55 protein-coding genes (2 of these 55 cut by a window edge) are annotated in these 56,060 nt (G+C 72.3%); 26 read left to right on the top strand and 29 right to left on the bottom strand.

Annotated elements, in window-relative coordinates; genetic code table 11:
• The 3 genes in view from Q5425_RS16200 to Q5425_RS16210 are tightly spaced (at most 46 nt apart) and all read right to left on the bottom strand, a layout consistent with a single transcriptional unit that may run on beyond the window.
• A protein-coding gene (locus tag Q5425_RS16200) for an ATP-binding protein (protein ID WP_308673047.1) crosses the window boundary here: on the bottom strand, window positions 1–199 show its beginning. 302 nt of this gene lie to the left of the window's left edge; the window shows 199 of its 501 coding nt (coding positions 1–199); its start codon is at window positions 197–199; its stop codon lies beyond the left edge, outside the window.
• On the bottom strand, window positions 196–1,227 hold the full coding sequence (trpS, locus tag Q5425_RS16205; protein WP_308673048.1) for a tryptophan--tRNA ligase: 1,032 nt from the start codon (window positions 1,225–1,227) through the stop codon (window positions 196–198). Before trpS ends, Q5425_RS16200 begins: the two co-directional genes overlap by 4 nt.
• Before the next feature lie 46 nt (window positions 1,228–1,273).
• Window positions 1,274–1,627: a hypothetical protein gene (locus tag Q5425_RS16210; protein WP_308673049.1), complete on the bottom strand. Its 354-nt coding sequence runs from the start codon at window positions 1,625–1,627 to the stop codon at window positions 1,274–1,276.
• Between the two features lie 453 nt (window positions 1,628–2,080).
• Here Q5425_RS16210 and Q5425_RS16215 point away from each other — a divergent pair, with 453 nt between their 5' ends.
• Window positions 2,081–2,791, top strand: a complete 711-nt coding sequence (locus Q5425_RS16215; RefSeq protein WP_308673050.1) for a chitinase — start codon at window positions 2,081–2,083, stop codon at window positions 2,789–2,791.
• A gap of 54 nt (window positions 2,792–2,845) precedes the next feature.
• On the opposite strand, the gene Q5425_RS16220 is transcribed toward Q5425_RS16215, so the two are convergent.
• Window positions 2,846–3,664, bottom strand: a complete 819-nt coding sequence (locus tag Q5425_RS16220) for an exodeoxyribonuclease III (protein ID WP_308673117.1) — start codon at window positions 3,662–3,664, stop codon at window positions 2,846–2,848.
• Window positions 3,665–3,731: 67 nt separating this feature from the next.
• Between Q5425_RS16220 and Q5425_RS16225 the strand changes: the two genes are divergently transcribed.
• The gene (locus Q5425_RS16225) at window positions 3,732–4,490 is read left to right on the top strand and encodes an MBL fold metallo-hydrolase (RefSeq protein ID WP_308673051.1); all 759 of its coding nucleotides are present in this window, start codon (window positions 3,732–3,734) and stop codon (window positions 4,488–4,490) included.
• 622 nt (window positions 4,491–5,112) lie between these two features.
• On the opposite strand, the gene Q5425_RS16230 is transcribed toward Q5425_RS16225, so the two are convergent.
• The gene (locus Q5425_RS16230; protein ID WP_308673052.1) at window positions 5,113–5,409 is read right to left on the bottom strand and encodes an SH3 domain-containing protein; all 297 of its coding nucleotides are present in this window, start codon (window positions 5,407–5,409) and stop codon (window positions 5,113–5,115) included.
• A gap of 183 nt (window positions 5,410–5,592) precedes the next feature.
• Window positions 5,593–6,816, bottom strand: coding sequence for an NADP-dependent isocitrate dehydrogenase (locus Q5425_RS16235; protein ID WP_290059736.1), 1,224 nt, complete (start codon window positions 6,814–6,816; stop codon window positions 5,593–5,595).
• Window positions 6,817–7,075: 259 nt separating this feature from the next.
• Here Q5425_RS16235 and Q5425_RS16240 point away from each other — a divergent pair, with 259 nt between their 5' ends.
• Genes Q5425_RS16240 through Q5425_RS16250 form a run of 3 tightly spaced genes read left to right on the top strand, consistent with a single transcriptional unit; the run spans window position 7,076 to window position 8,618 of the window.
• On the top strand, window positions 7,076–7,585 hold the full coding sequence (locus tag Q5425_RS16240; protein ID WP_308673053.1) for a hypothetical protein: 510 nt from the start codon (window positions 7,076–7,078) through the stop codon (window positions 7,583–7,585).
• 25 nt (window positions 7,586–7,610) lie between these two features.
• Window positions 7,611–7,991, top strand: coding sequence for a DUF2203 domain-containing protein (locus Q5425_RS16245; protein ID WP_308673054.1), 381 nt, complete (start codon window positions 7,611–7,613; stop codon window positions 7,989–7,991).
• Between the two features lie 9 nt (window positions 7,992–8,000).
• Window positions 8,001–8,618, top strand: a complete 618-nt coding sequence (locus Q5425_RS16250; RefSeq protein WP_308673055.1) for a class I SAM-dependent methyltransferase — start codon at window positions 8,001–8,003, stop codon at window positions 8,616–8,618.
• A 2-nt stretch (window positions 8,619–8,620) separates the two neighbouring features.
• On the opposite strand, the gene Q5425_RS16255 is transcribed toward Q5425_RS16250, so the two are convergent.
• Window positions 8,621–9,034 (bottom strand): DUF2000 domain-containing protein, encoded by a 414-nt coding sequence (locus Q5425_RS16255; protein ID WP_308673056.1) that lies wholly within the window; start codon window positions 9,032–9,034, stop codon window positions 8,621–8,623.
• A gap of 50 nt (window positions 9,035–9,084) precedes the next feature.
• Here Q5425_RS16255 and Q5425_RS16260 point away from each other — a divergent pair, with 50 nt between their 5' ends.
• Window positions 9,085–9,861 (top strand): AraC family transcriptional regulator, encoded by a 777-nt coding sequence (locus Q5425_RS16260; protein WP_308673057.1) that lies wholly within the window; start codon window positions 9,085–9,087, stop codon window positions 9,859–9,861.
• A 5-nt stretch (window positions 9,862–9,866) separates the two neighbouring features.
• Here the strand turns inward: Q5425_RS16260 and Q5425_RS16265 are convergent, their stop codons facing one another.
• Window positions 9,867–10,448 carry an HhH-GPD-type base excision DNA repair protein gene (locus Q5425_RS16265; protein WP_308673058.1) on the bottom strand — a complete coding sequence of 194 codons (582 nt, stop codon included), beginning with the start codon at window positions 10,446–10,448 and terminating at the stop codon, window positions 9,867–9,869.
• 223 nt (window positions 10,449–10,671) lie between these two features.
• Here Q5425_RS16265 and Q5425_RS16270 point away from each other — a divergent pair, with 223 nt between their 5' ends.
• Window positions 10,672–10,860, top strand: coding sequence for a DUF1918 domain-containing protein (locus Q5425_RS16270; RefSeq protein WP_034285998.1), 189 nt, complete (start codon window positions 10,672–10,674; stop codon window positions 10,858–10,860).
• Here Q5425_RS16270 and Q5425_RS16275 read toward each other — a convergent pair.
• Window positions 10,857–12,035: an MFS transporter gene (locus Q5425_RS16275; RefSeq protein ID WP_308673059.1), complete on the bottom strand. Its 1,179-nt coding sequence runs from the start codon at window positions 12,033–12,035 to the stop codon at window positions 10,857–10,859. The genes Q5425_RS16270 and Q5425_RS16275 overlap by 4 nt on opposite strands.
• Before the next feature lie 109 nt (window positions 12,036–12,144).
• On the opposite strand from Q5425_RS16275, the gene Q5425_RS16280 reads away from it, so the two are divergent.
• Both Q5425_RS16280 and Q5425_RS16285 read left to right on the top strand, forming a co-directional pair.
• A complete protein-coding gene (locus Q5425_RS16280) occupies window positions 12,145–12,468 on the top strand; it encodes a metalloregulator ArsR/SmtB family transcription factor (protein WP_308673060.1) in 324 nt (107 codons plus the stop codon).
• A gap of 182 nt (window positions 12,469–12,650) precedes the next feature.
• Entirely contained in the window at window positions 12,651–13,835 is a 1,185-nt protein-coding gene (locus Q5425_RS16285; RefSeq protein WP_308673061.1) for an MFS transporter, read from the top strand.
• 54 nt (window positions 13,836–13,889) lie between these two features.
• On the opposite strand, the gene Q5425_RS16290 is transcribed toward Q5425_RS16285, so the two are convergent.
• On the bottom strand, window positions 13,890–14,213 hold the full coding sequence (locus Q5425_RS16290) for a DUF3017 domain-containing protein (protein WP_308673062.1): 324 nt from the start codon (window positions 14,211–14,213) through the stop codon (window positions 13,890–13,892).
• Window positions 14,210–15,067: a bifunctional methylenetetrahydrofolate dehydrogenase/methenyltetrahydrofolate cyclohydrolase gene (locus tag Q5425_RS16295; protein ID WP_308673063.1), complete on the bottom strand. Its 858-nt coding sequence runs from the start codon at window positions 15,065–15,067 to the stop codon at window positions 14,210–14,212. The genes Q5425_RS16290 and Q5425_RS16295 overlap by 4 nt, the downstream gene beginning before the upstream one ends.
• 223 nt (window positions 15,068–15,290) lie before the next feature.
• Here Q5425_RS16295 and Q5425_RS16300 point away from each other — a divergent pair, with 223 nt between their 5' ends.
• Window positions 15,291–18,323 (top strand): glycohydrolase toxin TNT-related protein, encoded by a 3,033-nt coding sequence (locus Q5425_RS16300; protein WP_308673064.1) that lies wholly within the window; start codon window positions 15,291–15,293, stop codon window positions 18,321–18,323.
• 46 nt (window positions 18,324–18,369) lie between these two features.
• Here the strand turns inward: Q5425_RS16300 and Q5425_RS16305 are convergent, their stop codons facing one another.
• Window positions 18,370–18,957, bottom strand: a complete 588-nt coding sequence (locus tag Q5425_RS16305; RefSeq protein ID WP_308673065.1) for a pentapeptide repeat-containing protein — start codon at window positions 18,955–18,957, stop codon at window positions 18,370–18,372.
• Window positions 18,958–18,982: 25 nt separating this feature from the next.
• Complete coding sequence (locus Q5425_RS16310; RefSeq protein WP_308673066.1) at window positions 18,983–19,450, bottom strand: VOC family protein; 468 nt, start codon at window positions 19,448–19,450, stop codon at window positions 18,983–18,985.
• Between the two features lie 72 nt (window positions 19,451–19,522).
• Between Q5425_RS16310 and Q5425_RS16315 the strand changes: the two genes are divergently transcribed.
• From Q5425_RS16315 to Q5425_RS16325, 3 genes are read left to right on the top strand one after another with little or no spacing between them, the layout of a single operon-like run.
• Window positions 19,523–20,347 carry a helix-turn-helix domain-containing protein gene (locus Q5425_RS16315; RefSeq protein WP_308673067.1) on the top strand — a complete coding sequence of 275 codons (825 nt, stop codon included), beginning with the start codon at window positions 19,523–19,525 and terminating at the stop codon, window positions 20,345–20,347.
• Entirely contained in the window at window positions 20,313–20,744 is a 432-nt protein-coding gene (locus tag Q5425_RS16320; RefSeq protein ID WP_308673068.1) for an acyl-CoA thioesterase, read from the top strand. Before Q5425_RS16315 ends, Q5425_RS16320 begins: the two co-directional genes overlap by 35 nt.
• 31 nt (window positions 20,745–20,775) lie before the next feature.
• Window positions 20,776–21,504: a methyltransferase domain-containing protein gene (locus Q5425_RS16325; RefSeq protein ID WP_308673069.1), complete on the top strand. Its 729-nt coding sequence runs from the start codon at window positions 20,776–20,778 to the stop codon at window positions 21,502–21,504.
• Here the strand turns inward: Q5425_RS16325 and Q5425_RS16330 are convergent.
• Window positions 21,497–24,808, bottom strand: a complete 3,312-nt coding sequence (locus tag Q5425_RS16330; RefSeq protein ID WP_308673070.1) for an error-prone DNA polymerase — start codon at window positions 24,806–24,808, stop codon at window positions 21,497–21,499. The two genes, Q5425_RS16325 and Q5425_RS16330, sit on opposite strands and share 8 nt — an antisense overlap.
• A gap of 88 nt (window positions 24,809–24,896) precedes the next feature.
• On the opposite strand from Q5425_RS16330, the gene Q5425_RS16335 reads away from it, so the two are divergent.
• A complete protein-coding gene (locus Q5425_RS16335) occupies window positions 24,897–25,244 on the top strand; it encodes a hypothetical protein (RefSeq protein WP_308673071.1) in 348 nt (115 codons plus the stop codon).
• A 13-nt stretch (window positions 25,245–25,257) separates the two neighbouring features.
• On the opposite strand, the gene Q5425_RS16340 is transcribed toward Q5425_RS16335, so the two are convergent.
• Together Q5425_RS16340 and Q5425_RS16345 are read right to left on the bottom strand one after the other, a co-directional pair.
• The gene (locus Q5425_RS16340; RefSeq protein WP_308673118.1) at window positions 25,258–26,820 is read right to left on the bottom strand and encodes a DNA polymerase Y family protein; all 1,563 of its coding nucleotides are present in this window, start codon (window positions 26,818–26,820) and stop codon (window positions 25,258–25,260) included.
• A gap of 361 nt (window positions 26,821–27,181) precedes the next feature.
• Entirely contained in the window at window positions 27,182–27,901 is a 720-nt protein-coding gene (locus Q5425_RS16345) for a hypothetical protein (protein ID WP_308673072.1), read from the bottom strand.
• Between the two features lie 218 nt (window positions 27,902–28,119).
• Between Q5425_RS16345 and Q5425_RS16350 the strand changes: the two genes are divergently transcribed.
• Both Q5425_RS16350 and Q5425_RS16355 read left to right on the top strand, forming a co-directional pair.
• Complete coding sequence (locus tag Q5425_RS16350) at window positions 28,120–28,608, top strand: GNAT family N-acetyltransferase (RefSeq protein WP_308673073.1); 489 nt, start codon at window positions 28,120–28,122, stop codon at window positions 28,606–28,608.
• Between the two features lie 43 nt (window positions 28,609–28,651).
• Window positions 28,652–29,410 carry a hypothetical protein gene (locus Q5425_RS16355; RefSeq protein ID WP_308673119.1) on the top strand — a complete coding sequence of 253 codons (759 nt, stop codon included), beginning with the start codon at window positions 28,652–28,654 and terminating at the stop codon, window positions 29,408–29,410.
• On the opposite strand, the gene Q5425_RS16360 is transcribed toward Q5425_RS16355, so the two are convergent.
• The 9 genes from Q5425_RS16360 to Q5425_RS16400 form a co-directional block, all read right to left on the bottom strand.
• Window positions 29,407–30,195, bottom strand: a complete 789-nt coding sequence (locus Q5425_RS16360) for a hypothetical protein (protein ID WP_308673074.1) — start codon at window positions 30,193–30,195, stop codon at window positions 29,407–29,409. The genes Q5425_RS16355 and Q5425_RS16360 overlap by 4 nt on opposite strands.
• Before the next feature lie 69 nt (window positions 30,196–30,264).
• Entirely contained in the window at window positions 30,265–31,833 is a 1,569-nt protein-coding gene (purH, locus tag Q5425_RS16365; RefSeq protein WP_308673075.1) for a bifunctional phosphoribosylaminoimidazolecarboxamide formyltransferase/IMP cyclohydrolase, read from the bottom strand.
• The gene (gene purN / locus Q5425_RS16370; protein WP_308673076.1) at window positions 31,823–32,440 is read right to left on the bottom strand and encodes a phosphoribosylglycinamide formyltransferase; all 618 of its coding nucleotides are present in this window, start codon (window positions 32,438–32,440) and stop codon (window positions 31,823–31,825) included. Before purN ends, purH begins: the two co-directional genes overlap by 11 nt.
• Before the next feature lie 77 nt (window positions 32,441–32,517).
• A complete protein-coding gene (locus Q5425_RS16375) occupies window positions 32,518–34,011 on the bottom strand; it encodes a DUF6350 family protein (RefSeq protein WP_308673077.1) in 1,494 nt (497 codons plus the stop codon).
• A gap of 136 nt (window positions 34,012–34,147) precedes the next feature.
• Window positions 34,148–34,930 carry a DUF5336 domain-containing protein gene (locus Q5425_RS16380; RefSeq protein ID WP_308673078.1) on the bottom strand — a complete coding sequence of 261 codons (783 nt, stop codon included), beginning with the start codon at window positions 34,928–34,930 and terminating at the stop codon, window positions 34,148–34,150.
• A 206-nt stretch (window positions 34,931–35,136) separates the two neighbouring features.
• Window positions 35,137–36,027, bottom strand: coding sequence for a succinate--CoA ligase subunit alpha (sucD, locus tag Q5425_RS16385; protein ID WP_308673079.1), 891 nt, complete (start codon window positions 36,025–36,027; stop codon window positions 35,137–35,139).
• A 1-nt stretch (window position 36,028) separates the two neighbouring features.
• Entirely contained in the window at window positions 36,029–37,198 is a 1,170-nt protein-coding gene (gene sucC / locus Q5425_RS16390) for an ADP-forming succinate--CoA ligase subunit beta (protein WP_308673080.1), read from the bottom strand.
• A gap of 118 nt (window positions 37,199–37,316) precedes the next feature.
• Window positions 37,317–37,649 carry a hypothetical protein gene (locus Q5425_RS16395; protein WP_308673081.1) on the bottom strand — a complete coding sequence of 111 codons (333 nt, stop codon included), beginning with the start codon at window positions 37,647–37,649 and terminating at the stop codon, window positions 37,317–37,319.
• Entirely contained in the window at window positions 37,630–39,840 is a 2,211-nt protein-coding gene (locus Q5425_RS16400; protein ID WP_308673082.1) for a hypothetical protein, read from the bottom strand. Before Q5425_RS16400 ends, Q5425_RS16395 begins: the two co-directional genes overlap by 20 nt.
• A gap of 556 nt (window positions 39,841–40,396) precedes the next feature.
• On the opposite strand from Q5425_RS16400, the gene Q5425_RS16405 reads away from it, so the two are divergent.
• Window positions 40,397–41,077 carry a M23 family metallopeptidase gene (locus Q5425_RS16405; protein WP_308673083.1) on the top strand — a complete coding sequence of 227 codons (681 nt, stop codon included), beginning with the start codon at window positions 40,397–40,399 and terminating at the stop codon, window positions 41,075–41,077.
• 894 nt (window positions 41,078–41,971) lie between these two features.
• Here the strand turns inward: Q5425_RS16405 and pcrA are convergent.
• Window positions 41,972–44,389 (bottom strand): DNA helicase PcrA, encoded by a 2,418-nt coding sequence (pcrA, locus tag Q5425_RS16410; RefSeq protein WP_308673084.1) that lies wholly within the window; start codon window positions 44,387–44,389, stop codon window positions 41,972–41,974.
• A gap of 200 nt (window positions 44,390–44,589) precedes the next feature.
• Between pcrA and Q5425_RS16415 the strand changes: the two genes are divergently transcribed.
• From Q5425_RS16415 to Q5425_RS16445, 7 genes are all read left to right on the top strand, one after another.
• On the top strand, window positions 44,590–45,015 hold the full coding sequence (locus tag Q5425_RS16415; protein WP_308673085.1) for a DUF1707 domain-containing protein: 426 nt from the start codon (window positions 44,590–44,592) through the stop codon (window positions 45,013–45,015).
• A 161-nt stretch (window positions 45,016–45,176) separates the two neighbouring features.
• On the top strand, window positions 45,177–45,473 hold the full coding sequence (locus Q5425_RS16420) for a chorismate mutase (protein ID WP_308673086.1): 297 nt from the start codon (window positions 45,177–45,179) through the stop codon (window positions 45,471–45,473).
• A 64-nt stretch (window positions 45,474–45,537) separates the two neighbouring features.
• Window positions 45,538–45,852 carry a hypothetical protein gene (locus tag Q5425_RS16425; RefSeq protein ID WP_308673087.1) on the top strand — a complete coding sequence of 105 codons (315 nt, stop codon included), beginning with the start codon at window positions 45,538–45,540 and terminating at the stop codon, window positions 45,850–45,852.
• Between the two features lie 334 nt (window positions 45,853–46,186).
• Window positions 46,187–47,707, top strand: coding sequence for a hypothetical protein (locus Q5425_RS16430; protein WP_308673088.1), 1,521 nt, complete (start codon window positions 46,187–46,189; stop codon window positions 47,705–47,707).
• A 259-nt stretch (window positions 47,708–47,966) separates the two neighbouring features.
• Window positions 47,967–48,821: a hypothetical protein gene (locus Q5425_RS16435; protein WP_308673089.1), complete on the top strand. Its 855-nt coding sequence runs from the start codon at window positions 47,967–47,969 to the stop codon at window positions 48,819–48,821.
• A 215-nt stretch (window positions 48,822–49,036) separates the two neighbouring features.
• The gene (locus Q5425_RS16440) at window positions 49,037–50,668 is read left to right on the top strand and encodes a protein kinase domain-containing protein (RefSeq protein ID WP_308673090.1); all 1,632 of its coding nucleotides are present in this window, start codon (window positions 49,037–49,039) and stop codon (window positions 50,666–50,668) included.
• A 16-nt stretch (window positions 50,669–50,684) separates the two neighbouring features.
• Complete coding sequence (locus Q5425_RS16445) at window positions 50,685–51,830, top strand: serine/threonine-protein kinase (protein ID WP_308673091.1); 1,146 nt, start codon at window positions 50,685–50,687, stop codon at window positions 51,828–51,830.
• On the opposite strand, the gene Q5425_RS16450 is transcribed toward Q5425_RS16445, so the two are convergent.
• Window positions 51,827–52,729, bottom strand: a complete 903-nt coding sequence (locus tag Q5425_RS16450; protein ID WP_308673092.1) for a LysR family transcriptional regulator — start codon at window positions 52,727–52,729, stop codon at window positions 51,827–51,829. The two genes, Q5425_RS16445 and Q5425_RS16450, sit on opposite strands and share 4 nt — an antisense overlap.
• A 104-nt stretch (window positions 52,730–52,833) precedes the next feature.
• Here Q5425_RS16450 and Q5425_RS16455 point away from each other — a divergent pair, with 104 nt between their 5' ends.
• Both Q5425_RS16455 and Q5425_RS16460 read left to right on the top strand, forming a co-directional pair.
• Window positions 52,834–53,802 carry a DMT family transporter gene (locus Q5425_RS16455; protein ID WP_308673093.1) on the top strand — a complete coding sequence of 323 codons (969 nt, stop codon included), beginning with the start codon at window positions 52,834–52,836 and terminating at the stop codon, window positions 53,800–53,802.
• A 215-nt stretch (window positions 53,803–54,017) separates the two neighbouring features.
• Window positions 54,018–54,284, top strand: coding sequence for a hypothetical protein (locus Q5425_RS16460; protein ID WP_308673094.1), 267 nt, complete (start codon window positions 54,018–54,020; stop codon window positions 54,282–54,284).
• On the opposite strand, the gene Q5425_RS16465 is transcribed toward Q5425_RS16460, so the two are convergent.
• Both Q5425_RS16465 and Q5425_RS16470 read right to left on the bottom strand, forming a co-directional pair.
• Complete coding sequence (locus Q5425_RS16465) at window positions 54,242–54,922, bottom strand: response regulator transcription factor (RefSeq protein WP_125307407.1); 681 nt, start codon at window positions 54,920–54,922, stop codon at window positions 54,242–54,244. The genes Q5425_RS16460 and Q5425_RS16465 overlap by 43 nt on opposite strands.
• Window positions 54,923–54,929: 7 nt before the next feature.
• On the bottom strand, window positions 54,930–56,060 hold the 3' portion of the coding sequence (locus Q5425_RS16470) for a PspC domain-containing protein (protein WP_308673120.1). The gene runs 177 nt beyond the window's last position; 1,131 of the gene's 1,308 nt are visible here — the last part of the coding sequence; its start codon lies beyond the right edge, outside the window; the stop codon is at window positions 54,930–54,932.

Here is a 56,060-nt window from a genome sequence, read left to right on the forward strand (position 1 = left end):
CCAGATGTGTGCGCGCAGCCGCCACCGCGATGTCGCGCGCCAGCAGTCCCGCCTCGGCCGGCGATGAACGCCAGCCGCCGAGCATGGCGCGGATCCGGTCCACGTCCAGGGCCAGTGCCGGTGGGTGGTCGTCGGCGTAGCGCCGGGCGAGCGTCGACTTGCCGCTGCCCGGCGGGCCGTTGAGCAGGATCAGCTTCACCGCACCGGCGGCAGGAACCCGATCCGCTGGTACGTCTTGGCCAGCGTCTTCGACGCGACCTCGCGAGCGCGCTCGGCCCCCGCGGCGAGCACCTTGTCCAGCTCGGCCACATCGTCCAAATAGGACTTGACGCGCTCCTGGATCGGCGTCACCCACTCGACGAACACCTCGCCGAGGTCCTTCTTCAGATCGCCGTAGCCCTTGCCCTCGTACGCGCTCTCGAGGTCGGCGATCGGCCGCTCGGTCAGCGCCGAATAGATGGTCAGCAGGTTCGACACGCCCGCCTTGTTCTCGGCGTCGAACACCACCTCGCGCCCGGTGTCGGTGACCGCCGAGCGGATCTTCTTCGCGGACCTCTTGGGGTCTTCGAGGAGTTCGACGAGACCGTTCGCGCTGGAGGCCGACTTGCTCATCTTGCTCGTCGGGTCCTGCAGGTCGTAGATCTTCGCCGTGTCCTTGATGATGTACGGCTCGGGCACCACGAACGTCTTGCCCAGCCGGTTGTTGAAGCGCTGCGCGAGGTTGCGCGTCAGCTCCAGGTGCTGGCGCTGGTCCTCGCCGACCGGGACCGCGTCGGCCTGGTACAGCAGGATGTCCGCCGCCTGCAGGATCGGGTACGTGAACAGGCCGACGCTTGAGCGGTCGGCGCCCTGCTTCGCGGACTTGTCCTTGAACTGCGTCATCCGGCCGGCCTCGCCGAAGCCGGTCTGGCACTCCAGCACCCAGCTCAGCTGGGCGTGCTCCGGCACGTGGCTCTGCACGAACAGGGCGCTGCGCTGCGGGTCGATGCCGATGGCCAGCAGCTGGGCGGCCGAGACGCGGGTGCGCTGCCGCAGCACCTTCGGGTCCTGCTCGACGGTGATCGCGTGCAGGTCGACCACGCAGTAGAACGTCTCGTGCGTGTCCTGCATCCGCACCCACTGGCGCAGCGCGCCGAGGTAGTTGCCGAGGTGGAACGAGTCGGCGGTGGGCTGGATCCCGGACAGGACCCGCGGGCGGCGCTCTGCGACGGTCTGCTCTTCGGACACGCCAGGATTCTTCCAGGCCGGCACGACCGGCGGGCGCCGAGGGCCCTCAGGCGTTCGGGCGCTGGGTGAGGAACGGGCGGGTCGGCGTCGCGTCGACTTCGCCGAGGACGGCTTCGGCCATCGCCGTGACCGGGTCGGGGACCTCCGGCACGGCCGGGGCGGCCTCGGCCAGACGGGTCTTGCGGCGCTGCCGGAGCACACCCAGCGTCATACCGACGATGCCCAGGGCGACCGCGACCAGCCCGACGGGACCGAGCACGCCGAAGGTGTCCGCGTTGGTGTCGGCCTGCGCGAGCGTCGTGACCGCCGCGAACGCGCTGCCGCCGCCGGCCAGGAGCAGGCCGGCCGGGACGAGCGCGACGACCGCGGCCGCGCGGAAACCGTGCAGGGTGGACCGCAACAGGGTTCGACCTGGGTTGCGCACCGGAGTGCCTCCCGCGAGTGACGAGCGAAACGCTCACCCATTCGAGTGAGACGCTGCGTGCTACTGGTCAGAAAACTACCGAGCGTGTCAAGACCTGCCGGTGCTGATTGACTCGGAAGCGAGGGTAGCGCTCAACCGGTAATACGGGCCGGGCACCCCCACGGTTCACTCCGGCCACCCGACCGGGTGGCGGTTGAGCCGGACTGCTACTACGTGGAGTAGAGCGTGACCGGAGAGTGTCCGGTTCTCCGTCACCCATCCTTCGCAACACCCGCTCACGCTGCGCCATTCGCCGCAGGCCGGACTGCTCTGATCGCGTCGTCTCGGCGGGAAAAGTTTTCACCGGATAGTGATTGGTCTATACCTCTTGCGGTAGTCCGTTCGGCCCGGTCGGACCGCGCACGACCGGCGTGACAAGAGGAGTTCCGAATGCCGATCACCCGCTTTTTGAAGCGCGCCGGAGTGGCGATCAGCGCGCTCGCCACGGCCGTCGCGCTCGCCGCCCCGGCCGCGTCCGCCGCGTCCTTCGTGGTCAGCGAGTCGCAGTTCGAGCAGATGTTCCCGGGCCGCAATTCCTTCTACACCTACAGCGGTCTCACCGCGGCCCTGTCCGCCTACCCCGGCTTCGCCAACAGCGGCGACGACACCGTGAAGAAGCAGGAAGCCGCCGCGTTCCTGGCCAACGTCAGCCACGAGACCGGCGGGCTCGTCTACATCGTCGAGCAGAACACGGCGAACTACCCGCACTACTGCGACACCAGCCAGCCGTACGGCTGCCCGGCGGGCACCGCCGCCTACTACGGCCGCGGTCCGATCCAGCTGAGCTGGAACTTCAACTACAAGGCCGCCGGCGACGCGCTCGGCATCGACCTGCTCGGCAACCCGTACCTGGTCGAGCGGGACGCGGCCGTCGCGTGGAAGACCGGGCTCTGGTACTGGAACACCCAGAGCGGCCCCGGCACCATGACCCCGCACAACGCCATGGTCAACGGCCGCGGCTTCGGCGAGACCATCCGCAGCATCAACGGCTCCATCGAATGCAACGGCGGTAACCCCGCCCAGGTGCAGAGCCGGATCGACCTGTACACGCGGTTCGCCGGGATCCTCGGGGTCCCGACGGGCGGCAACCTCTCCTGCTGAGCCGGGCGCGGCGAGAAGGGCCTTTCCGGTTCCGGCCGGGAAGGCCCTTCTTCGTCAGCCGGGGAAGTCGATGTCGTAGGTCGCGGTGACGGGCGCGTGGTCGGACCAGCGCCGGTCGTAGGCGGCCGCCCGTTCGACCACGACGTCGACGACCTTCTCGGCCAGGCCGGGGGTCGCGAGCTGGCAGTCGATGCGCCAGCCGGAGTCGTTGTCGAAGGCCTGGCCGCGGTAGGACCACCAGGTGTACGGGCCGGGGCCCTCCGGGTCGAGCCGGCGCTGGACGTCGGTGAAGCCCGCCTCGGTGTAGACGCGGCCGAGCCAGGCGCGTTCCTCGGGCAGGAAACCGGAGTTCTTGCGGTTGCCGCGCCAGTTCTTGAGGTCGACGGTGTCGTAGGCGATGTTCCAGTCCCCGACGACCACGGCTTCCCGCCCGCCCGCGGCGGCCTTCGCCCGCAGCTCGACGAGGTAGGGCAGGAACGCGGCCATGAAGCGTTCCTTTTCGTCCTGGCGTTCGGTGCCGACGTCCCCGCTGGGCAGGTAGAGGCTCGCGACGACAACGTTCGGCAGGTGGACTTCGAGGTACCGCCCGCTGTCCTCGAACTCGGGCTCCCCGAAGCCGACGCGCACCTCTTCGGGCTCGACGCGGCTGTACACGGCAACACCGTTGCGCCCCTTGGCGGCCGACGGGGCGTGCACCGAGAACCACCCCGCGGGCTCGACGACGTCGGCGGACAGCTGACTCGCTTCGGCCCGCACCTCCTGGCAGGCGACGACGTCGGCCTTCGTGGCGGCGAGCCACTCGACGAAGCCCTTCTTGGCGGCGGCGCGGAGGCCGTTGACGTTCACGGTGGAGACGGTCAGCACGCCGTGCACGCTACCGGCCGGGCCGGCGCGGCCGGGGTGTCGGGGCCGGCCGGTACCGAGTGCCAGACTGCCGCGCATGGGTGAAGCGGTGAACCGGCTGACCGTGCTGGGCAGTTGTGGCGCGTGGCCGGAGCCCGGCCGTGCGTGTGCCGGGTTCCTGCTCGAGCACAACGGCTTCCGAATGGTCCTCGACCTCGGGTACGGCGCGGCCTCACGGCTGTTCACGCACTGCCCGGGCGGGCTGCCCGACGCGGTGGTGGTGACGCACGAGCACCCCGACCACTGCGCCGACGTCAGCGCGTTGGGGCGGGCGTGGCACTACACGGTCCAGCCCGGCACGCCGGCCGCCCGGCTGCCATTGCACTGCACACCCGGCACCGTCCGGCGGCTCGAGGCGATGGAGCCCCGCCCGCACCCGGAGACGCTGTTCGAGGTGCACGACCTGGCGGAGCCGGCCGGCATCGGGCCGTTCCGCATGACGCCGTACCCGCTGCCGCACCACCAACCGAACTTCGGGGTGCGCCTCACGGCCCCCGGGTCGACGGTGGCGTACACCGGCGACACGGGACCATCACCACAGCTGGCCGAGCTGGCGCGCGACGCGGACCTGTTCATCTGCGAGGCGACCCTCCGCACCCCACCGCCGGAGGGAGAGCCCCGCTACCTGATGACGGCCGCGGAGGCAGGCCACTGGGCGGCCGAGGCCGGAGCGCGCCGGCTGCTGCTCACCCACTTCTGGCCGGGGACCGACCGCGCGGCGGCCGCGGAGGAAGCCCGGGCGCGGTTCGGTGGTGAGGTGCTGGTCGCGGAAGAGGACCTCACGGTCGCGCTCTGACCCCCGTCTGAGCGCGACCGCGAGATGCAGGCCACCGCACCGGCTCGGGGTTGAGCGCGACTCACAGCCCGCCCGACCGCGAGATGCAGCCACCCCGCACCCGCCCGGCCGACCTCAGCCGACCGCGCTCGCTGCGCCGCCCCATCTGCGACCGCGAGGCTCAGGCCAACCCACGCACCGGCTCGGCCCCGGCCGGCGGCGCTCCCCAGCCCCGCCGGCGAGGCTGGAGGCTTCCTCGCGCCCGTCGGCGTAGCACCAGCCCCACCGCACCCGGTCAGCCTCCGCGGCCGCCCGGCGCCGGCCCGCCGAAGATCTCCCCTCGCGCTCCGACCCCCGTCCGAACGCATCCCCAGGCTCGATCCCTACGAACCAACACGCCACGCACCCAAGGCATCCAGCCCGCGAGACTCCCCCTGGAGACCCCGCGGACCACTCCAACCAGTGCCGCGATTCAGTTGTCGCCCGCCCCCGGACGTTCCTCCTCCCCGGCGACCCCAAGCCGCCCACCTGCGTTTTCCGACGTGATCAGTTCTAGCACCGCCCACCGACAAAAAACGGCGCGGCGAAACCTCCGAAGCCGTCAGCGAAGGCGTCGGAGGTTCCGGAGGGCTCGGAAAGAAGCTCAGCAGACGGAGCCGGCGACGGGCTGGGTGAATTCGGCGGCCACCCACTTGGTGTCGGCCACCTTGCGGAAGCCGTTCTGGACGCCCGGCATCGCGTCGAACTGGGCGTCGCGCAGGTACTTGCCGACGATCTTGGCGTTTCCGTCCGCCGCCTCGCGGGCGTTCAGCACGTCCGCGGTCACGGTCACCTTGCAGCCGGTCGCCGAAGCGCCCGAAGCCTGCTTGTCCGTGTTCATGACGTACACGACGATGACCAGAGCGATGGCGCCCAAGATGAGCGAAGTCTTCTTCGACATGCCTTCCTCCAACCCGCGAGCCCCATCCCCCGCCAAGGGTAGGCAATCCTTTACCCGGACGGCAGCGCCGGACGTCGCAACCACCCGGAGGCGCCAGCGGATCCCGCGCGAGGTGACAACGCGTGATCAAGCGGAAGGCCCCCTCCCGGCGAACCGGGAAGGGGCCCTCGAAAAACCGCGAACTCAGCCCTGGGCGATCTTCTTCGCCAGGTTGTCGTCCAGCGTCGCGAGGAACTCCTCGGTCGTCTGCCACGGCTGGTCCTTGCTGATGAGCAGCGCCAGGTCCTTCGTCATCTGGCCGCTCTCGACGGTCTCGACGACGACCTGCTCCAGCGTGTTCGCGAAGCCGATCAGCTCCTGGTTGCCGTCCAGCTTGCCGCGGTGCTCGAGGCCGCGGGTCCAGGCGTAGATCGACGCGATCGGGTTGGTCGACGTCGGCTTGCCCTGCTGGTGCTGGCGGTAGTGCCGGGTGACCGTGCCGTGCGCGGCCTCGGCCTCGACGGTCCGGCCGTCCGGCGTGCGCAGCACCGACGTCATCAGGCCCAGCGAGCCGAAGCCCTGCGCGACCGTGTCGGACTGGACGTCACCGTCGTAGTTCTTGCACGCCCAGACGTAGCCGCCCTCCCACTTCATCGCCGCGGCGACCATGTCGTCGATCAGGCGGTGCTCGTAGGAGATGCCCTTGGCGTCGAAGTCGGCCTTGAACTCGTTCTGGAAGATCTCCTCGAACACGTCCTTGAACTGGCCGTCGTAGGCCTTGAGGATCGTGTTCTTGGTGGAGAGGTACACCGGCAGGCCGCGGTCCAGGCCGTACTGCAGCGAGGCGCGCGCGAAGTCCTCGATGGACTTCTTGAAGTTGTACATCCCCATGGCGACGCCGCCGCCCTCGGGGAACTGCGCGACCTGGAACTCCATCGGCTCGGAGCCGTCGTCCGGGGTGTAGCTGACGGTCAGCTTGCCCGGGCCGGGCACCTTGAAGTTGGTGGCCTTGTACTGGTCGCCGTGGGCGTGGCGGCCGATGATGATCGGCTTCGTCCACGTCGGCACCAGCCGCGGGATGTTCTGGATGACGATCGGCTCGCGGAAGATCACGCCGCCGAGGATGTTGCGGATGGTCCCGTTCGGGGACAGCCACATCTTCTTGAGGCCGAATTCTTCGACGCGCGCCTCGTCGGGGGTGATCGTGGCGCACTTGACGCCGACGCCGTGCTTCTTGATCGCGTTCGCGGAGTCGACCGTGACCTGGTCGTCGGTGCGGTCCCGCTCCTCGATACCCAGGTCGTAGTAGTCCAGGTTCACGTCCAGGTACGGGTGGATCAGCTTGTCCTTGATGAACTGCCAGATAATGCGGGTCATCTCATCGCCGTCGAGTTCGACGACGGTGCCCTGGACCTTGATCTTGGCCATGAGCAGCGGTGCTCCTTCCGCGGATCTTCGCGTTGCTTCATACGTCTCGCCGGTAGCGGTACAAGCGTACTGCTTGACGGAGCTGGATGGTTCAAGTAGTGGTCGGCATCAAGTCTCCACCCGCCCGTTGTGGCACGGATCACGGGGCACCGAACCCGCCGGTCAGCCCAGCCGACCGCTTGCCGAGCGACCGTAGGTGTTCGGCGGTGAACCAGGGCACGATGCCACCCGTGAATCCATCATGCGGGAGGTGACGGCCATGTCGACCCATCGGTACGCCGACTACGAAGACGACTACGAGGACCACGACGACACCACCGACGTGCTCGACGAGCGGCCGCGCCGGGGCGCCGCGCACGTGGTCAGCGCGCTCGGCGGCCTCGTGCTCACGCCGGTCGCCCTGGGCCTGCTGAGCTGGGGCGGGCTGCGCCAGCAGCAGCTGATCCAGGCCACCCTGAGCACCAACCGCGACCCGCTGGGCATCGCGCTGCTGGCCGGCGGGGCCATCCTGCTGCTGGTCGTCGCCGCGCTCGGCGCGCTGTCGGCCGTCGGCCCGATCCTCGGCGGGCTGATCTACGGCGTGCTGCCCGGCGTCGCCGCGATGGCCGTGCCCGAATGGGGGTTCCGGCTGGTGAACCTGATGCCGAAGAGCGACATCGCCTACGGCGTCATGGACTTCCTGTTCATCGGCGGCCTGCTCGGCGTGGGCTTCCTGCTGGTCGGCAGCGGGCTGGCCAACGCGCTGGTCCGGCGGCGGCGCGAAGCCTGACGCACGCCGGTGGCATCATCGGGCGATGGGACTGTTCACCGTGGCCGAGGCCCGCGACGAACTGACGCGCCTGCGGCCGGTCCTCGACGAACTGGTGCGCGTGCGGGCCGACGCCGCCGAGCTCGCGGCATCGCTGCGGCCCGGCGGGCGGACCACCGGGCTGGGCGGGCTGCCCGAGTGGAAGGCCGCCCAGGCCCGGCTGGACGACCTGATGACGACGGTGCAGCGCACCGGCGCCGAGCTCAAGGGGTTCGCGCCGCTGCTGGTCGACTTCCCGGCCGAGCTCGACGGCACCGACGTGCTCCTGTGCTGGCTCGAAGGTGACCGGGACCTGAGCTGGTACCACCGCGCCGACCTCGGTTTCGCGGGCCGCCGTCCGCTGAAAACCGCTGGCCAGGACCGCTAGGTTGGGTCCGTGGACCACGACGTGAGGGCCGCCGTCTTCGACGGCACGGCCGAGCACTACGACGAAGACACCTTTCACGCACCGGTGGCGGAAGCGCTCGTCGCGCCCCTGCCGTCCGGTCCGGAACTCGTGCTGGACGTCGCCACCGGGACCGGCTTCGCGGCGTACGCGGCGTTGCGGCTGAAGCCGTCGCGGGTGCTGGCCGTGGACCTGTCGACGGCGATGCTCGCGCGGGCCCGGGCCAAGGCGGCCGAGCTGGATCCGTCGGGAACGATCTCGTGGCTGGCCGCGCCCGCCGTGCCGATGCCGGCCGACGACCACTCGGCCGACGTCGTGCTGTGCGCGTCCTCCCTGCACTTCCTGGGCGCCGCCGCGTTCCCGGACTGGCGGCGCGTGCTGCGGCCGGGCGGACGGCTGGCGTTCTCGGTGGTGTCGGGCGCGCGGTTCAAGCCGTCGGGGCCGTTCGCGCCGTTGGTGCCCGGGGACCTGCGGTTCCCGCACGACGAGGCCGAGGCGGCGGCGCTGGCCTCGTCGGCGGGCTTCGTGGACGCTTCGGCGCGGACGTTCACCGTCGACGGCGGCGACCGGGTCCGGAGCGTCTTCCTGGTGCACGCGACGGCTCCGTGACCTCAGCGGTGCAGCGACGCACCTTTGAGGATCTTGTCGACCCCGTTCTTCGGCCCGTGCACGGCCAGCCCGGCGAGCGCCAGCTTCTCCCCCGGCACCGCGCGCACCGCCGCGCGGTTGTCGGCGTCGTTGCCGGTGTGGAACAGCTCGTCGGTGAAGATCGAGAACCGCAGCCCGCGGCCGAGCGCGCGGCCGTGCGCCGCGGTCAGGACGGCCGCGGTGCCGGAGAAGACGAGCACCGGCTGGCCGAACATCGGCAGGTACTGCGTGCCGTCGGCGTCGGCGTAGGGCTCGCCCATCAGCTCCGGGGTCACGTGGGCGATTCCGCTCACCAGGAAGGCGGTGACGTTCAGCCGCTGCCAGGACGCCAGGTCGTCGCGGAGCAGGACGGCGATCTTCGTGTCGAAGGAACTCATGCCCCGCAGACTCGCCCGGCCGCGGCACCGGCGTCTTGTACGTTCTTGACATGGCGCAGGTCGAAGCTTGGCGGCCGGCGGTCCCGGGGATCGCCGAGGTCTTCCACGCGCGCTTCACCACGCACGCGTACCCGCTCCACACGCACGACACGTGGACGCTGCTGATCGTCGACGACGGCGTCATCCGCTACGACCTCGACCGCCACCACCACGGCGCACTCGGCCCGGCCGTGACGCTGCTGCCGCCGAACGTCGCCCACGACGGCCGCGCCGCGACCAGCCACGGCTTCCGCAAGCGTGTGCTCTACCTGGACACCGCCGTGCTGGGCGAGGACCTCATCGGCGCGGCGGTCGACCGGCCCAGCCTCGCCGACGCCCTCCTGCGCACCCGGATCCACCAGCTCCACGAGTCCCTCACCGAGCCGGGCGACACGTTCGAAGCCGAGAGCCGGCTCGTGCTCGTCGCCGACCGCCTGCGCACCCACCTGGGGAAACCGGTTTCGCACGAGCCGAAGCGCGGCCTCGCCGACGATCTTCGCGACCTGCTCGACGCGCACCTGCCGGAAGCGGTGACACTCGCCGAAGCGGGCGAGACGCTGGGCGCCCACCCGGCGTACCTCGTCCGCTGCTTCGGGGCGCGGTTCGGGCTGCCGCCGCACCGCTACCTGACGGGCCGCCGGGTGGACCGCGCACGCCGCCTGCTGCTCGGCGGCACACCGGCGGCCGAGGTCGCCGCGGCGGCGGGGTTCACCGACCAGGCCCACCTGACGCGGCACTTCAAGCGGTACCTGGGGACGACGCCGTCGCGGTACGCAAAAACCCGGTGACGGCGTTACTGAGCCTTCGCCGCAGCCTTCTCGGCCTTCTTGAACGCCCGGACCTCTTGCAGCGTCTTCGGGCTCACGACGTCCGCGATCGAGCGGCGCGACCCACGATCGCCGTACGCGCCCGCTGCCTCGCGCCAGCCCTTCGGGTGGACGCCGCACTGCTTGCCCAGCAGGGCCAGGAAGATCTTCGCCTTCTGCTCGCCGTAGCCCGGCAACGCCTTCAGGCGCTTCAGCACCTCCGCGCCGTCCGGCTTGGGGCGGCCCGCCGTCCAGATGGCCTCCGCGTCGCCGTCGTAGTGCTCCACGATGTGCTGGCAGAGCGCGTGCACGCGGCGGGCCATCGAGCCGCCGTAGCGGTGGATCGCCGGCGGTGTCACGCACAGCTGGACGAACTCTTCCAGGTCGGCTTCGGCGATCTTGCGGACGTCGAAGCCGTCCATCCGGTCGGCGATCTTCCGCGGCCCGATGAAGGCGACCTCCATCGGGATCTGCTGGTCGAGCAGCATGCCGACGAGCAGCGCCACCGGGTCCTCGCTGAGCAGCCGGTCGGCCGCTTCCTCGCCGGTCAGGTGCAGTTCACGCGTCATGCGGGCCATCTTGGCAGGCCGGGCCGCCGGGCGGGACCTCCGGGAGTGCCGAGGAGACCCGGACGCGCAGCGGGCCGAGCGATCCACGTCGCCTCGAACAACACCGTGAACCCCGGGAGGCCGAGCGTAAGGAAGCTGTCACCCCGACGCGTTCTCGGCCACCCGTTCGCAGGCCTGTCCGGGGCCCGGGACGGCTCCTACCCTGGACGTGGAGGTGAAGCCCATGCACGCAGGAGTAGGAGACGAGATCCAGGTGCACGGCCGGACGGTCGGGTCGGCCGAGCAGCGCGGCGAGATCCTCGAAGTCCGTGGCCCCGACGGCGCGCCGCCCTATCTGGTGCGGTTCGCCGACGGGCACGAGGGGCTCGTCTACCCCGGGCCCGATTGTGAGGTCCAGGCCCACGCCGATTAGCCGACGGCGACCTGTTCCCGAGGCTCGCGGACCCGCCCCCACGCCGAGCTCACCAGCAGCAGGGCCACGAGGGTCAGCGCGGCCGCGACCTCGGGCAGCAGCAGCGGGCCGCCCGAAGCCAGCACCGCTCCGCCGACCACGCCGGACAGGCCGACGCCGAGGTAGATCGCGGACGCGTTGAGCGAGAGCACCAGCCCGGCGTGGCCCGGCGACAGCTCGATCAGGCGGTGCTGCACCGGCGGGTTGAACGACCACGTCGCCAGTCCCCACACGAACAGCGAGATGCCGGCCGCGAGCGGCGTCACCGTCGTCAGCGGCAGCAACGCCATCACCGCGGTGATGGCCACGGTGACCACGAGCAGCGGCGTCCGCGAGCCCCACCGGTCCGTCGCCCGGCCGCCGGCGAAGTTGCCGATCGCGCCGCCGACGCCGTAGCAGAAGAGCAGGACCGTGACGGTGGTGCCGTGCACGCCGGCCGTCGCGGCCAGCAGCGGTGACACGAACGTGTAGACCATGAACGCCGCGAGGCACGCGAGCACCGTCGTGGCCAGCATGACGAGCACCCGCGGGTCGCGGCCCGCGGCGAACCGCTCGGCCAGGCTCACCCGGGGCGGCGCGGCGACCGTCGGCAGCGCGAACCGCACGGCCAGCGCGCTCACCAGCGAAAACGCGGCGACCAGCGCGAACGCCGTCCGGTAGCCGAGGTGCTGCGAAATCAGGCTGCCGAGCGGGACGCCGAAGATGAGCGCCACCGTCAGGCCGCCGAACACCAGCGCCACGGCGCGGCCCCGGCGCTCGGGCGCGGTCAGCTCGGCCGCCACGGCGCTCGCCGCGGGGGTGAACACCGCGGCGCCGACCGCGGTCACCACCCGGGCCACCAGGAGCGAGCCGTAGCCGGGCGCGAGCGCGGCGAACAGGTTGCCGGCGCCGGTGACGGCGAGCGCGGCGACCAGCAGCGTGCGGCGTTCCCAGGTGCCGGTGGCGGCGGCGAACAGCGGGGAACCGATCGCGTAGGCGATGGCGAAGGCGGTCACGAGCTGCGCCGCGGCCGTGGCCGAGACGTGCAGCTCGCCGGTCAGCGCGGGCAGCAGCCCGGCGACGATGTAGCCGCTGGTCCCGACGCCGAAAGCGCCGAAGGCGAGGACCGAGATCCTCGAAGGAGCGGATGCGGACATGGGCTGGGCCCCCAAAGCGAAGCAGGGATAAGTTCGATGAACGTCGTAGTTCGACAGTCACCGTACTACGCCGCTGCCACAATTTCGACCGGCGTCGTACAATGGGCAGATGGCCAAGACCGACACGCTGCCTCCGATCGCCCACCCGGCCCGGGAGGAGATCACCGTCGAAGGCGTCCTCCGCGCCCTCGCCGACCCGGTGCGGCTGGCCATCGTCCGGCAGCTGGCGGGCACCGGGCAGGAGATCGCGTGCGGCGGGCTCACCGTGCCAGTGACGAAGTCCACACTCACCCACCACTTGAGCATCCTGCGCCAGGCCGGTGTCGTCGCCGGCCGCCAGGAAGGCACCACGCGGTTCAACTCGTTGCGCCGCAACGACCTCGACGCGTTGTTCCCGGGCCTGCTGGCCGGAGTTCTGGCCGCTCCGCGCTGATCAGCGCGTTACGGTGTGGATCGTCACGCGATATCGGGATGACAACGACCCCCTTCGCTTGTTGGACTGGGCGTAGGCAGCTCACGGCGCTGGGGCCGATCGGCTGCTTTCTTTTTGCCCCTCTACTGAACCGATCCAGAACCTAGGCTCAGTAATCGATTACCCACCCTGGAAGGAGTGCCGTGCCCGTCGCGCTGCTCGCGCTCGCCATCGGAGCTTTCGGCATCGGGACCACCGAGTTCGTCATGATGGGCGTGCTGCCCCAGGCGGCCGCCGACTTCGGCGTCGACATCCCGACCGCCGGCTACCTCATCTCCGGTTACGCCCTCGGCGTCGTCATCGGCGCCCCCCTGCTCACCGCGCTCGCCGTCCGGTTGCCGCGCAAGACCATGCTGCTGGCCATGATGGGCCTGTTCACGCTGGGCAACGCCCTCTTCGCGCTGTCGCCCAACCAGGAGTTCGGCGTCGCGTTCCGGTTCCTCGCCGGCCTGCCCCACGGCGCGTTCTTCGGCGCCGGCGCGGTCGTCGCCTCGAGCCTCGTCGGCCCCGGCGAGCGCGCCAAGGCCGTGTCCATGATGTTCCTCGGCCTGACCCTGGCGAACGTCATCGGCGTGCCGCTGGGCACGCTGCTGGGCCAGCAGGTCGGCTGGCGCGCCACCTTCGGCGTCGTCGCCGTGATCGGGCTGGTCGCCGCCGCCGCCATCGCAAAACTCGTCCCGCACCAGGGCAAGCCCGCCGCCGAAGCGTCGCTGAAGAACGAGCTCGGCGCGTTCAAGCGCCCGCAGGTGCACCTGGCGCTGGCGATCGTCACGTTCGGGCTGGGCGGCGTGTTCGCCTGCCTGTCCTACATCACGCCGATGCTGACCGACGTCGCCGGCTACTCGCCGTCGAACGTCACCCTGCTGCTGTCGCTGGCCGGGGTCGGCATGACGATCGGCAACCTGCTCGGCGGCCGGCTGGCCGACCGCGCGCTGATGCCGGGCCTCTACATCGCGCTCCTGGCGCTGGCGTCGGTGCTGGGCATCTTCACCATCACCGCCCAGGGCAAGGTCGGCGCGGCGATCACGATCTTCTTCGTCGGCGTCGCCGGGTTCATGATCGGCCCGATGATGCAGGCGCGGATCATGGAGAAGGCGGGCGGCACTCCGTCCCTGGTGTCGGCCGCCGTCCAGTCCGCGTTCAACATCGCCAACTCGATCGGCGCCTACCTCGGTGGCCTGGTGATCGCGGGCGGCCTCGGCCTGGTCGCCCCCAACTGGGTCGGCGCCCTCCTGGCCGTCTTCGGCCTCACCTTGGCGATCGTCTCGGGCACCCTCGACCGTCGCGAAGCCCGCGCCGAACGCCGCGAACTCGCCCTAGCTTCCTGACAGTCACTCCCAAAAGCGGAGCTTTCACGTGAAAGCTCCGCTTTTGGCGGTTGTTCAAGAAGAGCTGAGGGGGCCGCCGATGATCGTCAGGGCGACGTACAGCACCGCGGCCGCGAGCGCGGTGAACGTCACGATGTCGACGACCTTGCCGCGGATGGCGAGCAGGCCCGCCTTGGCCGTCGGCAGCACCGCCCGCAGCACCGCGGCGAGGAGGAGGGCGACGCCGATCAGCCCCGCGCCCTCCCGCCAGTGGTACTGGAAGATCCGCAGCGCGGCGACGGCCACCACCAGCAGCACCGCCGCGAACGGCAGCTGGGCGAAGCGGCCCGGCCTGCTCCGGCGGCCGTCCAGGTCCCGCCGGTCTTCGGTCATCGTCATCGGTCCCGGAGCGAGCGCTCCGCCGCTTCGACGACGTTGCTGACGAGCATCGCCCTGGTCATCGGGCCGACCCCGCCCGGGTTCGGCGAAATCCAGCCGGCGACCTCGGCGACACCCGGGTGGACGTCGCCGGTGAGCTTGCCGTCCACATGGGACACGCCGACGTCGAGCACCGCGGCGCCCGGGGCGACCATGTCCGGCGTGATGATCCCCGGCACCCCGGCCGCGGCGACCACGACGTCGGCGCGGCGGACCTCGGCGGCGAGGTCGCGGGTGCCGGTGTGGCACAGGGTCACGGTGGCGTTCTCGCTGCGGCGGGTCAGCAGCAGGCCCAGCGTGCGGCCGACGGTGATGCCGCGGCCGACCACGGTGACGCGCGCGCCGTTCAGCTCGACGCCGTGGCGCTTGAGCAGCTCGATGATCCCGTACGGCGTGCACGGCAGCGCACCCCGCTGGCCCAGCACGAGCCGGCCGAGGCTGACCGGGGCAAGGCCGTCGGCGTCCTTCTCCGGGTCGATCCGCTCGAGCACGCGGTTCGCGTCGAGGTGCTTCGGCAGCGGCAGCTGCACGATGTAGCCGTGGCAGGCCGGGTCGGCGTTCAGCTCGTCGATGACGGCTTCGAGCTTCTCCTGGGTGATGTCGGCCGGCAGGTCGCGGCGGATCGAGTTGACCCCGATCTTGCCGCTGTCGGCGTGCTTCATCCGCACGTACGAGTGCGAGCCGGGGTCGTCGCCGACCAGGACGGTGCCCAGCCCCGGCGTCACCCCCTTCGCGGCGAGGGCCGCGACGCGGGGCTCGAGCTCCGCGAAAATGGCGTTCTTGGTGGCCTTGCCGTCGAGAATCTTCGCCGTCACGGGCCCCATTCTGGCAAAGCGACCCCCGCGCGTCGCTTCCAGGCGCGGATGGTCGCAGCCCGTAGAGTGGCCGCTACCCCACACGGTCCATTCGCGACGATGCCCGCGATCAAGCTGTGATCTACCGCACGTCGCATCACCCGAGGTCAGGCACTGTGCCACCGGGTGAGCGAGCGGCAAAACCCACATGCGGGGTGCACTCACGCGCGCGAGCAGTCAAAATGTGCGGGTGGCACAACCGACGACGCAGCTGAACGCGACCGAGCAGGACACCCTGGTCAAGCAGATCGGACTTGCCCTGCTCCGTGCCGCCCCGCGCGACTGGCGCAAGGTCACCGCGGAGTACCGAGCCGTCGGCAGGTACCACGAGCTGACCGGCGAGATCGTGACCGAGGACGGCACGGTGCACGAGTGGCTCGCCACCCACGACATCGCGACCCTGTTCGGCAGGCTCCGCGGCGGCATGTACCGCGACGGCCGCGGAACGTGGTTCAACGCGCGCTACCAGCTCGACCACCCGTCCAGCTACAACCTCGAGTACAACCGCGACGAACCGGTGTGGAACCTCGCGCCGCCGCCGCAGGCCTACTCCGACGAGCTGCGGATGTTCCCGCGCACCGAGGAGAACGTGCCCGAATGGCTGATCCGGCGGATGTCCGGGCTCGGCCCGGAGCAGCCGGGGCCGCACTTCCGGATCGCCCGGATCTTCGACACCGTCGGCCCGGCGGGCCGCCCGGTGATCAACCGCCCCGACCTCGAGGTCGAGGAGCAGGACCGGCTGCTGGAGTACCTCGAGCACGCACCGCTGGTGGTGCCCGAGCGCGGCTACGACATCGACCGGCTGGCCGCGACGCCGGAGGCCACCGTCCCGGTCGCCTTCCACAGCGACGGCCAGTGGATCTGGCCCGCCGCCGTCAACTTCTACCTCCACAAGTACGGCGTTTCACCCGAACCGGACCTGGTCGAGCACGTCCGCGCGGTCGGCTTCGCGCTGCCGCCGGTGGACGAGCCGACGCTGCAGGCCGCCGCCGCGTACCTGACCCGGGGCAACCAGCCGCCGCAGCAGCGCCCGGCCGGGCCGCCGCTCGGCGCACCCCCGCCCGGCGCGCCGCCCCAGGGCCCGCCCCCGCAACAGCCGGTGCCGCCGCAGCAGCAGCAGGCCCCGGCGGGCCCGCCGCCCGCCGCGCCGCCGCAGCACCAGGAGCCGCCCGCCCCGGCGGAGGTGCCGCTCGCGGTGCACGCCCCGGCCGAGCCGGAAGCGCCGGCCGAAGAGCACGAATACGTCGAAGAGGGCTACGACGACCAGGAGTTCGACGACCGCTTCGCCGAAGAGGACAACCAATACGGCGAAGAGGAGTACGCCCACCCCGAGCACGCCGCCGGGACGAACGGCTCGTCGCCGGAACCGGGCCGGGTGCCCGACCTCGAGGAGACCGCGGAGTACGTCCCCGACCAGCCGATCGGCCAGGAGCAGCAGCCGCCGCGGGACGGCGAGCCCTTCCCGCGTCACGACGACGAGCACGCCGCGTTCCAGCCGCCGCGGGAGGACGCCTTCCCGTCCGGCCCGGCCGACGGGCCGGTGTTCGAGCCGGGTCCGGCCCGGCACGAGGAGGACCAGGACGAGCCGTCGCACGCGGCGTTCGAGTCCGGTCCGGCCGGCCGGGACGACGAAGCGGGGCACGCGTTCGACTCCGGTCAGGCGGAGGCGTTCCCGGCCGGCCGGGCGGACGCGGCGTCGCACGCGGCCTTCCAGCCGCGGCCGGACGACGAGCCGTCGCACGCGTTCCAGTCCGGCCTGCCGCCCCGGCCGGAAGAAGCCTTCCCGCCCGGCCAGCCGCCACGCCACGACGACGAACCGGCCCACGCGGCCTTCCAGCCGCCCCGGCACGACGACGAGCCTCCGCAGGCCTTCCAGCCCCCGGGCCAGCCGGCCCGGGCGGCCGACGAGCACGCGTTCCAGCCCCCCGGTCAGCCGGCCCGGCACGACGAGGAGCCGTCGCACGCCTTCCAGCCGCCCGGCCGGCCCGCCGACGAGCACGCTTTCCAGCCGTCCCGGCGGGAGCAGCCGGCGTTCGACCCCGGCCCGCCGACGATGATCACCCAGCCCGAGGTGCCCGGGGTGCTGCCGGTGCCGGAACCTCCGGCCGCCCAGGCGGAGCCGCCGCAGCAGGCGCCCCGGACGGGCCGCCGGGCGCTGCGCCGCGAGACCCCGGACCACCCGGTGCTCGCCGGCCTGCAGGCCAAGCTGGACGAGCTCGACGTGCCCGAAAGCGGCTACAAGCTGGGCGAACCCGCCGAGCACGGGTGGAGCGTCGAGCAGGTCGAGGACGGCTGGCGCGTCGGCTGGTACGACGGCAAGCTCAGCAACCCGGCGGTGTTCGGCGACGCCGAAGACGCGGCCGCGTTCATGCTCGGCAAGCTGCTGCTCAACCCGGAGGGCCACCTGCCCCCCGAAGAGCCGCCCGCGCCGGAACCCGAGCCCGAACCGGAGCCGGCGCCGCAGCGGGTCGTCGCGACGCTGTCGCCGGAGATCGCGACCGGCTCGTACCCGGTCCGCAAGCCCGAGCCGGTGCCCGCGCAGGAACAGACGGCGTTCACCAGCACCGACGAGCTGTTCGGCGACCTCGAGGACGACGAGCCGCCGGCCCCGCCGCGCCGGCCCGCCCCGCCGGCCCCGGTTCCGGCCGGGCCGGGACCGCAGCCGGCGCAGCAGCAGGCCGGTCCGCCGCCCGCGGCCCCCGCGCCGCCCCGGCGCGAACCGCCGTCGGCGCCGACCGTCCTGGCCCCGGTGCCGCAGGGCGTCCTGCCGGTCCCGCCCACGCCCCCGCCCGCGCTGCCGCGCCGGGAGGAGCCGGCCCGCCCGGCCGTCAACGGCGGCGGTGGCGGTGGCGGTGGCCAGCAGCAGTGGCCGATCGGCCCGATGGCCGGCGAGCCGCCGCTGACGCTGTTCCGCGGCAAGGAGCTGCGCGAGCTGCCCGCAGGCAGCGAGCTGGACCGCTTCGGCGGCCCGAACGGCAACCTGACGTACGCGGCGGGCACGCCGTTCGCCGAGCGGTCGCTGGTGCCGGAGTGGGTCAACCGGCCGTACCACGTCTACCGGGTGCAGCGGCCGCTGGAGGCGCTGGCCGGGGTCGCGATCCCGTGGTTCAACCAGCCGGGCGGCGGGTCGGCCTACCTGCTGCCGGCGTCGATCGAGGAGCTGCTGGCCGAGGGCGACCTGATCGAGCTCGATCCGGGCGAACCCCCGATCGACTGAAGTGCTTCGAAGGCCCCGGCAGCGCGCTGCCGGGGCCTTCGTGTGTTCAGCGGATGACGAGACCGTGGGCGGCCGCGAAGGCGATCGCCGTTTCGACGTCCACCTCGGCGCCCCGCAGGTCGGCCTGCACCAGCGCGTTCGCGTCCAGCCGCGCGCCGCGCAAGTCGGCGCCCTCGAGCTTCGCGCCCTGCAGGCGGGCGCCGGTCAGGTCGCTGCCGCGGAGGTCGGCGCCGGTGAGGTCGGCTTCCATCAGGTTGGCTTCCCGCAGCCGCAGGCCCGAAAGCCCCAGCCTGCGCAGCCGCGCCTTCGCCAGCGACGCCAGCGACAGGTCGCACTCGGTGAGCGCGATCCCGCCGAACCCGCTGTCGCTGAACGACGTGCCCAGCAGCGAACACGCCGTCCAGCGGCTTTCGGCGAGCACCGTGCGGTCGAAGGTGCACGAGCGGAACGCCGACGCGTCGTGGCGCGAGCGCGAGAGGTCGGCCCGGGTGAACACGCAGTCGTCGAAGGTGCAGCCGCGGGTCCGCAGGCCGCTCAGGTCCGCCCCGGCGAAGTCGCAGCCGGTGAACCGCCGCTTTTCCCACCACTGCCCCGACAACACCGCTTCGCGGTAGTCCTCCCCGGTCTCCAGCACGGGCCCCAGGGTGCCACACCGGCGATCAGAGCTTCGCACCCTGGACGTAGTTCATCGCCGCGATGTATTCGGGAAGTTGCGCGCGTCGCATCATTTCGGCTTCGTCCAAGTTCTCCAGCCGGGTCTGGATCCACCAGAGGTTGCCGAAGGGGTCGCGGACGCGCCCGACCCGATCGCCGAAGAACAAGACTGTCTGGCGAGTCACCTCGGTCGCGCCCGCTTCGATCGCGCGTCGCTGGGTCACTTCGCTGTCCGGCACGTAGAGCCGCAAGAACGCCGGAGTGGGAGCCCAGTCGCCAGGGGCGTCGAAGGCCATCACCACGGCGTCGCCGATGCGGACTTCGGCGTGCCCGATCTTCCCGTCCTCGCCGACGACCCGGCCGAGCTCCTCGGCGTCGAAGGCTCGCTTCAGGAAGCCGAGCAGGCCGTCGGTGTCGCGGCCGATGATCCACGGGGTGACCGTCGTGTAGCCGTCGGGAACGGGGTTGACCATGTTTCCTCCTCGGTTCGTCCCGGGAACTTAGGACCGAAATAGGTCAGGTTCTGACCGCTGCATACTGGCGGCATGGGAATTCCGCTGCGGCCGGTGGCGGCGGGGTCGGTGTACCGCGAAGTGGCGCCGCCGCCCGCGCTCGCGGACGTGCTCGCCTGCGGCTGGCACGGGCACACCGGCTGGGCGCGGCCGCTGCGCGTGCTCCCGGACGGGTGCGCGGACCTCGTCTGGGACGGCGACGCGCTCACGGTCGTCGTCACCGTCGGAGCGCCCTTGTGGCTGTGGGTCCCGGCGTCCTCGTCGCGGGTCGGCGTGCGGCTGCGGTGCGGCGCCGCGGCCGCCATACTCGGCACGCCGATGCCGGAACTGCCCGCGGGCGAGGTGCGGCTGAGCGAGCTCTGGGGTGCGGATGCCCGGCGGGCCGAAGAGGTCCTGGCGGAGACGGCCGATCCCGATGGCCGGCGCGAAGTTCTCGAACGGCTCGTCGCCCGGCGCAGCGCGGCGCCGGACCGGCGGGTGCTCGCCGCGGTCCACGCGCTCGGCGTGACGGCTCGCGGTGCGGAGGTCGCCGAAGCGGTGGGCGTCAGCGAACGCGCGCTGCGGCGGCACCTCGTCCACGCGGTCGGCGCCGGGCCGCGGCAGCTGCACCGCGTCCGGCGGTTCCAGCGGTTCCTGCGCCGGCTCGATCCGCTGGCCGCGCGGCGGACGTCGCTGGCCGGTGTGGCCGCCGACCTCGGGTACGCCGACCAGTCCCACCTCGGCCGCGAGTGCCGCCGCCTGTCGGGCTCCTCCCCCGCGGCGCTGGTGCGGGTGGCCGAAAAGTTCCAGACGGCGCCCGCGGCCCGGGGCGACGATCACGGGCATGACCTTCCACGTCACCATCCCGGTGCGCTGTGACGACATCGACGCCAACGGCCACGTCCGCGGCCCGGCCTACCTCGCCTACGCCGACCACGCGCGCTGGGCGTGCGTGCAGGCCGCGGGGATCGATCCGGCGGAGCTGACCGCGCGCCGGATCGGCCCGGTCAACCTGGAGACGACCCTGCGGTTCCACCACGAACTGCGGCCGCGCGGCGAAGTCGACGTCAGCTGCGCGTTCCACTGGGGCACCGGCAAGACTTCGCGGGTCACGCAGGAGTTCCGCACGCCGGACGGCACGCTGGTCGCCGAAGTCGCGAGTGTGTCCGGCCTGCTCGACCTCGACCGGCGGCGGTTGCTGCCCGACCCCGGCGCGTACTGGCGGGAGCTGGCCGCGCGTCCGGAACTGCTCGGTCTGGGCCCGAAAACCGGATGAGGCTGCCGGCGTCGATCACTACGGTGACGCCATGCCCGACGAGCACTACGCCGACGCCGGCCTCGCCTCGCTGTACGACGCGATGAACCCGCGGGAGAGCAGCGGCGACTTCGCGTTCTACCTGCCGATGATCATGGCCGCGCAGTCCGTCCTCGACGTCGGGTGCGGCACCGGTTCCCTGCTGCACCGGGCGCGCGAGTCCGGCCACGAAGGACGGCTCGTCGGGCTCGATCCTGCCGAAGGCATGCTCGTCCAGGCGCGCCGCCGGGACGACATCGAGTGGGTGCACGGCGATTTGTCGACCGCCGCCTGGGACGGCGAGTTCGGCTTCGCCGTGATGACCGGCCACGCGTTCCAGGTGCTGCTGACCGACGAGGAACTGCGGACGGCGTTCTCGGCCGTTCGCCGCGCGTTGCGCCCCGGCGGCCGGTTCGGCTTCGAGACGCGCAATCCGGCCGCCCGCGGCTGGGAGCGCTGGACGCCTTCCCACGTCTGGGAAACCGGTGGGGTCCGGTCGTGGAACGACGCCGGGCCGTTCGAGAACGGGTACGTCAGCTTCACGACGACGTACGAGAGCCCGGACTGGGAGGCACCGAAGTACAGCGAGAGCACCCTGCGCTTCCTCGACGTCCCCGCGCTGAACGCGTTCGCCGAAGAAGCCGGGCTGGTCGTCGACGAGCAGTACGGCTACTGGGACCGTTCGCCGGTGACGGACACCAGCCCGGAAATCATCACGATCGTCCGGCGTCCCCTCACCTGAAGTCCCGCGACTTCGCTTTGATGCGCATCGGCAGCGGCTCGACGCGGTGGGCGAGAACGCTGACCACGCCGTCGGCCTTCTCCACCACCCCGCGGATCAGCAGCGCCGGGCTGCTGCGCGCGACCCGGTGGTAGCGCTGCCAGAGGCCGAGCGTGCAGATCACGTTCACCATCCCCGTTTCGTCTTCGATGTTGAGGAAGGTGACCCCGCCCGCGGTCGCGGGGCGCTGCCGGTGCGTGACCGCGCCGCCGATCAGCACGCGCGCGCCGTCCTCGAGGTCCGCCAGGCCGCTCGCCGGGACGACGCCCAGCTCGTCGAGGCGGTCGCGGATGAACTCGGTCGGGTAGCTGCCCGGCGACACCCCGGTCGCCCAGACGTCGGCCGCCGCGACGTCGAGCCCGTCCATCCCGGGCAGCACCGGCGCCTGCGCGCCGACCAGGCCGGGCAGCTTCTCCGGGCGTTCCCCGGCGACCGCGCCCGCGGTCCACAGCGCCTGGCGGCGGTCACCGCCGAAGCCGGCGAACGCCCCGGCCGTGGCCAGCGCCTCGATCTGCGGCGTGGTCAGCCGCACGCGGCGGGCGACGTCGGCCATGTCGGTGTAACCGCCGTTCGCCGTGCGCTCGGCCACGATCTGCTTCGCGACGTCTTCGCCGATCTTCCGCACGGTGCTCAGGCCGGTGCGGACGGCGTGGAGTTCTCCCCCGTCCGGCAACGGTTCCAGCGTCGCGTGCGGCAGGCTGCGGTTGATGTCGGGGCCGTGCACGGTGACGCCGTGGCGCCGCGCGTCGGCGACCAGCGACTGCGGTGAGTAGAACCCCATCGGCTGCGCGCGCAGCAGACCCGCCAGGAACGCGTCCGGGTGGTAGTGCTTGAAGTAGGCACTCGAAAACACCAGGTGCGCGAAGCTCAGCGCGTGGCTCTCCGGGAAGCCGAAGTTCGCGAAGGCCTTCAACTTGAGGAAGATCTTCTGCGCGAGTTCCGCTTCGACGCCGTTCGCGGCGGCGCCGTCGAGGAACCGCTGCCGCAGCCGGTCCATCTTCCGGTCAGATCGTTTCGATCCCATCGCGTGCCGCAGCTGGTCGGCCTCGGCCGCCGTGAAGTTCGCGACGTCCAGCGCGATCTGCATCATCTGCTCCTGGAACAGCGGCACGCCCTTCGTCTTGTGCAGCGCCTTTTCCAGCAACGGGTGGTCGTAGGCCCACTTCTCGCGGCCCTGCTTGCGGCGGATGTACGGGTGCACCGAGCCGCCCTGGATCGGGCCGGGCCGGATCAGCGCGACCTCGACGGCGAGGTCGTAGAACTCGCGGGGCTGCAGCCGCGGCAGCGTCGCCAGCTGGGCGCGGCTCTCCACCTGGAACACGCCGATCGCGTCGGCGCGGCACAGCATGTCGTAGATCTGCTGGTCGGCGAGGTCCAGCTCGGCGAGGTCGATCTTTTTGCCCTTGTATTCGCCGACAAGATCGATCATGTAGTGCAGCGCCGAAAGCATGCCGAGGCCGAGGAGGTCGAACTTGACCAGCCCGGCGGCGGCGCAGTCCTCCTTCTCCCACTGGATCACGCTGCGATCGGCCATCCGCGCCCACTCGACCGGGACGACCTGGCTCACCGGCTCCCGGCACATCACCATCCCGCCGGAGTGGATGCCCAGGTGCCGAGGGAAGTCTTCGAGCGCGAAGGCGAGCTGCACGACCTCGTCCGGGATGTCGTGGTCGTGGTCCTTTTCGGTGCTGTGCAACGAGCCCCAGCGGTCGATCTGCTTGCTCCAGGCGTCCTGCTGACCCGGCGAGTAGCCGAGCGCCCTGGCGGCGTCGCGGACAGCGGACCGGGCGCGGTAGGTGATGACGTTGGCGACCTGGGCGGTTCTCAGGCGGCCGTGTTTCCCGAAGACGTATTGGATGGCCTCTTCGCGGCGGTCGGACTCGATGTCGAGGTCGATGTCGGGGTAGCCGTCCCGGTCCGGGGCGAGGAAGCGTTCGAAGAGCAGCTCGTAGGCGACCGAGTCGACCTTCGTGATGCCGAGCGCGTAGCAGACGGCCGAGTTCGCGGCCGAGCCGCGGCCCTGGCAGAGGATGTCGTTCTCGCGGCAGAACCGCACGATGTCCCAGACGATGAGGAAGTAGCCGGGGAAGCCGAGCTCTTCGATGATCGCGAGCTCGTGCTCGATCTGGGCGTTCGCCTTTTCTTCGTGGGGCTTGCCCTTGAAGCGCTCCTTCGCGCCTTCCTGGGTGAGTTCGCGCAGGTAGGTCGTTTCGGTGTGGCCTTCGGGAACGTCGAAGGGCGGCAGCTCGGGCGCGATCAGCTTCAGCGGGAAGGCACATTCCACGCCCAGCAGGGCGGAGCGGCGGACCGCGCCGGGATAGCGGCGGAACAGGACGTCCATTTCGGCGCCGCTGCGCAGGAACGCCGTCCCGGCGGCCGGCAGCCAGCCCTCGAGTTCGTCGATCCCCCGCCGCGCCCGGATCGCGGCGAGCGCATCGGCCAGCGGCGCGCGCTCGGGCCGGGCGTAGTGCGCGGCGGTGGTGGCGACGGTCGGCAGGCCCAGCTCCCCGGCGAGTTCGGTCAGGAGGTCGTTGTGGGTGCTGTCCAGGGGCTGGCGGTGATCGGTGAGCTCGACGTAGACGTTGTCCCCGCCGAAGCGGTCTTTGAGTTCCCGGAGCTTCTCCGCGGCGGCCGCCGGGCCGTGCGCGACGAGGGCCGAGCGCACCGCGCCCTTGCGGCAGCCCGTCAGCACCACGCACTGCCCGGCGACCTCCTCGGCGACCGCACCGAGGTCGTAGACGGGCCGTCCCTTTTCGGCGTCGTGGTGGATCTGCCCGGCGGTGATGGCGCGGCAGAGGGCCCGGTAGCCCTGGTCGCCGCGCGCGAGCAGCAGGAGGTGCTCGCCTTCCGGATCGGGAACGCCGTTCTGCGGGCCCGGCAGCCCGAAGCTCAGTTCGGTGCCGAAGACGGTGTTGACGCCGAGTTCCCGGGCCGCCTCGGCAAACCGCACGACGCCGTACATGCCGTCGTGATCGGTGAGCGCGATGGCGTCCAGTTCGAGGCGCGCGGCCTCTTCGACGAGTTCTTCGGGGTGGCTGGCCCCGTCGAGGAAGCTGAAGTTGGAGTGGCAGTGCAGCTCGGCGTAGGGAACGCGGACGGTTTCGGCGCCATCGTCGTTGCGGCGAGCGGGGAGGTCTTCCGGCCGCCGGTAGCCGTCGCGGTGCCGGCTCCAGGCGGGACTGTCCCCGTGGTCGCCGGGAGGGAGGCCGCCGGCGAGGGTGCGGGCGAGGTCCTTCCAGCGGACGGGTGGGTTGTTCCAGCCCATCTAGCGGCTCCCGGGCTCGTCTCGCTGGTGTTTTTGGTGTTTTTGGTGTTGTTGCTGTTGTTCCGCTGCTCGGCGGCGGTGCCAGTTCGTGGGGTGGTTCCAGCGGGAGCGGGCCTCGGCTTCGCTCATGGGGCTCGGTTTCGGCGGCTCGGGGTGGCGGCCTGCGTTCGTCGGGTGGTTCCTGCGCGAGCGGGCCTCGGCGTCGCTCATCCGGCAGCCGTTTTCCCGCGACGGTCGCGGGACCGGCAGCGCGATCACCGGGCAAACCCAGTCATCGTCGTCGGCGGGTAGCTCCGGGAGCTGCCCGTGGACCGTCCACCTGCCGGGCGAGGCGGCCTCGTCCGAGGCCGGCTCGGGAATCCCGCGCAGCCACTCGCGCTCCTCCGACGTCGCGCCGGGTTCGGATCGCAGCCAGTTCCGCAGCCGTCGTGCGTAGTTCTCGTCCATGCTCAGTCGTACACTCCCTCGACCGTCCACAGTGGATTTTCCGTGCCCGCGCAGTGCACCAGCACCGCTTCGGGCGGCTCGTCTCCCTCGCCGGTCAGCACCAGCTGCAGCCGCGCGCGCCGCGGCCCCGGCCGCCGCCGGTCGCCCGCCAGGGGCCACGGCCCCGCCCAGCCCACGACTTCCCGGCCCGCGCCGCCCGCGATGGTGAGGCGTCGCGGGGGTGCCGTCACCTGGTCGCGGGCGGTGATCCCGACCGCGCGGCCACCGTCGTCGAAGACCTGTGCCGGCACCGGCCGGTCGAGGACCGTCGCCGGGGACGGGGACGGCAGCCGTCCCGGCCAGGTCGCGTCCGGCGGCGTCGTCCGCTCGCGCGGGTCGCCCCAGGGCACCAGCCGGACCCGTCCCGCGGGGTCGCGGCCGCCGTCGAGCACCGGGGTGAGCACGCCTTCGGGCCCGAGCAGGCCCTGGACCCGCACGAACGCACGGGCCGCACGCTCGTCGTCCTCGCCGGAGCCGCCGTTGCGCCACAGGTCGAGCTGCAGCGACCGGCCTTCGACGACCTCCTCGGGTTCCAGCCGCAGCCGCACCACACCGGACGTCGGACGCTGCCCCGGCGCGGCACGCAGCCAGCCTTCGAACTGCCACCGCACCCGGTCGGCGACGCCGGTGGGCGTCAGCGGTTCCGCGCACCGCCAGGCCCGGCCGAGGTGTTCGCCCTCTTCGGTGACGGCGTAGATGCCGAGCCGGGTGCAGGCGAGTCCGTGCCCGGCGAGGCCCGCGCAAAACCGGGCCGCGAGGCCCTTGGCGAGGAACGCGGCGACGTCGACCCGCTCGACGACCGGGTCGAACTCCTCGGTGAGCGTCAGTTCGGGCGGCGGGCGCCTGCGCAGCGGCGGCCGTTCAGAGCGGCCGCGCGCCAGCCGGTGGGCGAGCACCCCGGCCACCCCGAAGCGGGTGGCGACGTCGCGTTCCGGCAGGGCGGCGAACGCCCCGAGCGTCTTCAACCCGAGCCGGCGCAGCAGGTCGGCCAGCTCCGCGCGGTCGGCACCGGGCTGGTCGAGCTCGGTGATCGGAAGCGGAGCGAGGAATTCCGCCACCCGCCCGGGTTCGACGAACTCCCCGCACCGCGCGGCGAGCATCGCGGCGAAGAGCCCCTCGGCGACACCGACCTGGCACTCGACCCCGGCCGCGGCGGCAACCTCGTCGACGAGCCGCTCGACGAGGACGTGTTCCCCGCCGAAGTACCCCGCGGCACCGGCAACGGGAACGGCCACCAGCCCCGGCCGCACCACCTCGACCCCGACGACGAGCCCTTCGACCGCCCGCGCAACGGGCTCGAACAGCCGAGCATCCCGCCCATCGTCAGCACCGAAGACGGCCAGCTCCGGACAGTTCGACTGCGCCTCCCGCCGTCGCATCCCCCGCCGGACACCACTGCGCCGGGCCACGGCATTGCAGGCCACAACCCGATTGGCGCTGAAAACGCCGACGGGCTCAGCCGAGCCAACCCCACCAACGGCGGCCGCGGCGACGGCGGGCCAGTCCGGGCACCACAGGACCAGCATGCGGGTGGGGGTGCCGGAGGTGGTGCGTTGAGCTGGGACGGTCACGTGACCTCCAGCAGCCGACCGCCGAGACGCCTCGGACGGAGGTGGGGAAGTGGCCGGCTCGCGTGCTTGGAGGGTCGGCTGGCGCAGCCAAGCGGTCGGCTCGCGCGCGTGGCGGGTCGGCTCTCGTAGCCGGAGAGTCGACTCGCGTGCCCAAGCGGCCGGCTGGCGTACCCGGACGGTCGGCTGCCGTGCCCAGGCGGTCGGCTCGCGTACCCGAAGGGTCGGCTCGCGTACCCGAAGGGTCGGCTCGCGGGGGCGGGTCGGCGGTGCCGCGGGCAGCGGAACGGCACAGTCCGGTTAGGACGGAGAGGGAAGCTCATGCCGTGGCCTCGCGGACCCCAGAGCCCACCACCGAGCCCGACACCGGACCGGGCACCGCGCCGGTCACCCGGCCGCCCACATCAGGCAGGTGGAGCTCGGCCGAGACCGGGCGGGCCGCCGCGCCGCGGCCGTGGGCTCGGACTCGGACCCGGCGTGCACGGAGGTGGCCGTAGCCGTTCTCGGGGCCTGTCCAGCCCTCGCGGCGGCATGACAGCTCCACGTCCGCGCCCGGCCATGCTCCGGACGACAACAGCACCGCGCCGCGGTTACGGGCACGGGCCGACAGCCGCCGCGCCACGGCTGCCTGGACCGTCTCCGCGTGGACCGCCACCACGTCCACGCCGTCGAGCAGCGCCGCCGCCACCGCGGGGAGCTCTGGGCCCGGCCGTGGGACCAGTGCCAGCCGGGTGAGGTCCACTCCGTACTCGGCCGCCGCCGCGAGACCCAGTGACGGCATGCCGATCACCGCCGCCCACGCGCCCTGGGCGGTGGCCTCGGCGAGCAGCGCGAGCAGCAGCGACGTCCCCCCGTGGACCGCCACCGTGCTCCCGCGCCGGAGCCCGGCGCCGGGCAGCAGCCCGGCCAGCGCCGGGGCGACCGGGAGCACCCTTCCCGTCGCCCTGGCCCGCTCGGCCTGGGCCGCCACCCGGCTCGCCGTGCTGACCCCGGGCAGGGCCGCCAATCGGGCCACCGACGGCTCCACCACAGCAGTCACCGCACGCACCTCCCCACCACGGACTAGGGCCGGCGGCCGGGCCTCTCCCAAAACACGACCGACGACGCTGGCTCGCCGCGGGGAAGGCGGCGGTTCAACGTCGAACACCTGTTCGACGTAAACCAGTCAACCGCGAACCACCCGAGGTGTCAAGTCACCCGGTAGTGGGGCGCTGTAATGCAGTTGCCCCCACCGAACACGATCACTAGACAGACGGCGTGCAGCTCACCGACGCCCGCCCCGAAGACGGCCCGGAACTGCTGGTCCTGCAGCGCTGCTGCTGGGTCCAGGAGGCCGTCCTCAACGACACCCTCGACATCCCTGCCCTGCACGAAACCCTCGACGACGTGCGCGACTGGATCAAGACCTGGTCGGTGTGGGTGCTGCGGCAGGACCACCGCCTGATCGGCGCCGTGCGCGCCCGCCTCGACGACGACCGCTGGGAGCTCGGCAGGCTGATGGTCGCTCCCGACTTCGCCGGGCGCGGGCTCGGACGGCGGCTGCTCGCCCACGCCGAAGCCCACGCCCCCGCCGAGGCCCGCCGGTTCGCTCTCTTCACCGGGGCGCGCAGTGCCCGCAACATCGCGCTGTACCAGCGGGCCGGCTACCGGCTCACCGATCCGCCCACCACCGAAGGCCACATCCGCGGGGCCGTGTACCTGGAAAGGAACGTCACGCTGCGCAAAAAACCCGGTCCGGCCGCCTGACGCTGCGGCGTCGGCTAGATTGCCCGTGGACCTGGGGGTGACGATGACCGAACCGCGCAGACGGCCGATCCGGTGGATCGCCGGGGCGCTCCTCGCGGCGGGCGCGGTGGTCGCCGTCGTGGTGACCGCCGGCGGCGGGGTGCCCGGCGCGACGGCCGCGGCGCCGCCGCCGACGACCATGGGCGCCGAGTGGCGCTCGTTCCGCGCCGACGTCACCGGGATCCGCCCCGGCTCCGACAACCACAGCCTGTTCGTGCAGGTCGCGCTGCCCGGCAAGGACCCCGGCTGCGTCCGCGAGCCGCGGATCGAGCAGGTCGTGGAGGCGAAGACCGACATCCGCGCCGACGTCGTCTACTCGACGCGACCCGCGGCGGGCGGCTGCCAGGACAAGGTGCCCGCGGAGCTGCGGCTGACGACGTCGGGCCCGATCGCGGACCGGACGGTGATCCTCAACGCCGACACCGGCAACGCCTGGCACAAGCTCGGCGCGGGCTGGGGCCACTGCGACCGCCAGGGCGCCTGCGCCCCGCCCGCCGACCACTGCGACCCGGCGTGGATCGGCGCCGCGGTGTCCGCCGCGGGCGCCGAAAGCCCGGGCACCACGCGCGCCTGCGACCCGGGCTGGCTGGTCCTCGACCTCCTGGTGCGCCAGACCGAGCCGCCGTCCCGCACCGCCTTCCGCTGGGGCGGCACGGGGTGGACGTCGTTCGCGCAGACCCGGTCCGCCGGGTGCGCGGAGATAACGGCGGCCGAGCCGAAGTTCCCGGTCGCGCTCTGCAAGGCGCTGCCCGCGCCCGCCTAGCGCGGCAGCTTGTTGACGATTTCCGCGCCGACCGCCTGCACGGCGGCGTCGGTCTCCTCCTGAGGCATCGGCGAGTTCGAGAAGAACCCCTTGTCCCAGCCGGACACCTCGAGGATGACGACGGTCGTGCCCTTGAGGACGTGCAGCTCGGACCCGCTGAACGCGCTGTCGGTGGCCAGCCGGACCAGCACCGCCTTGTCGCCGATGCCGCGCACGTCCGTCGGCGGGATCGGCGGCGCCTTCGGCGTGAACAGGTCGTTCGCCTGCTCGCGCGCGCTCTCCCCGGAGTACCGCGTGATCTGGACGTGCATGGTGGCGTCGCGGACGTTCTCGTCCGGTCCCGGCTTCCAGCTGCAGCCCTGCTGCTTGATGCCGGGCAGGTCCTGGGTGCCCTGGCCGCCCAGGACGAAGCTCGGGAACCCCGCCCGCTCCAGCACCGGCGCCGGGACCTGGCACTCGGCGGGCACCGGCGACGACGACGGCGCCGCGCCGGTGCTCGCGAAGTAGTCGGACGCGAAGATGCCCAGCGGGATGCCCGCGCCGAGCAGCACGACCACGCCGCCGACGATGCCGAGGATCAGCCCGGTCCGCTTCTTCTTCGGCGGCGGCACCGGCGCGCCGTACCCGGCGGGCGGGTACCCGGGCGCCGGGTACCCGGGCTGCTGGGGATACCCGGGCTGCTGCGGGTAGCCCGGATAGCCCTGCTGCGGCGGGTACCCGGGCTGCTGGTGGCCCGGGTACCCCTGTTGGCCTTGGCCGTAGCCGTACTGCGGCGGTTGCTGCATCGAGCCCTCCCTCTCGAAGCGCGGGTCAGTGACATCCGGGGTTCCGCCACCCGGAGCCCCCGAAAGCGGTCAGTGCGCGAAGTGGCGCGTCCCCGTCAGGTACATGGTGACCCCCGCCTTCTCCGCGGCCGCGATGACCTCGGCGTCGCGGACCGAGCCGCCGGGCTGCACGATCGCGCGCACACCGGCCTCGACCAGCACTTCCAGGCCGTCCGGGAACGGGAAGAACGCGTCGGACGCGCCGACCGAGCCCTTGGCCCGGTCGCCCGCACGCGCCACCGCGAGCCGCGACGAGTCGACCCGGTTGACCTGGCCCATGCCGACACCGACGGTCGCGCCGTCGGCGGCGAGCAGGATGGCGTTGGACTTGACCGCGCGCAGCGAGCGCCACGCGAATTCGAGGTCGCGCAGGGTCTGCTCGTCGGCCGCGGCACCGGTGGCGAGCTGCCAGTTCGCCGGGTCGTCCCCGGCGGCGTCGATCGTGTCGGCCGTCTGCAGCAGGACGCCGCCGGAGATCGGGCGGAACTCGATCGGTGACGCCGGGGCCGCCGGCAGCTTCAGCAGCCGGATGTTCTTCTTGCGCTGCAGGATTTCCAGGGCTTCGGCGTCGAAGTCCGGGGCCAGCACGACCTCGGTGAAGACCTCGCCGATCTGCTCGGCGGCCTCGCGGCTGACCGGCCGGTTCGTCGCGATGACGCCGCCGTAGGCCGAAACCGGGTCGCACGCGTGGGCCTTGCGGTGGGCTTCGGCGATGTCCGCGCCGATCGCGATGCCGCACGGGTTGGCGTGCTTGATGATCGCGACGGCGGGCTCGGCGAAGTCGAACGCGGCGCGGCGCGCGGCGTCGGTGTCGACGTAGTTGTTGTACGACATGGCCTTGCCGTGCAGCTGCTCGGCGTGCGCCAGCCCGGGCCGGTCGCTCTTGTACAGCGCGGCCTTCTGGTGCGGGTTCTCGCCGTAGCGCAGGACGTCGGCGCGTTCCCAGGTGGCGCCGAGGAAGTCCGGGAAACCGGCGTTGGCAGCGTCCTCGTCGGGGGCGTACGCGCTGGCGAACCACGAAGCGACAGCCGTGTCGTACGCCGCCGTGTGCGCGTACGCCTGGGCGGCGAGGCGCTTGCGGTCTTCGAGGTCGAAGCCGCCGTCGGCGACGCGCTCGAGCACCCAGCCGTAGCGGGCCGGGTCGACGACGACCGCGACGCTGCCGTGGTTCTTCGCCGCCGCGCGGACCATCGCCGGGCCGCCGATGTCGATGTTCTCGACGCAGTCCTCGGGGCTCGCGCCGGACGCGACGGTCTGCGCGAACGGGTACAGGTTCACGACCAGCAGGTCGAACGCGGCGATCTCCAGCTTCCGCAGCTGCTCGACGTGGTCGGGGTTGCCCTGGTCGGCCAGCAGCCCGGCGTGCACGTTCGGGTGCAACGTCTTCACCCGGCCGTCCAGCGACTCGGGGAACCCGGTGACCTGCTCGACCGGCGTGACCGGGACACCGGCGTCGGCGATGGCCTTCGCCGTGCCGCCGGTGGAGACGATCTCGACGCCGGCCGCGTGCAGGCCGGTCGCGAGGTCCAGGAGGCCCGCCTTGTCCGAGACGCCGATCAGCGCCCGGCGGACCGGGCGCCGTCCCAGGTCAGTGCTCACGAAATGTCACCTTTCGTCCGTCCACGGTGCAGCCACCGCGGCCGAGTCGCTCGATCGTTTCCACCAGCAGCCTGCGTTCGACGGCCTTGATCCGTTCGTGCAGGACGTCTTCGTCGTCGTCGCTCTCCACGACGACCGCCTCCTGGGCGATGATCGGCCCGGTGTCGACCCCGGCGTCCGCGAAGTGCACGGTCGAGCCGGTGACCTTGACGCCGGCGTCGAGGGCGTCGCGGACCGCGTGCATCCCGGGGAACGACGGGAGCAGCGCGGGGTGCGTGTTGATCACCGTGAAGCGGCCGAGGAACTCGCTCCCGAGGATCTTCATGAACCCGGCGGAGACGACCAGGTCGGGCCGGTAGGCCGCGACGGCCTCGGCCAGCGCCTTGTCCCACGCGGCGCGATCGGGGTGGTCGGCGACGCGGACGGTGAACGACGGGATGCTCAGGCGCTCGGCGCGGGTGAGGGCCTCGATGCCGGTGCGGTCGGCGCCGACGGCGACGACCTTGGCCGGGAAGCCGGACCGCCCGGTGGCGTCCAGCACCGCCTGCAGGAGGGTGCCGGAGCCCGACGCGAGCACGACGAGCTTCACCGGGGTGGGCAGGTCCAACCGTTGAGACAGAGCGGGCTCCTTGCCGCGGGCGGTGCGCAGCCGGGCGCACGGCGCTTCACCAGGACGCGTCAACCCTAACGGTCGCCCTCGCCCGGCTCGACGTCGCCGCAGGTCTCGGTGCCTCCGGTCACAGCGCCGCCGGGTCCGGCGGAGCTTTCACGTGAAAGCTCCGGATCCCCGGAGGCGGAGCTTTCACGTGAAAGCTCGGGATCGGCCAGGCCGAGTTCGGCGTCGGCTTCGGCTTCGAACTCCGCGTCCTCTTCGGACGCTCTGGCCGCTTCTGCCGCTTCGAGTTCCTCGACGGCTTCGGATGCTTCTTCGGCGTCGACCTCGTCGGCGTCCTGGAAGGCTTCGTTGTCCTCGAGCGCTTCCGGCGGCGGGGCGGGCGGCTCGTGCTCGCCCGCGAAGAACGCGACGAACGAGCCCGGGATGACGATCCAGCAGAAGGCGACGACCGAAGCGACGCCGACCGGAACGCTCACCGGGTCGAACGGGCCGTCGCCGAGGCGGCCGCCCGCCAGCGTGCCCAGCACGACGCAGCCCAGCGCGACGACGGCACCGGCCACCGCGACGGCGCGGATGCGCTGCGCCGGCTCGGCGTCGACCCGGCGCAGCGACCAGCCGGTCAGCGCGCCGGCCGCCGCGGGCAGCACCAGCAGCGCCGGCCACCACGCCGCGTGGTGCCCCGGCAGGCCGCCGAGCAGCGGGACGGCGGGCACGTCGCCGCCGTGGTAGCCGAACATGCCGGCGGTGAGCGGGCCGATCGAGAAGCCGGGACCGGTGACGAAGGAGAGCGCGGCCGTCACGGCGTTCGGCAGGTACAGCAGCGAAAGCAGGAAGAGCCCGAAGCTCGTGCCGAAGCCGGGCTCGTAGGTGTCGGCCACCGCCGCCCACGACAGCCCGGTCGCGACCGTGAACACGGCGGCACCGCAGGCCACCAGCACCGCCAGGGCCATCGCCCCGGCCCGCAACCCGCGCAGCGCGAGCGGGTCGAGGCGCTCGGCGACGAGGTCCGGCAGCCCGCACGACCGGGTGATGCCCGCGCACGAGGCCGCCGCGGCGAGCAAGCCGGGCACGACAAAGGCGGCCACCGGGTTCGCCGTCACCGAGCCCTGGGCGCAGAGCGCGACGACGAGCCCGGACACGGCGTGTGCGCCGGTGATCGTGACGAGCACCGGCCGGGCTTCGCGGAACGAGCGGCAGCCGAGGCGGCGGGCGGCGCCGGACGCCGTCCGCGCGGCCAGCGCGACGACACCCAGCGTCGGCAGCAGCGGCAGCACCCCGAGTGGGTGACCGCCGAGGCCGAGGCGCACCTGGTGCGCGGCGAGCCAGCCGGGCCCGGCGGCCAGCAAGACCCCGGTGCCGGAGAAGGCGGTGCGGCCGGCGGTGAGGGCGACCACGGCCAGCACGGTCGCGACGGCGGCGTAGCCGGTGACCAGCGGGCCGAGGGCAGCGGCGAACAGCACGCGCACCCGGGCCGGCCCCGCGAGGGCGGCCTCGGGCCGGGGGTCGCCCACTGCTTCACCCGGCGGGTGGGGGTCGTCGGTGAGCAGCTCCATGATCCGCACCCTGGCATCCGGGCTGCTCCGTACGGGTGAGCCACGCCGCCGCCGGACAGCGTGGCTCACCCGGACGGGGCACCCCGAACACAAAACACCCGCTGTGACACCGAGCGTCACAGCGGGTGTTCGGTTTCGGGCTGCGTCAGTTCGACTTGCCGAACCCACCGGGCGGCGTGCCCGGGTTCTCCGGCGGCGGCTGCTGGAAGAACTGGCCCTGCTGCGGGGCGTACGTCGTGGCCTGCTGCCCCGGCGGCGGCGTGGTCGACGGCGGGTTCGGCGAACCGTACTGGCCCGGCTGCGAGAACGGCGCGTCACCGCCGGGCGCGACCGGCCCCGGCCCGTGGCCCTGCTGGCCGAACTGCTGGCCGGGCTGGCCGTACTGCTGCTGTCCCGGCTGACCGGCCTGCCCCTGCTGCCCGTACTGGCTGCCGTAGGACGGCGCGGCCGGCTTCGGCGACGGCGGCTTGATGACGTCGTGCGCGATCAGCAGCGCGCCGACCGCGACGAGCATCTGCAGGATGCCCAGGATCAGGATGACGGTGACGATGCCGGGCGACGTCTGCATCCCGACCAGCGCGTCCAGCACCTCGAGCGCGCCGAGGACGCTCAGCAGCGCGGCGAACGGCAGCGTCTTCGGGCCCTTCGGCAGCGCGTGCAGCGCGGCGAGGAGGCCACCGGCCAGCAGGAGCGTCCCGCCGAGGCCGACTTCGCCGTTGTCGGAGAAGCCGAGGAAGTACTGCACGAGGCCGAGGCCGGCGACGACCAGGGCGAGCAGCAGCGGCAGGTTCTGCGCCAGGCCCGCCGCACCGGACGGCGCCTGGTGCGAGTGCGGCTGCTGCGCCGGGAAGGCACTGGACGGCGGTCCGGGGGGCTGCTGGCCGCCACCCTGCTGGGGGTAGCCGGGCCCACCGCTGGGGAAGGTCATCGGATGCACTCCTGTCGGTTCGACCGGCACTCCGGGCGCGCGGGCGCCCGGGAGAAGACGAGGCGGCTTGTGTGCGCAGAACGCTAGCGCACTCGAAGGCCACCAGCCCACCAGACGCATGAATAGCCCGCGCGGTTTCGTGCCGGACGAGGAAAGGCCGGGCACCGTGTGCGGTGCCCGGCCCCACCAGGAGTTACTTCCCGGCCTCAGCCGAGGTTGTTGTACAGCTCACGTGCCAGGACGGCGGTCTCGCTCGGGGTCTTGCCGACCTTGACGCCGGCGGCCTCGAGGGCCTCCTTCTTCGCGGCGGCCGTGCCGGAGGAGCCGGAGACGATGGCGCCCGCGTGGCCCATGGTCTTGCCCTCGGGCGCGGTGAAGCCCGCGACGTAACCGACGACCGGCTTCGTCACGTTCTCCTTGATGTACGCCGCGGCGCGCTCTTCGGCGTCGCCGCCGATCTCGCCGATCATCACGATGACCTTGGTCTCGGGGTCCGCCTCGAACGCCTCGAGGGCGTCGATGTGCGTGGTGCCGATGATCGGGTCACCGCCGATGCCGACCGCGGTGGAGAAACCGATGTCCCGCAGCTCGTACATCATCTGGTAGGTCAGCGTGCCGGACTTCGACACGAGGCCGATGTTGCCGGGGCCGGTGATGTCGGCCGGGATGATGCCGGCGTTCGACTTGCCGGGGCTGATCACGCCGGGGCAGTTCGGCCCGATGATCCGGGTCGTGCCGCCCTTCGCGACGGCGTGGGCCCAGAAGTAGGCCGAGTCGTGCACCGGGATGCCCTCGGTGATCACCACGGCGAGCGGGATCTCGGCGTCGATCGCCTCGATGACCGCGTCCTTGGCGAACTTCGGCGGCACGAAGATGACCGACACGTCCGCGCCGGTCTCCTTGATCGCCTCTTCGACGGTGCCGAAGACCTTGAGGTCCTTGCCCTCGATGGTGACGGTCTGGCCGGCCTTGCGGGCGTTGACGCCGCCCACGATGTTCGTGCCGGACTTCAGCATCTTGGTCGCGTGCTTCATGCCCTCGGAGCCGGTGAGCCCCTGGACGATGACCTTGCTGTTCTCGTTCAGGAAGATCGACATCTCACGCACCTGCCGCGGCGAGCTCGGCAGCCTTGTCGGCCGCGTTGTCCATTGTGTCCACCACGGTGACCAGCGGGTGGTTCGCGTCCGCGAGGATCTGGCGACCCTCGACGACGTTGTTGCCGTCCAGGCGGACGACCAGCGGCTTGGCGGCCTCGTCACCCAGGATCTTCAGGGCCTCGACGATGCCGTTCGCCACCGCGTCGCAGGCGGTGATGCCGCCGAAGACGTTGACGAAGACGCTCTTCACGTCGGGGTCGTTCAGGATGACGTCCAGCCCGGCCGCCATGACCTCGGCCGACGCGCCGCCGCCGATGTCGAGGAAGTTCGCCGGCTTCACGCCGCCGTGCTTCTCGCCCGCGTACGCCACGACGTCCAAAGTGGACATCACGAGGCCCGCGCCGTTGCCGATGATGCCGACCTGGCCGTCGAGCTTGACGTAGTTGAGGTTCTTGGCCTTGGCCTTCGCCTCGAGCGGGTTCTCCGCTTCCTTGTCCACCAGGGCCTCGTGGCCCGGCTGGCGGAAGTCCGCGTTCTCGTCGAGGGTGACCTTGCCGTCGAGGGCGATGATCTTGTCCTGCGGGTCGCGGACCAGCGGGTTGACCTCGACCAGGGTGGCGTCCTCGGAGACGAAGGTCTCCCAGAGCTTCACCACGACGTCGGCGGCCTCGTCGATGATGTCGGCCGGGAAGTTGCCGGCCTTCAGGATCTCGAGCGCCTTCGCCTTGTCCACACCGGCGATCGCGTCGACCGGGATCTTCGCGAGCGCTTCCGGGCGCTCGACCGCGAGCTGCTCGATCTCCACGCCGCCCTCGGAGGACGCCATCGCCAGGAACGTGCGGTTCGCGCGGTCCAGCAAGAAGGAGAAGTAGTACTCGGACGCGATGTCCGAGGCTTCGGCCACGAGCACGCGACGCGTGATGTGGCCCTTGATGTCGAGGCCGAGGATGGCTTCCGCCTTCTCCTTCGCCTCGTCGGGCGTCTGGGCCAGCTTGACGCCGCCCGCCTTGCCACGGCCGCCGACCTTCACCTGCGCCTTGACGACGACCTGGTTACCGATCTGCTCCGCGGCGGCCTTGGCTTCTTCGGGGGTGCTAGCCACGGCACCCGGCAGAACCGGTACTCCGTGGGCGGCGAAGAGATCCCTCGCCTGGTACTCGTAGAGGTCCACTACTCCAGTCTCCTGACGACACGCCACTGCAGGTGGTCCGCGACCGGACCGCGCTGTCGGACCAGTCGAGGTTAGCGACCTGCGCAGACGCAGGGGACTCCGCACCTGGTGAAGTCGGTCACCGTGTGCGGTCAGACGGTGCTTCAGCGGTGTGAGACCGCCCACCGGCGAGCTGTTTCACCACTTCGCCGGCGGTCTCGGCCGTGAACACGCGGACGTCGCCGAGTGCGTCTTCGAGGTCTTCCGGCGGTGCGGCGCCGAGCACGCCGATCGCGTCCGGGTCTTCCTGTTCGGCCGTGCGGAGGATCTGCTCGACGGTGTCCACGGGGCCGGCGTGGACGACCTCCACGCCGTCGTCGCGCAGGACGCGGCCCAGCGCGACGGCGGCCGGGTCGGGGCGGGTGAACTCGACGAGGAGCACCCGCGGCCGGTCACGGCGCACGGCGTCCACCGGCGACGGCCACGGCGGCGGCGATCAGCAACGCGGCCGTGGCGGCGAGCGCGACCCAGAACCCGGCGGCCGGGCTCGCACCGCCGAGGGTGCCCCCGACGAGCGGCAGTTCCAGGGCGTGCAGCGCGGTGAGCAGGGCGGCGCCGGCGAGCAGAGCGGCCGCCGGTTTCGGCCGCGACCGCGTGGCGAGGGCGGCCGCGCCGGCGACGACCGCGGCGGCGGTCAGCAGCCCCCACGACGGGGTGTCGAGGTGGGACCAGAGGCCGGGGGCGACGTAGCCGGGAACGGCGAAGACGGGCAGCCCGAACGCGGCGACGGCCAGCACCGCACCGGCGGCGACGGGGGTGAGCAGGCTGCTTCGGGTGGTGTCCTCCCCGGCGTCCTCGCGTTCGACGACACCGGTGCCGACGGCGGCGAGGGAGGTGAGGGCGGCGAGCACGAGCGCGGCGACCGTCCAGGCGGCGCCGGCCCCGAGGTCGTAGGTGAAGACGGGGGCGGCCGAGCCCCCGAACCCGGCGAGGTTGCCGGCCTGGGTGGCGGTCAGCGCGGTGTTGAGGACGGCGGTGCCGGCCAGGACGATCCCGGCCCAGGCGACCCCGAGCACCGGCCGCGCGACGGCGGCGGTCTTGGGGACGAGCACCCCGGCGGCGGGAACGGCGAGCACAAGCGCGGCGACGAGGAGGAACCACCGGGCGGGACTTTCGGCGGCGGCGCTGACCGGCGTGGTGGCGCCGGGGTTCAGCGCGGTGACGGCGACCTGCGGGGCGAAGGCACCGATGAGCGCGGCGAGCGCGGTGGCCAGGCCGAGCAGGCCGGTGCCGAGGCGCCACCAGAAGAGACCGGGCAGTTTCGCGGTGCCGGCGAGGTCCGTTTCGGGGTTCCCGGTGCTTCCGGTGCTCCCGGTGCTTTCGGTGAGCCGGGTGCCGGCGAGTCCGGCGACGATCGCCGTCGCGACGAGCGCGAGCACGGGTCCCCAGGTGACGTGCAGGTCGTCCCGGAGGAGCCCGGCGAGAACGGGCGGCGCGGCCACCCCGAAGGCGGCGGCGGCCAGCCCGCCGAGCGCCCCGCGGGCCACGTGCTCGGCCGGAGCGGCGAGCGCGACCACGGCGGCCAGCGGCAGGGCGGCGGCGATCAGGAGGTAACCGCCGAGGGCGGGCCAAGGTCCTTCGAAGGCGGCCCGGGCGAGCAGGAAACCGTTGCCGGAGTGGACGGGAGCGGTCAGCAGCCCGGCCCCGGCGACGACGGCGAGCAGCGGAACGAGCAGCCGCCAGCGCCGTCGTTCGGGTTCTTCGTGGCTGCGGAGGGCCCGCCAGGCCACCAGCCCGGCGGCGGCGGTCAGGACGTGCCCGGAGAGCAGAAGCCAGAACCCGGCCCCGACGGCGGAGGAGCCGAGGAACCGATCGGGCAGGTACAGCTCTGGCCGGATGGTGAGCGGTCCGTTGACGGCGAACTGGAGGTCGAGGACCAGCCGCCCGGGCGCGAGGGCGGCCAGGCCGAGGAGGAGGCCACCGCCGAGCCCGGGTTTCCCGGCCCCGGCGAACCAGACGGCGGCGACGACGGGAGCGAGGGCGAGAAGGGCGAGCCACGGCCAGCTGGTGAAGCCGGGGCCGGCGGAGGGAGAGACGGGAACGACGGCGGCGGCGGTGAGCGCGGCGGCACCGAGGGTGGCGAGGGTGAGGGCAAGTTTGAGGGGACTGGAGGCGCGGGTTTCGGTGTCGTCAGCCCAGGGTGAGGTGAAGTCTTGCGCGCTGGAACCGCCCGCTGGGGGGACGGGATTTCGCGGCCTGCTGGAGGCGCTGCCGGCAACGGGGTCGGTTCGCGACCGCTCGCCGGGTGTCGCCGGCGTGGACTTGCCGGGACCGCCCGCGGAGTCTGGCGCACCGCCGGACCTGCCGGTGGGCGCCTCGGACCGCGACCGCTCGCCCGCACTGCCCGCTGAGGCGGCCGCGGAATCTTGCGCGCTGCCGGACCTGCCGGTGGGGGCCTCGGACCGCGAAGACTCGCTGGGTACCTGCGCGGCTCCGCCCGTGTCCGAGGGGCCCGGCTCGGGCTCGGGGGCACCTGCCGTGGAGGGCGCCGACGCCTGCCGTGCGCCGATGGGACCTGAGGCCGGTCCGCTCGGGCCTCGCGCCGGGGGTTCTTGGCGGGGGCCGGGGGTGCTTCCGGTGGGGGGCTCTGCGCGTGGGGGCATATTGCCCGCGACGCTAGCAAGTTCGCGTCGCCGGAGAACCGTCGGCGGGCGCGAGTCGTCGAACGCGCTTCAACCTCGCGCCGCAAACCGTTATTCCCGGGCCGCCGGGGCTCCGTAAGCCCCTCCGGCGGGCGCAATGGGTCTTCACCAACTCCACTCCATGTAAGGCAAGTCACACCGGACGCCGTAAACCCCCTCTAACTTTGGGTGATTTCCACAGGTGAGCGTGCTGCCGACTCCACCCGAACGGCCGACAGCGGGGGCACGCCTTGCCGACAGCGGTACCCCTTCGTTACTGTCCCGAGGTCCCCATTACAGTCAGGTCACGAAGTAGGACGCCGAGCAAACCACCCCCGAGGTTGGCTCACCGGGTTCCCCCGCCCGCAGTCCTCGACCCGGCTCCCCGACGATGGAAGGCCCTGTCTTGGCTTCACACCGCTCCCCCGGCGGCCAAGCTCCTTCCCCGGCATTGAAGGACGCACTGGAAGGTGCGGTCGTTCGTGTCCGGGGTGCGCACCGCATTGCCCCGCCCTCTTCGGCCCTTCGCGGCCGTGTCGTGGTTGCCGCCGTTGCGGCTGGTGCGTTCGCCGCCGCTGCTGCGGGCTCGACCCTCAAGACGATCACCGATTCGGACACCGCCGTCACCCCCCTGGCCAACAGCCAGGACGCCAGCGCTTCGCTGACCGCTGGAGGTGCGGGCTCCGGGGGTGCCCCGGAACTCCTGCCGACCGGCCACGCTGTCGACGCCTCCGCCGAGGCCGCCAAGCTCGCTGACAGCGCCTCCGTCACGCAGGCCCGCGAGCAGCGTGAAGCCGACGCCGCCAAGAAGGCCGCCGAAGAAGCCGCTCGCCCCAAGACCTGCCTGCCCGCGCACGGCAGCTTCACCTCGGGCTTCGGTGCCCGGTGGGGCACGAGCCACCTCGGTATCGACATCGCCAACTCGATCGGTACCCCGATCTACGCCGCCTCCGACGGCACCGTGATCGAGGCCGGCCCCGCCAGCGGTTTCGGCCTCTGGGTCCGGATCCAGCTCGACGACGGCACCGTCCAGGTCTACGGCCACATGAACAGCTTCAACGTCAAGGCCGGCCAGAAGGTCAAGTGCGGCCAGCAGATCGCCGAGATCGGCAACCGCGGCCAGAGCACCGGCCCGCACCTGCACTTCGAGGTGTGGCAGAACGGCACCAAGAAGATCGACCCCCGGCCCTGGCTGGCCGCGCGCGGCGTCGTCATCTGATCCGCCCGTTCCCCCGCCGGCAGGCAGCAGCGCGCACGACAGCGGAAGCCCGGCCGTAGAGCGAACACCCGCTCCGGCCGGGACACCGCGGACAGCCGCATCGAGCGCAGTGCGCTGAAAGCACGCACCCCGCCGAGCCGCTCGTGTGCTGAAGCCGTTCACAAGATCAAGGGTCGCCGCTGCGGGCCGACCGCAAACAACCGGATCGGGTGAGGCTTCCGGCGCGGGCCGCCGGGCCTCGACCGGTTCCGGCCAGAGATCCGGCAAGACCAGGCAAGAAGCCGCCGGAAGCGCGTCAGACCACCACGAACTCCCGCGGGCGCCCGGAGTCTCGCAAGACGCGATCCAGGCCGCCCACAAGCGTCTCAGCGCCCGAAACCGCCTACCGCTGCCCGCCCGGCAGGCGCCGGATGAAGTACGCCACCGCGACCTGCCACACCGTGCACAGCTCCGCCGGTCGCCGCACCGGCAGCCAGCCCCAGGGCGCAGCTCCCCCTGCGCCCCCCGCGGAGCGGACACGCCCGGCACTCCGGGCCCTGGTCGTCCAGCGGCGTCCCCGGCCGCAGGTGACACAACGCCCGTCCGCGCCGAGCTCGTGCTGCTTGAGCAGCGCTCGCCAGGCGGCGGCCAGCCGGCACGCCTCCGCTCCCGCACGCGAAGGAATTCCCGAAGTCCCCGCAGGCTCCCGACCCCGATCCGGAACCGTCGTCCCCAGGACTCCTCGCAGGTATTTTTGTACCCCTTCGGCCAGCAGCCCAAACAGCACCGCGTCCACACCACACTACCCCCTCCATCGAACCTTTGTTCGATTGCAGGGTCAGTTGTACCGGGTGGGTACGACGATTCCGGCGGCGATCGCCGGGATCGCCGCCGGATTCACTCGGACGGGTAACGCTAGAGCTTGACCATGGGGACGCTGCCGATCAGCATCAGGCGGACCTTGCCCGCCGCGCCGAAGTCGATCGTGGCCGTCGCGCGCGGGCCGACGCCGTCGCACGAGATCACCGTGCCGAGGCCGTACTTGTCGTGGCTGACGCGGTCGCCGACGTCCAGCTTCAGCGCCACCGTGTCCTTCCAGCCCTTGCCGAACGACGGCGTGCCCGAGGAAGACGGCGAAGACGTCCGGCGGCCGCCCCAGGTGGTCGCCGCCCGCGGGGTGCCGCGCGAACCGGACCCGAACGAGCCGAAGCCGCCGCTCGACGGCTCCAGCCGCCGCCAGTCGACGAGGTCCGGCGGCAGCTCGTCGAGGAACCGGGAAGCCGGATTCATCGACGGCTGGCCCCACGCCGAGCGCGTGATCGCGCGCGAGACGTACAACCGCTTCCTGGCGCGGGTGATCGCGACGTACGCCAGCCGCCGTTCCTCGGCCAGTTCCGTCGGGTCACCCAGCGCGCGCATGTGCGGGAAGACGCCGTCCTCCCAGCCGGTGCAGAACACCACCGGGTACTCCAGGCCCTTCGCGGTGTGCACGGTCATCAGCGTGACCACGCCCGCGCCGCCGTCGCCTTCCTCGCCGCCGTCGGGCGACGGCACCGAGTCGGCGTCCGCGACCAGCGAGACGCGCTCGAGGAACGCCGGCAGCGAGCCCGGCGCCGGGACGCCCTCCTCCACGACCAGCTCGGCGTTCTCGTCCGCGACGACCTCGGCGGTGATCTCGGTGAACTCCCGCGCCACGGTGACGAGCTCGTCCAGGTTCTCCACGCGCGTGTGGTCCTGCGGGTCGTCCGACTCCTCGAGCTCGCCGCGGTAGCCGGTCTTGTCCAGCACGGCTGCCAGCACGTCGTGCACTTCCGCGCCGTCCGAGACCAGCGCACCCAGCTCGTCGAGCAGCGCCACGAACCCGCCGATCGCCTTGACCGAGCGCGGGTTCAGCAGCGGCACCTTGCCCTCGACGGCGTCCCGCAGCGCCTGCGCGAACGAGATCCGCTCGCGCTCGGCGTGCGTCGCCACGACGGCTTCCGCGCGGTCGCCGATGCCGCGCTTGGGCACGTTCAGCACGCGCCGCAGGCTGACCGTGTCCTCGGGGTTCGCCAGCACCCGCAGGTACGCGATCATGTCGCGGACTTCGCGGCGCTCGTAGAACCGCACGCCGCCGACGACCTTGTAGGGCAGGCCGAGCCGGATGAAGATCTCTTCGAAGACGCGGGACTGGTTGTTGGTGCGGTAGAAGACGGCGACGTCGGAGTAGTCGGCTTCGCCCTTTTCGGCCAGCGCGTCGATTTCGCCCGCGACGAACGCGGCTTCGTCGTGGTCGTTGTCCGCGACGTAGCCGACGATCTTCTCGCCGTCGCCCGAGTCGGTCCACAGCCGCTTCGCCCTGCGGTTCGGGTTCCGTTCGATGACGGCGTTGGCCGCGGACAGGATCGTCTGCGTGGAGCGGTAGTTCTGCTCCAGCAGGATGGTGTGCGCGTTCGGGAAGTCCCGCTCGAACTCCTCGATGTTGCGGATAGTCGCGCCGCGGAAGGCGTAGATCGACTGGTCCGCGTCGCCCACCACGACCAGCTCGGCCGGCTCGACACCCGAATCGTTCGGCGCGGTCCCGGCCAGCTCGCGGACCAGGGTGTACTGCGCGTGGTTCGTGTCCTGGTACTCGTCGACCAGCACGTGGCGGAACCGCCGCCGGTAGTACTCGGCGACGTCCGGGAACGCCTGCAGCAGCGAAACCGTGCGCATGATGAGGTCGTCGAAGTCGAAGGCGTTGGCCTGGTTCAGCCGCCGCTGGTACTCGACGTAGACCTCGGCGACGCGGCGCTCGAGGTCGTTGCCCGCGTTCGCCGCCGCGGTCTCCGGGTCGGTGAGCTCGTTCTTCAGGTTGGAGATGTGCACGGCGAGCGTGCGGGCGGCGTACCGCTTCGGATCGATGTCGAGGTCCCGCGCCACCAGGGTGATCAGCCGCTTGGTGTCGTCGGAGTCGTAGATGGAGAAACTCGACGACATGTCCAGCGTTTTGGCTTCACGGCGCAGGATCCGCACGCACATCGAGTGGAACGTCGACACCCACATCGCGTTCGCGCGGCGCCCGACGAGCGCGGCGACGCGCTCGCGCATCTCCGCGGCCGCTTTGTTGGTGAAGGTGATCGCCATGATTTCGCCGGGGTGCACCCGGCGCTGGCCGAGCAGGTAGGCGATCCGGCGGGTCAGCACCCGGGTCTTGCCCGATCCCGCACCCGCCACCACCAGCAGCGGGCCACCGGCGTGGGTGACGGCTTCGCGCTGGGCGGGGTTCAGGTCGTCGAGCAGCTCGGCCTGCCCGCCGGCGGCGGCGGGCTTGCGCACAGGGGTCGCGGCGGGGAGATCGAAGAGGGTGTCCATCGTGCGTCCACGCTACCCCGGGTGGGTGGGAGTGCGGCACAGCGTGCCGACGCGGGAGGTGCGGTGGCGCGGAGTCCGGTGGTGGGTGGGTGAAGCGGCCGGGCCCGGGTGCCGGCGAGCGGCTACGGCGCCGGGCGTAGGCCGGGATGCCGCCTGCCGTCCGACGCGCGCGGGGTCCGGCGCGCGGAGCATCGACGGACATGGAAGACACCAGCCCCGCCCGCATCCGGGCCGCCGACGCCGACCGCGAACGCGTCGCCACCACCGTCCAGACCGCCGGCGCCGAAGGCCGGCTCACCCTCGACGAGGTCGAAGAGCGCCTCAGCCGCGTCTACGCCGCGCGGTTCACCGACGAACTGGCGGCGCTCACCACCGACCTCCCGCGGCCCGCGCCGCCGCGGCCCGGTTTCCCGCTCACCCGCGAGGCGCTGCGGCGGCATCCCGCGCTGCGCGTCCACCTCGCCGTGGTGGTCGCGATCGCGGTGCTGGCGATCGTCCGCTGGGCGGTGCTGGGCGCCGGGTTCTTCTGGCCGGCGTTCCCGATGTTCTGGCTCGCGGTGAGCCTCTTGGTTCATGCTCGGGTGCGGTCGTTCCGGGAGCGCATCGGTGGCGCTGTGCCATACTGAGCGCATGCGGCGCCACGCAGAGCGATTTTTTTACGGGACCCGGACTCCGGCTCCCGTGATCGCGTAGTGCCCGAACCGCCATCACGCCAGCCCCGGAGTCCACGGACCCGGGGCTGTCGCCATCCCTGGGGCCGGATCCGGGCTTCGAGGAAGAGGTCCCGATGAACGCACACGCGACGAACGCCGACGGCCAGCCCGCCGAGCACACCCCCGCGGGCGACGACATCGCGTCGCTCCGGGAGGAGATCGACTGGCTCGACCAGGAGATCCTGCGGTTGGTGAAACGCCGGGTCGAGGTGTCCAAGACGATCGGGGCCGCGCGGATGGCCGCCGGCGGGACGCGCATCGTCTACAACCGCGAGATGGACGTGCTCGCGCGCTACCGCGAGCTCGGCCCGGACGGCCGTCAGCTGGCCATGGCGCTGCTGAACCTGGGCCGCGGGCGGCTCGGCCGGTAACGGTTGCCCGAATTCCGGGTCTTCCCCGAGGCACCCGCGGGCCCGGTACGGGCAGACTGGGGTCATGGACTGGCTCGTGAACCTCATCGCCGTCATCGTCGCGCTCGGGAGCGTGCTGGCCGCGCTGGGCCATGTGGGGTATCTGGCGCTGCTCAACAACGCCGCGGGTAAGCGCGCCGGGGGTGCGCCGGTCGCGCAGTACGTCCGCGGCCGGTGGGCGGTGGCCGGCGGTACGACCGCGGCTTCGCTATTCGCCTGGTTGCTCACGGCCGGGGGACCGACGCTGGACGTCTTCGCGATCATCGTCGCCGCCGGTAGCGGCGTGGTGGCGACGAAGGCGCTGCAATCCACGCGGGACCGTTACCGCACGGGAGGCTGAAACCCCTGATCAGGGGCGATGGCGCTGGGTGAAACTGCACAGCGTCACCATCGCCCGTTCGGTCGCGCCCGACCGAGTGAAACCGCTGCAACTTGCAGGTTTGGGGGCGACTTTCTCCACCGGATGCTCCTAGGGTTGGCGTCGTGAGGACCCTTGCGTCTGGGTCGGGCGATGCCCGGAGGACGCGCGGGGGCATCGGCCCCGCGCGCCTGTCGTCGCGTGCGCGTGCATTTGCGCAGGATTCCGAACAGGATTCCGCGCGTGAGGGTGCTCCGATCGGGTCGTCCCGCCGCCGGACGGCGTCAGGACCGTTCCGCCGGGTGGTCGAGCCCACATGAGCCACGGCACGGAATTCCACGGACGCGCCGGCGCACCCGCGCATCCGGGGCGGCACCGGCGCGGCGGCGCGGAGAGCTGGACGCCGCCCCTGCCGCAGCACCGCCCCGTGCGGCACCACGCGGCCGGCCGGGCGCCTGCCGAAACCCCGGTTCCCGGTTCCCGCCCTTTTTGGCCCCGTCCCGCCGGACTGGCGCCGGTCGAACCGGCGGGGTCCGGTTACGCCTTCCTGCCGGGCCACTCCGCCGAGACCGGACCGCTGCCGCAGCACCACCCCCTGCAGCGCCGGGCCGCACCGGCCGGCCCGCCGGCGTCCGGATCGGCCCCGCAGCACCACCCCCTGCGGCACTGGGCCGCACCGGCCGATCCGCCGGCGTCCGGGCCGCTCCCGCACCACCATCCCCTGCAGCACTGGGCCGCACCGGCCGATCCGCCGGTGTCCGGGTCGCTGCCGCTGCCCCAGCCGCTATTGCCGCAGCCGCGTGACCGGCGGCCCGCGCCGCCGCTGTTCCCGGCCTCGCACGGCAGCCTTCCCCTCGACGGCTTCGAAGACCATGGCTTCGAAAACGACGGCTTCGAAGACGACGACCCCGAGTCCGCCCTGACCGGGGCGCCGGCCGCCGAGTCGCGCGCCGACCAGGCCGCCCGCCGGACCCGCGTCTCGCTGGCCGCGCCCGAACCGCGCGGGGCGGACCTCGACGACGACGTCCTCATCTACTCCGCGCCCCCGATCGACGGGCTGGGCGGCTTCACCATCGGCTCGGTGCCCGCGTCGGTGACGCCGCCGAAGACGTGGCGGAAGGCGGCGTGGTTCGCCACCGGCGCGTCCGGCGCCGTGGTCGTCGGCCTGCTGTGCGCCGGGTCATTCCTGGTCGGGAAACCGCCGGTGGACCAGGCGGTGCAGGGTGCGTGGCCGGGCTACCAGGGCGTGCCGACGATCGCCGATCCCACCGGCGAACACCGGCCGCCCACGGAAGGCGGCTCCGCGGCGGGACCGGAGACCGTGACCAAGCCGGACAACACCGCCGGGACGACCCGCAGTGGCGGGGGCGCCGGGCCCGTCGAAGGCGTGGCTCCCCCACCGCAGGGCACCACCACCGCACCGGAAACGGTGACGACCGGTCCGGCCGGACCGGGCCGGCCGAGCGCGCAGCCGCGGAAGCCGCCGGTCACGCCCGCCCAGCGCGAAACCCCGGTCCAGCCGCCGTGGTGGTACTCCTTCCCGCCGGACGCCCAGACCATGGGGGACAACTCGGAGAAGTTCTTCAACACCGTCACCACCGACCCGTCCGCGGCTTCGTCGGTGACCACCGGCCGGCTGCACGACCAGGGGCCACAGGCGCTCGCCGAGCGGTACGCCGGCATCGCCTACTTCGAGGTCAAGAAGGTCAGCATCGACCAGCAGCGCGGCGTCACGATCAACACCGTCGAGGTCACCCACACCGACGGCACCAAGACGATCGAGCAGCGCACGCTGACCTTCGGCGACGGCGACAAGATCACTGCTGACGGCCAGTAGCCAATCCTGCACGTGCGGTTCGCCCGTTCTGATGCACGTGCGGTGCGCCGAGCGGTTATCCCTGGTCCGGGTGGGTGACATAAGCTGCCGCTCGTCGTATTGCGACGGCATTCCGGCGACAGAGCCTGGTGATCGACGTCCGCACAGGGTTACCTGACGACAGCGAATCCGGAAACCGGCCACGAGTCGGCCGACCGGACCAACGGACGCCCGGCCGAACGGCCGTGTGGCCGTCCCGGAACCCAGAGCGAGGACTTTCGTGCTTGATCGGCAGCGCACACGGCGTGAGACACCCCACGCCGTCCGCGTCGAGGACGTCATTCCGGCCGAGATCCTGGACGGCGTCGCCGACGCCGACCGCGACCATCTCGAGCAGGTCTTCCGCGACCCGCAGAAGTTCCTGCCGGCCCGGACCGAACCGGCCCGCGAGCCGGCCCACGCCGAAGACGCCGGCGAACCGGAAAGCCGGTTCGCCCGCCGGGCCAAGCTCACCGGGCTGGTCGCCGCGGGCGCGCTCGTCGCCGGCTCGGTGATCGCCGCGCCGATGCTGACCAGCTCCCACCGCGCCGCGTCCTCCGGCGGCCAGTCCACGCCCGCCGGCTTCACCGGCGCCGCGGAGCTCGGCGGCCTCGCCGTGCCGCAGCACCAGGCCGGCGGCAGCGCGCCGGAGCAGCGCGGAACGGTGACGCCGCACCCCGAGGACCCGCCGACGGCGGCCCAGCCGGCGAACGGCACCCCGCGGACCCAGGCGGCACCGGCCGCGGCCACCCCGGTACCGGACAAGGCCGCCGACGCGCGCAGCGCGACCCAGAAGATCCAAGCCGTCAAGAACTTCTACGCCGCCATCGCCCGCGACTCGGCGGGCGCGCTGAAGCTGCTGAGCCCGTCGCTGGTCGACGGCACGGCCGGCGAACTGGTCCGCACCTGGAGCTCGATGGACGCCATCGACGTCCAGGAGGCCGACACGCAGATCAAGCCGGACGGCTCGATCCTGGCGGTCGCGACGCTGCACCGGCCGGACGGCGCGCTGGTGCGCGTCACCCAGCTGTTCCGCGTCGCCGACGCCGGCGGGTTGATCACCGAAGCCGAGCTCGTCTCGGCCCAGTACATGTAGCCCACCGCGATCACCCCTTCACCCCTGGTTCAAGTGCCCGTGCCGATTTCGTGTGCGCAGAGTGAGCGCCTAGCCTTGTCACGGGCCGGTCTCGGAAAAGCCGGCTCAGAGCCCACGACATGTGCATACGCTCCAGCGAAGCGGCATGCTCGTGGCCGCGTCACCAGGCACCGATCCGCACGCCCTGGTGAAGCCGGAGCCCAAAGGGAGGTCGCGTGAGCGACGAGGGTCGTCTGGTCGCCGATCGATACCGCATCGTCGGCCGGATCGGCACGGGCGCGATGGGGGCCGTCTGGCAGGCGCACGACGAGGTCCTGGGCCGCACCGTGGCCATCAAGCAGCTCCTGCTCCAGCCGCACCTGGACGAGCACGACGCCGAGGACGCCCGCCAGCGGACGATGCGCGAGGGCCGGATCGCGGCCCGGCTGCACCACCCCAACGCGATCTCCGTCTTCGACGTCGTCACCGACTCCAGCGGCCAGCCGTGCCTGATCATGGAGTACCTCAACTCCACCAGCCTGGCCGCCGTGCTGCAGGAACGCCGCACGCTGCCGCCGACCGAGGTGGCGCGCATCGGCGCCCAGGTCGCCGCGGCGCTGCGCGAGGCGCACGCGGTCGGCATCGTCCACCGCGACATCAAGCCGGGCAACATCCTGCTCGGCGCCAACGGGGTCGTGAAGATCACCGACTTCGGCATCTCCCGCGCCAAGGACGACGTCACGGTCACCAAGACCGGGATGATCGCCGGCACCCCCGCCTACCTGGCCCCCGAGGTCGCCATCGGCGGCGAGCCCGGGCCGGAGTCCGACGTGTTCTCCCTCGGCTCCACGCTCTACGCGGCGTGCGAGGGCCAGCCGCCGTTCGGGCTGTCCGAGAACACGCTGAGCCTGCTGCACGCGGTCGCGGCCGGGCAGATCAACCCGCCGCGCCAGTCCGGGCCGCTGGCGAGCGTGCTGGCCGTGCTGCTGCACCCGGAAATCGAGCACCGGCCGACCGCCGAAGAGTGCGAGGAGCTGCTCGCGGCCGTCGCGCGCGGCGAGACGCCGCTCGGCGGCCCCGCGGACGAGACCATGATGGCGCCGTCCGCCGGTGTCCTCGGCGCGGCCGCGGTCGCCGACCCGAACGCGACGCAGATGTTCGACGAGATCCCCGCCGGCCACTCGGGCACGCTGCTCGGCGGCGGGGCCCCGACGCAGGCCGTGCCGTACTACGACGAGGACGACTACCCGGAGGCCACCGGCTACCCGGAGGACGACTACGACGGGTACGGCCGCTACGGCGACGACGACCACCACGCGGCCGGGGGTGTGCCGCCCGGGCTGGCCGCGACCCGCGCCGTGCCGGTGCCGCCGCACGAGCGGGGCGGGTACGAGGACGACTACGACGATTACGACGACGAGCCCGCCCCGCCGCCCCCGCCGCGGTCGCGGCCGCAGATGAGCCCGGTCGACGAGGACGACAGCCGGCCCGGCGCGTGGAAGCGCCCGGCGATCATCGGCGGCGTCGTGGTCGTGGGCCTGGTCGCGCTCGTCGTCTGGCTGCTGAGCCCGAACAACCCGGAGGCGCCGGCCGCGCCGGTGTCCAGCCCCAAGCCGTCGCCCGCCGCGACGTCGAACTCGGTGCCGTCGACGACGGACGAGCCGGTCAGCACGGCCGATGTGCCGCCGCCGGTGTCGGAGACGACTTCGTCGTCGAAGCGCGCGACGACCTCGCGGAACACCGAGCCGGCGCAGACCTCGACCCCCAAGTCGACCCCCAAGTCGACACCGCCGGAAACGACTCCTGCCGAAACGACGCCCACCACGCCCATTACGCCCACCACGCCTCCTACTGGAGCCGGTACCTGATGCTCCGAGGTCAGTCTTGAGTTCTGAAGGCACCATCGTCGGCGGCCGGTTCCGGCTGGACCAGCCGATCGGCCGCGGCCGCGCGGGCATCGTGTGGCTGGCGTTCGACACGCGGCTGTTCCGCACCGTCGCGATGAAGCGGATGTACCTGCCGGTCGGCGCGGGCGAACGCGCCGAGCAGGCGCGGGCCGCCGCCATGCAGGAGGGCAAGGACGCCGCCCGGATCGAGCACCCGTGCGCGATCAAGGTGTTCGACGTGCTGCCGGACGGCCAGGACGTCTGGCTGGTGATGGAGTACATCCCGTCGCGCAGCATGGCGACGTTCCTCGCCGAGCACGGCAGGCTCACGCCCGACCAGGCCGCGCAGCTGGGCATTCAGCTCGGGAACGCCTTGGCGGCCATCCACGCGGCCGGGTTCGTGCACCGCACCCTCGAGCCGGGCACCGTGCTGCTGGCGGACGACGGCGGCGTGAAGCTCACCGACATCGGCATCAGCGGCGGCGGCCCCAGCCCGGCGTACGTGGCGCCCGAGGTCTCGCGCGGGCTGCCGGGCACGCCGGCGGCCGACGTCTTCTCCCTCGGCGCGACGCTGTACACCGCCGTGGAGGGCGTGCCGCCGTTCGGGGACGACGGCCAGTCGTCCGAACGCCCGCCGAAGAACTCGGGCGTGCTCACCGAGGCGCTGCGCAAGATGCTGCGCGCGGACCCGACGACCCGGCCGACGATGGCGGACACCGTCCACTCGCTGAAGGCGATCACCGAGGGCCGCGAAACGGCGTTCATCCCGCCGACCGCGCCGGCGATGCCGCCCATGCCCGTCGGCTGGCCGACGGGGCAGGGCGGCCACCCGATGCCGCCCCCAGGGCCGCCGATGCCGCCGTCGGGACCCCAGTTCCAGCAGCAGGTCCAGCCGATGCCGCCGTCAGGTCCTCAGTTCCAGCAGCAGGTCCCGCTGACGCCGCCGCCCGGCTACCCGCTGGGTGCGACGCAGCAGATCCCGCCGGTCCACGCGGCGACGCAGTACGCGCCGCCGCCCGCTCCCGGGCCGCAGCAGGCCGAGGCGTGGAACCTGCCGGTGTCGAAGAAGACGCTCATCACCGTGGCCGCGATCCTCGCGGCGGTGCTGATCGGCATCCTCGTCTCGGAGCTGTTCTTCGTCTAAGCGACCTTGGCGGTCGCCGCGCGCATGGCCTCCAGCAGCGTGCGCACGGCCGGGTGGCCCCAGGCCCGTGACGCCACCGCGGCGTGGATCGCGCGGACCGGCTCCGGGTGGCGGATCCGGCGGACGACCACGCCCGGGTGCTGCGCGCCGAGCCCGAGTTCCGGGATCAGGCCGACGCCGATGCCGGCGGCGACGAACCCCTGCGCCGTCTGGTAGTCCTCGGACTCCACCACGATGTTCGGGGCGAAGCCGGCGGACGCGCAGGCGCCGAACAGGATGTCGCGGCAGATGCCGGGCAGGCCGTCGACGCCGACCCACGGTTCCTCGGCGAACTCCGTCAGGTCCAGCACGCGCTTGCGGGCCAGCGGGTGGGTCTTCGGCAGCACGGCCCGGTACGGGTCGTCGAGCAGGTGGACCAGCTCGATGCCCTTGGCGGGCGGGGTCGTGCGCGGGAAGACGGTGATCGCGACGTCCGCCTCGCCGGATTCGACGTCCAGGATCGGGTCGTCGAGCTCGACCAGCTTGAGGTCGAGGCGCACACCGGGGTGCTCGCGGCGGACCGCGGCGATGGCGGGCGGGACCAGCGACGCGCCGGCCGTCGCGAAGTAGCGGATCGAGACGCGGCCGGTGCGGCCCTCCTTGAGCTCGGTCAGGGCCGCCTCGGCCTTGGCGAGCTCGGCGCTGAGCGTCTCGGCGTGCTCGGACAGCAGCGACCCCGCCGCGGTCGGCCGGACGCCGCGCCCGACGCGTTCGAGCAGTTCGGTGCCGGCCTCGCGTTCCAGCGTGGACAGCTGCTGGCTGATCGCGGACGGCGTGTAGCCGAGGTTGCGGGCCGCGGCGGTGATCGACCCGCTGGTGATGACGGCGCGGAGAACCTGCATGCGGCGGACGTCGAGCATGCCCTGGATCGTACAGCTCGACTTAAGTGTCCCTGCAGTTATTTTCGCTTGTCCTTACGTCTCCTCCGGGCGAAGCTGACGTCGGTTGTCGAAGGAGGACTGGGGTGGGCGAAACGAAAACCCTGCTCAGGATCGGTGCGCTGGCGCTGATGTGGGGCTCGAGTTTCTTCTGGATCAAGCTGGGGCTGGGGATGTTCTCGCCGGTGCAGCTGGTGCTGGCGCGGCTGGTGCTCGGCACCGCCATGTTGCTGGTGCTGTGCCGGCTGCACCGGGCGCGGCTCCCGCGTGACCGCCGGGTGTGGGGCCACCTGGCGGTGGCGGCGTTCTTCCACAACGCGCTGCCGTTCCTGCTGTTCGCGATCGGCGAGACGACGGTCGATTCGGGGATCACCGGCGTGCTGAACTCGACGACGCCGCTGTGGGTGCTGCTCGCGGCACCGCTGATGGGAACGTCGTCGCGGATGACGGGGACCCGGCTGGCGGGGCTGCTCGCCGGCCTCGGCGGGATCCTGCTGATCTTCGCACCGTGGCAGGCATCGGGCCTGCTGAGCTGGGGCGCACTGGGCTGCCTCGCGGCGGCGGCGAGCTACGGCTTCGCGTTCGTCTACGAGGGCAAGTACCTGTCCTCGTCGACGTCTTCGCCGTACGCGACTTCGGCCGGGCAGATGATCCTGGCCAGCGGGATGCTGGTGCTGGCGCTGCCGGCGGGCGGGTTCGCGCCGGTGCACGTTTCCCCGGGGCCGTTGCTCGCGGTCCTGGTACTGGGCATCGGCTCGACGGGCATCGCGTTCGCGCTGAACTACCAGCTGCTGGCGAGCGAAGGCGCGGTGGCGGCATCCGTGGTCGGCTACCTGCTGCCGGTGGTGTCGGTGCTGCTCGGCGCGGTGTTCCTCGGCGAGCAGCTGCACCTGCGGGTGATCGCGGGCATGGTGGTCGTGCTCGGCGGGGTGGCGCTGACGCGCCTCCAGAAGCCGGAGCGGGGGGTCGCGGAAGTGCCCGGTGACCAGGCGGATGGGCTTGGTGACGACACCACCGGGCGGGAGACGCGGCCTCTCGCTCCCCTGGCGGACTGACGGTTCGCGGACGTAACGGCACCGCCGATGGCTTTGCCACTCGCCCGCCGACGAGTGCGGTGGCGCGGAGTCCGGATGGAAGCGGGTGCCGTCGGGATCCTGGCCGGGATGATGGCTGCGGCGCTGTAGATCCTGATCTTGAGCCGCCTGACCCCCAAGGTGATCGTTTTGCCGGAGACCGCGGAGGATCCCGCAACGCAGGTTTTCGCATCAAGGTGGTCAACCTCAGCCGTCGCGCCGAGGTGGACTCCGCGTCGAAGCCCCACCTCGTGACGTCGATCGGGGTCCGGGGCGGCAGGAGCAAGCTGCAGATCTTCGCCCGCCACGAAGTGACCGGCATGGGGAAGATGTTCGAACAGCGCTACCACCACCCGGGCTCCGAGATCGTCACGGGCAGCTTCGTCCACGGTCACGACATGTCGGTGACGCGTGAAGCAGCTCAGACGAGGCGGCGGTCGGAGGCCCAGCGGGAGAGCTCGTAGCGGTTCGAAAGCTGGGTCTTCCGCAGCACGCTGGAAACGTGCGTCTCCACCGTCTTCACCGAAATGAACAGCTCCGACGCGATCTCCTTGTACGCATACCCCCGGGCCAGCAGCCGCAGGACGTCGCGCTCGCGGGGGGTCAGCAGGTCGAGCTCGGGGTCGTTGATCGGGGCCGATCCCGGGCGGTCGGCGAACGCGTCCAGGACGAACCCGGCCAGGCGCGGGGAAAACACCGCGTCGCCGTCCGATACGCGGACCACCGCTCGGACCAGTTCCTTCGACGAGATCGTCTTCGTGACGTACCCGCGGGCGCCGGCGCGGATGACCGCGATGACGTCCTCCGCCGCGTCCGACACCGACAGGGCCAGGAACACCACGTCCGGCAGCTCCGGGCGGACCCGGCGCAGCACCTCGGCGCCGCCGCCGTCGGGCATGTGCACGTCGAGCAGCACCACCTGCGGCTTCGTGCGAGCGATGCCCGCCACGGCCTCGGCGACCGAACCGGCCTCGCCAACAACGCGGACTTCGTCGGTGATCGAGTCGAGCTCGGTGCGGACCCCCGCGCGGAACAGCGCGTGGTCGTCGACGAGGAACACCTTGACCGGTTCACGCTTGCTGTCCGTCACGTCGTCGAGCATAGCCGCCTCACGCTGCTCCCTTGCCCGCTTTCACCGGCATGGCGAGCTGCACCTCGGTGCCCTCGCCCGGCGCGGTGCGGACCTTGCAGGTGCCGCCGTGGCGGGTCATCCGGCCGCGGATCGAGTCGGCGAGCCCGTGGCGGTCGTCCGGGACGAGGTCGGGGTCGAAGCCCTTGCCGCGGTCGCGGACGAACACCGTGACCGCCGTCGGCTCGACCTCGGCGAACACGCTGACCTCCTCGACGCCGGCGTGCTTGGCCGCGTTGACGATCGCCTCCCGGGCCGCCTGGACGAGCGCGACCAGCGATTCGTCCAGCTCGGCGTCGCCGACGACGACCTGGCCGACCGAGATCGCGAAGGTGTCCTCGACTTCGCCGCACGCCGTCGCGAGTGCTTCGGACAACTGGCCGGTGGCTTCCTCGACGTTCTCGGCCGGCTTGCCGTACCCGCCTGCGCCGTACAGCCAGCCGCGCAGCTCGCGCTCCTGGCTGCGGGCCAGCCGCGCGACCTCGCGCGGCTGCTCGCTCTGCTTCTGGATCAACGCGAGCGTCTGCAGCACGGAGTCGTGCAGGTGGGCGGCGATCTCGGCGCGTTCGTCGGTGCGGATGCGGGCCTTGCGCTCGTCGGAAAGGTCCCGGACCAGCCGCAGCCAGAACGGCACGGTCAGCACCGCGACCCCGATCAGGGTGGCGATGACGGCGATCAGCGCGAACTGGACCTGGTCGAGGCTGCCGCTGCGGAGCACGACGACGCCGATGCCGGTGATCACCAGCGCGACGCCGGCGACGATCCGGATGGCGGCCGACCAGCCGCCCCCGCCGAGGAACGCCCCGGCGAAGCCGTCCTTCGCGCCGACCCTCCAGCGGCGGCGCTGCGACTCGTCGGCTTCCCGCCAGACGACCGCGGCACCGAGCATGGCCACGGCCAGCGGCACCGCGACCCAGCCGCTGATGAACCCGGTGAGCGTCCCGCTGGCGACGGCGAGGCCGACGCCGAGCGCGATCAGGCCGAACGCCTGCTGCCGTTCCTTCGGGGTCGTCGCGTCCGCGGCTTCCTCGGACTGCTGCTGGACGAACACCCAGAGGAGGCCGTAGGCGAGCAGCCCGGCACCGTTGAGCGCGGCCAGCAGCGCGAAGGC

The organism is Amycolatopsis sp. A133 (assembly GCF_031082405.1).
Lineage (GTDB): Bacteria > Actinomycetota > Actinomycetes > Mycobacteriales > Pseudonocardiaceae > Amycolatopsis.

Coding starts and splice junctions, on each gene's coding strand:
- Q5425_RS16215 (WP_308673050.1), top strand. CDS start 2,081: ATGCCGATCACCCGCTTTTTGAAGCGCGCCGGAGTGGCGATCAGCGCG.
- Q5425_RS16225 (WP_308673051.1), top strand. CDS start 3,732: ATGGGTGAAGCGGTGAACCGGCTGACCGTGCTGGGCAGTTGTGGCGCG.
- Q5425_RS16230 (WP_308673052.1), bottom strand. CDS start 5,409: ATGTCGAAGAAGACTTCGCTCATCTTGGGCGCCATCGCTCTGGTCATC.
- Q5425_RS16235 (WP_290059736.1), bottom strand. CDS start 6,816: ATGGCCAAGATCAAGGTCCAGGGCACCGTCGTCGAACTCGACGGCGAT.
- Q5425_RS16240 (WP_308673053.1), top strand. CDS start 7,076: ATGTCGACCCATCGGTACGCCGACTACGAAGACGACTACGAGGACCAC.
- Q5425_RS16245 (WP_308673054.1), top strand. CDS start 7,611: ATGGGACTGTTCACCGTGGCCGAGGCCCGCGACGAACTGACGCGCCTG.
- Q5425_RS16255 (WP_308673056.1), bottom strand. CDS start 9,034: ATGAGTTCCTTCGACACGAAGATCGCCGTCCTGCTCCGCGACGACCTG.
- Q5425_RS16260 (WP_308673057.1), top strand. CDS start 9,085: ATGGCGCAGGTCGAAGCTTGGCGGCCGGCGGTCCCGGGGATCGCCGAG.
- Q5425_RS16265 (WP_308673058.1), bottom strand. CDS start 10,448: ATGACGCGTGAACTGCACCTGACCGGCGAGGAAGCGGCCGACCGGCTG.
- Q5425_RS16270 (WP_034285998.1), top strand. CDS start 10,672: ATGCACGCAGGAGTAGGAGACGAGATCCAGGTGCACGGCCGGACGGTC.
- Q5425_RS16275 (WP_308673059.1), bottom strand. CDS start 12,035: ATGTCCGCATCCGCTCCTTCGAGGATCTCGGTCCTCGCCTTCGGCGCT.
- Q5425_RS16280 (WP_308673060.1), top strand. CDS start 12,145: ATGGCCAAGACCGACACGCTGCCTCCGATCGCCCACCCGGCCCGGGAG.
- Q5425_RS16290 (WP_308673062.1), bottom strand. CDS start 14,213: ATGACGATGACCGAAGACCGGCGGGACCTGGACGGCCGCCGGAGCAGG.
- Q5425_RS16310 (WP_308673066.1), bottom strand. CDS start 19,450: ATGGTCAACCCCGTTCCCGACGGCTACACGACGGTCACCCCGTGGATC.
- Q5425_RS16315 (WP_308673067.1), top strand. CDS start 19,523: ATGGGAATTCCGCTGCGGCCGGTGGCGGCGGGGTCGGTGTACCGCGAA.
- Q5425_RS16320 (WP_308673068.1), top strand. CDS start 20,313: ATGACCTTCCACGTCACCATCCCGGTGCGCTGTGACGACATCGACGCC.
- Q5425_RS16325 (WP_308673069.1), top strand. CDS start 20,776: ATGCCCGACGAGCACTACGCCGACGCCGGCCTCGCCTCGCTGTACGAC.
- Q5425_RS16330 (WP_308673070.1), bottom strand. CDS start 24,808: ATGGGCTGGAACAACCCACCCGTCCGCTGGAAGGACCTCGCCCGCACC.
- Q5425_RS16340 (WP_308673118.1), bottom strand. CDS start 26,820: ATGCTGGTCCTGTGGTGCCCGGACTGGCCCGCCGTCGCCGCGGCCGCC.
- Q5425_RS16355 (WP_308673119.1), top strand. CDS start 28,652: ATGACCGAACCGCGCAGACGGCCGATCCGGTGGATCGCCGGGGCGCTC.
- Q5425_RS16360 (WP_308673074.1), bottom strand. CDS start 30,195: ATGCAGCAACCGCCGCAGTACGGCTACGGCCAAGGCCAACAGGGGTAC.
- Q5425_RS16380 (WP_308673078.1), bottom strand. CDS start 34,930: ATGACCTTCCCCAGCGGTGGGCCCGGCTACCCCCAGCAGGGTGGCGGC.
- sucD (WP_308673079.1), bottom strand. CDS start 36,027: ATGTCGATCTTCCTGAACGAGAACAGCAAGGTCATCGTCCAGGGGCTC.
- Q5425_RS16400 (WP_308673082.1), bottom strand. CDS start 39,840: ATGCCCCCACGCGCAGAGCCCCCCACCGGAAGCACCCCCGGCCCCCGC.
- pcrA (WP_308673084.1), bottom strand. CDS start 44,389: ATGGACACCCTCTTCGATCTCCCCGCCGCGACCCCTGTGCGCAAGCCC.
- Q5425_RS16415 (WP_308673085.1), top strand. CDS start 44,590: ATGGAAGACACCAGCCCCGCCCGCATCCGGGCCGCCGACGCCGACCGC.
- Q5425_RS16420 (WP_308673086.1), top strand. CDS start 45,177: ATGAACGCACACGCGACGAACGCCGACGGCCAGCCCGCCGAGCACACC.
- Q5425_RS16425 (WP_308673087.1), top strand. CDS start 45,538: ATGGACTGGCTCGTGAACCTCATCGCCGTCATCGTCGCGCTCGGGAGC.
- Q5425_RS16430 (WP_308673088.1), top strand. CDS start 46,187: ATGAGCCACGGCACGGAATTCCACGGACGCGCCGGCGCACCCGCGCAT.
- Q5425_RS16450 (WP_308673092.1), bottom strand. CDS start 52,729: ATGCTCGACGTCCGCCGCATGCAGGTTCTCCGCGCCGTCATCACCAGC.
- Q5425_RS16465 (WP_125307407.1), bottom strand. CDS start 54,922: ATGCTCGACGACGTGACGGACAGCAAGCGTGAACCGGTCAAGGTGTTC.